Origin of the sequence: Formosimonas limnophila, assembly GCF_014652675.1 — a bacterium.
In the GTDB taxonomy this organism is placed as follows: Bacteria; Pseudomonadota; Gammaproteobacteria; order Burkholderiales; family Burkholderiaceae; genus Hydromonas; species Hydromonas limnophila.
In genome coordinates this window covers 112,059-169,729 of the sequence record NZ_BMZG01000002.1, presented here as the reverse complement: position 1 = coordinate 169,729, position 57,671 = coordinate 112,059, and the positions used below count along the sequence as shown (strand labels likewise).

The window sequence follows — 57,671 nt, the reverse complement described above, 5'->3', positions numbered from 1 at the left end:
TTATTATTTGAATGAATGAAAAACACCTTATTTTACCGAATTTGCCCATTTTAGCCGAACCTAAATACTACATATCTTTACGCTTACGAACAAAGTGTACAACAAAACCATCTTCTTGAATCTGAGCGCACAATTCATGCCGTGTTTGCTGAGCAAATACCGTCAAATCTGCCACCGCAGACTTATCTGTGGTCAAAACTTTGAGCAACTGCCCTCCCTCAATTGCTGCCAATGCTTTTTTGGTGCGCAAAATCGGCATCGGGCAATTCAAACCGCGCGCATCTTCCGTCGCCACAACCTCAGCCTGCAAACGCTCTAATACATCTTGTTCAACCATTAACATTTCAATCCTCACTCTTTGAAACAGTTTGGCGACGTGCCATCAGCGCAAAAGCAATCCCAACGCACACCAAAGCCATACCAACCACCTGATACAACCGTATCTCTTCACCAATCAGCAACAACGCCCACACAATGCTGAACGCAGGAATTAAATTCACAAAATACCCCGCGCGAATCGCTCCAATCTGCTGCACACCATAATTCCAAAAAAACGTCGCACCAATCGACGCAAAAATCGCCATGTAGACAATCGGCCACATCACTTGCGAGATGGGTACATTCAACGCCAACGAACCGCTGCCCGTCAACCAATAAATCCCCATCCACACCAATGTGCCAATCGTGCCAATCACAAAAATCGCCTGCATAAAGCTAAACGCATGAACCTTCGGTGCGAAGCGCAACAACACCGTATACAGACCATACAACACCACCCCCGCAAACACATACACATCGCCAATGTGTAAACCCACATCCGCCAAGCTCGCCCAGTCACCACGAACTGCAATCTGTAGCACACCCACCATCGACACAACGGCGCCAATGAGCTGCCAACGCGTTAAGTGATTTCTCAACAAAACCGCAGACAGTACACCCACCACAGCGGGTGTGGTGGCATTAATCAATGCCGCATTCACAATCGACGTGCTTCGCAAACCCAAATACAAAAATGAGTTATACCCCGTCGCTGCACACAACGCCAACCCCAAAACCCGCCAGCGATATTGCCACAAAACAGGCCAGTCACGTTTGACATGCTGATACGCAAACGGCACAAATAACAACGCCGCCAACCCCCAACGCAAAGCGTTCAAAGTCAGCGGCGGCACATGAGTCACGGTCAATCGCCCCAATACCGTATTTCCCGACCAAAACAACGGCGGTAAAATTAAAGCGAGAAAAGCAAGACGCAATTGTGATTGCATTGTACAACCTGCGAAAGTTTGACGAGTTATGCGTTATGCGTTATGCGTTATGCGTTATGCGTTATGCAAAATATTTTGTTTATACTAGTTTTAATTACAAGTTTCAAACATACAACCAACAACCACATAGTTAGGTTTACCAGCAATATCAATGAAGTTTATATTGACCACATTACCTTTTTTCTTATCAGCCTTAACACCATCAACACTAACCAAATGCGCTGGCATAGTCAGGTTAAGCGTGATGCTAACACCTTCATTTTTATACTGTTCTACGTTTCTCCTTGCTACGGGTAGCCATGTCACCTGCTTTCCTCTTTGAGTTCCATCACGAACGGTACCATCATCTGTCACATCAACCATAGTCCGAAACAAACGTACTGCATTCACACTGATTGTTTTGTTGATATCATCGACTTTTACACCATTCGTTTGATTTCCTCTAAATGAACCAGATACAACAACAACTCCGTCGCGAGCATCCTCACAACGTAAGTCATTTAATTTGTTCGTCAAATTAGGATTAGCCGAAATCATACTTTCGCAAGTAAAAGCTTTATTCACAGGCTGGTCAGGAAAATGTAAACGCACCTTTTCCAAGACCAAAGACATGTCATAAGTTACAGAGAAAAAAACCCTTGCGTCAGAACTTACTGAAGCATTGCCTTCTAATTTGCATGCGGAGAGACTTAAGATGCTTAATACAGACACAATGATATGTTTGAAAACCATTTTCACGCGCCTACGCCACTTTTTCTATCGGTGTCGGTCGCATCGGAAAGCCCAGTAACTCACGTGACTCATAGTAAGCCTGTGCCACAAGACGCGACAGATTACGAATTCGCCCAATATACGCAGCGCGTTCAGTGACCGAAATCGCACCACGCGCATCCAGCAGATTGAACGTATGCGCGGCTTTTAAAACCTGCTCATACGCTGGTAATGCGAGCTTACGTGCGCCATCGATGGCTTCATTCGTGTCTGGGTTCACACCCATGAGCACTTTGGCTTCGCGCTCGAACTCGTTGAAGTGACGGAACAGTACCTCGGCATTTGAGTACTCGAAGTTATAAGTAGACTGCTCGACTTCGTTTTGATGGAAAACATCACCGTACTTCAGCTCATGCGTCACGCCATTTTCTTCCCAACGCGTCCACACGAGGTCATAGACGTTTTCGACTTGCTGCAAATACATGGCCAAACGCTCAATCCCATAAGTGATTTCGCCCAGCACTGGTTTGCAATCAATCCCACCGACTTGTTGAAAATACGTAAATTGAGTCACTTCCATACCGTTCAACCACACTTCCCAGCCCAAACCCCACGCACCCAGCGTCGGGTTTTCCCAGTCATCCTCAACGAAACGAACGTCATTTGTCGTTAAATCCAGACCCAACGCTTTCAACGAGCCCAAATACAAATCCAAAATATTCTCAGGTGCGGGTTTTAACACCACTTGGTATTGGTAGTAATGTTGCAAGCGGTTCGGGTTCTCGCCATAACGCCCGTCTTTCGGGCGACGTGATGGCTGTACATACGCCGCACGCCAGTGCTCAGGGCCAATCGCGCGCAAAAACGTCGCCGTGTGACTCGTGCCCGCACCCACTTCTAAGTCATAAGGCTGTAGCAGCGCGCAACCTTGCGCACTCCAGTAGTTTTGTAAAGTCAGAATCGTTTCTTGAAAAGTCAGCATGATTGGCTCGTTACTTTAATAAAGGGGGTGAAAATCAATGCCGCATTGTACCGTTTTCAGCCACAAAACCCAAGCTCCGCCGTACATATCTAAACCGATAAATACCGTCCTTTTCGGTGATTCAGTGCAATGACGACGTTCACCGCAACAGCCCCAACGATTGAGGCCGCGATTTTGTCCGAATCAATCACAAAAAACGACAGCAACACAATCAGCAAATCAATTGCCATTTGTAGCTTGCCCGCACTGATACCTTATTTGTGCTGCAAATAAAGCGTCAAAGTATTCATCCCGCCCAAGCTCGCCTGATGACGAAACAAAATCAAAAAGCCGCCACCAATCAACAAACCACCCATCACCGCCGCATAATAAGCATTGCTGGTCGTAAACTGCATAAAATAGCTGTACAGCGAAGAAAACACAGCCATCAGACTAACCGCACAAAACGTTTTTGCCGTAAATACCCAGCCCATACGCTTCATGGCCAAATAATAAAACGGCAAATTCAAGAGAAAAAATGCCCAACCAAATGACAGCGAGCTCGCATAATGAATCAAAAACGCAAAGCCGGCCGTCCCACCCGTCAACAGGCCAGCCTTATTAAACATCGCAATGCCCAGCGAAATAAATAAAGTGCCGTTCAGCAACGCCAGCGCATCCTCAAAGTGACTGTGTTTTAAATGATCTGTCTCGTTCATAAATTATTCGCTTTCTTGAAGGAATCGACAGAGTCAACACCACTGGCCTGACAGCCTCTTTAAAGGCTTCTTAGATCATCCGCCCAACCACGTACAAAAACACCCCAATTACCCCACCAATCAACGTGCCATTAATCCGAATATATTGTAAATCGCGGCCAATCGCGTTTTCCAGCGCATCCGTGAGACGCTCCTTGCTCCACGCATTCATCTGTGCCGTGAGCCAGTCGCGGATGTCTTGCTGATATTCAGTAAGTAGATTCGCTGCCACATGAGCGGTTTTATCGGTGAGTTTGGCTTGTTGGTCAGCATCGCTCATCGTATTGAGGATCACATCACGGATTTTGCCTGACAACGGCTCTATGTATGGCGAGTCAGGCTGCGCAGCAGCGTCAAGCCAAACACGGCTTTTGTCCCAAATGGTTTTAACAAGCTCTTCTGCTGTGGGCGTGCGCAACCAGTCGTGAATATGTGTCGCCAGCCATGCGTGCCATTGCTCGTCGTTGAACAATTGGTCTTTCCAGCCATCAATGTGCGTGCCCACCCATGCATGTACAGGATGGACATCATCTGATTGGACTTTAGCGGTGAAATCAGCCAACCATGTGAGGGCTTTTTCGATCAACCAGTCATCCGCCCACTCGATGGCCTGACCTGTGAACTGGGTTTTGACTTTTTCCCACCATGACGCATCGGCTTTTTGAGCAGCACTGACAAGCTCGNGAGCTTTTTGTCGAGCTGTTGTTCTTGGGCAGTCTGAATCAGACGTGCCGTCGAGCGTCCCAGTCGATCGCCTGAGAGGTAATTGGTCATGGACTCTTGTGACCAGATAATCAGTTTATCAGGGGCATTAATCGGCACTCGAGTCATGAGGCTTTGCAACACTTTCGGCAAGCGTTTGGCAATAACTTCTGTGGTGAGTTGACTTTGGGCGTAGGTATTAAGCCGCTCACCGACCTGCAATCTCGCAAGTTGCTCTGCGATGATGGCTGGGTCTAAAAAATGCGTACCAATGAATTTCGCCACACCTCGTGCGAGTTGTGCTTGCTTGGCAGGCAAAATCGCTGTGTGGGGCAGCGGAATGCCCAATGGGTGACGAAACAGCGCCACCACCGCAAACCAGTCAGCCAGCGCACCAATACACGCCGCTTCAGCAAATGCTTTAACAAAACCCAATGCAGGATGATCAAAGCCATTGCGCTGAGCGACGAGTATTCCCATGAACGCCGCCAGATTCAGTAGCAATAAACCCAGTGCCCAGTAGCGCACGTTGTTTGATGGGTGACTCATTTAGGCTCCCGAGTAACGGTGACGCAGAAAAATATTTAATCCAAATACGAAACTCACGATGGCCAACAACGGTAAGTTGCCCCAATACGTAAATGGCGTTCGACCCGTCATGGTCTGCACAGACACATCCTGTATCACTGCTTTTTCAGGTGGCAACAGATCCACCACTTCGCCTGCTGCGTCAATGTTTGCCGACAAACCAGTATTCGTCGCCACGATGACAGGACGAGCCATCTCAAGAGCCCGCGCACGCGACATTTGTAAATGTTGCATCTGTGACGTGCTGACGTCAATCGTACCAAACCAACCCAGATTCGTGACATTGACAATCAGATTAGGTGCTGCCGCATCACCACTATCCCACGCACGAATCAGCTCCTCGCCAAACTCGTTTTCATAACAAATATTCACACCGACATTCACCACACCTTTTGCCGTTTGGAGTGAAAACGGCTTCATCGAATCACCTCGCCCATAACCGCCCAGCGGGATATTCATGGCATCAACAAACCACTGAAAGCCAAACGGCACCACTTCACCAAACGGCAACAGATGTATTTTGTCATACCGCGCTGGATTGAAAACATCACCATTCGCATCCAACCACATCGCGCTGTTGTACAAAGTCGGCTGCCCATCGGCATCGCGCTGAACCGCATCTACACCGACACTGCCCATAATAACGGCACGAGAATTGCCCGCACCCGCGTCTTTTTTTAGCTCATCCGACAGCGCAGCCAGCGGTGCTTGAGGTGCCATCGTCCATGGATAAGGCAAAGCTGTCTCTGGAAACACCGTTAACGGCGCATCACTCGACGCTGCTACCTTTAAAAATAATTCGGTATTACGTACAATCGCCGACTCATTAAACTTAATGGATTGAGAGACGTTCGGCTGAACCAAACGCACAGTCAACGATGTGGCAGATTGCCCCCAACTCACTCCTTGCAATACAAGTCCCACCACAGCCAATGCAGCCACCACAAACACAGGCCACACCACCACCCGCGCCATGACCAGTGTTTCAACAGACCTCGAAACATCACCACGTCTATTAGTGAGCGACACCAAAAGCCAAGCCATCACCGCCGCAAAAATTGACGCCACAAACCCGACACCATAGGCCCCAAAAATCGCAAACCAGCCCTTGGTCAAAGGGTTATCCACATGCGCGTACCCGCCCATTAACCACGGAAACCCTGTGAACACATAACCACGCCCCAACTCTGCCAAAACCCACAAACACGGCAAACCGATCACAAACGACGCACACCAAGTATGCACGCTCTCAAACTCGCGTGCACGCGACTCGAACCGCCGAAACACCAACGCAGCCAATACATAAAAAACCGTCAAATAGCTAGCCAGCAAAAAAATCGCCAATCCCGACAATGGCGCAGGCAACCCACCAATGTCATGCATACTGAAATGCAACCAATACAACCCGACGCCCAGCCAAGCCCAGCCAAAACAAAATGTCACCCAAACCACCCGCCGTGACACTGCCCATAAATAAAACAAACCAGCCAAACTCAAGACCTGCAACAAACCACTGGCTGAACCTGTCGTTCCGAGCGAAAAACTAGCCGCCTGCAACAAACCCAACAAAAACGCCCATAAATAAACCATGTTCACTCGCCTGACTGTATGTGAAATTTAAAAAATCAATGACGCATTATAAAACAACTCGACTCGGGCGCAGCCACAGCCAATAGCCAATCAAGAAATCCTGCAACGCCCCGCCAATGATTAATAATGTTCATCACCGTGACATTGGTCAAGCCAGCCGCCAAAAGCAAGCGCGTGCTATCACCCTGCCACTCCAACCAGCTCACCAGCGCCGTAATTAACCAAACCGCGACCAAAGACAACCGCAGCAAGCGCTGGTTAGCCGACTCAAAATGCTTCACATTGCTCATCACATTTCACCCAAACGTCGCGAATAAATCTCGATAATGTGTTGGCGCCCTGCCCAATAGTTCTTCAAATGCTTTTGAATCACTCGCATTATCATTGGCCAACAGCGACAGCGCATCCGTTCCCCACGGGGTCACAGGCACAGCATCTCCCATCTTTGCCGATAGCTGAGTCAACCAGTCAGGAATCGCGCAAGTGAACGCAGCCGATTTGCCCGTTTGCTCGCGTAAACTACCGATGAATGCGGCAAGCGTCAATAACTCAGGCCCCACACACTCAATCAAGCCAGTGCGAGACAAATGTTCAGTAGAGAGTAGTTTTGCGACCACTTCGGCCAACTCTCCGACCGCAACAGGCTGAGCGCGCGTCTGCATCACCGCACGAGGCAGGAGCAAAACGGGCAGTTTGGACATATTCACAAACAAACTCGAGCTATCGTCACCCGCACCAAACACCACACTCGGGCGAAGCACCATTCCATCAAGCACACCTGAATCATTCAACTGCCACAGGTGTTCATCTGCCGCTCGCTTGGTTCGGGCGTATCGGCTGTCGCTGTTCTCAATCCCCAAAGCCGAAATCTGCACCACACGTCGCACGCCAGCTTTGGCGCAAGCATCAAATAAAGCTTTGGGCGTATCCGAGTGCACCGCTAGCATCGGACGCTTGGATAAATCACGCAACACACCCACCGCATTCACCACGGCATCTATCCCCACCAACCGCGGTAACCAAACCGCTGGATCGGTATCCCGTGCATAGTCCACCAGTACTTCGTCAACACCCGCATTGGATGACACCCCACGAACCACATTGTGTCCCGTAGCTTCCAGCGACGCCACAATGTATGACCCAATAAATCCCCGAGCCCCACAGACCAAAACGTTCATGTCACACCTCCAAGAAAACCACGATTAAAAACAACCCACAACCATCACAATCTCTGTTACAACGAGCAAACATCATCCACACACCGCCGCCCTGCGGCTTTTTGCGCCGCTTGTCGAATCGCTTTTTCAAACAAAAGTTTCGTGATAAAGCCCGGGAAATGGCGGCGATTTCGCGCAATCCATGGGTAAACCGCATCGGCCAAACGCCCTAGAACAGGCAACGTCGTCCATCGTGTCACCCACATAATCCCAACCGCCTCATAAGCCCAACGAAACACTTCCACACCACTGACAATTTCGCCATCTGCACGTTTCGCTTGAATCAAGCTCATCGCCATCTGCCAACTCACGCCTTCTGGCAATCCAGATGCACCAACCTCATTGAGATTCACAAAGCGAAGTTTATTGTCAAAGTTGCGTAATTTCAGGTTGGTCATTTCGGCATCGCATAAACGGCAAGCGCCATCATAATAAATGGTTAAAGGATAAACGTGTGCATTCATGATTTTTTCTTTCTTAAATTTCAGTATAGACAGAAATAAACTGTTTTTAAAAAATGGCTTTCGCCATCGTCAACACAAAACAACCTCAATCTTTACTCGTAAAGCGGGCAACCAGTACCCGTATTTTCAACACAACCAAACCCGCATCACATCATCGGAATAAATGGGATATCTAGCTCATCGTCACCATCTTTTTTCGGTGTACCACGCACAAACTTCTGCACACTCGCGCCCATTCGCAAGACTTTTTCCAGCGTATTTGGTGTCAAACGCAGCATTTCATCCGCCCAAACGCCCAATGACTCCATCAAACGAAGTGTTTCGCGCACGCGATCTTGCGCGTCTGGTGATTCATGCTCGAACTCAGGCTGAGTGACCAGCTCACGAAGCATCCGAACCGTTGGCTCGTACTCGCGCTCTTTGCGCTCGCGCACCACCGTGCGAAATAGCTCCCACACATCCAACGACGTTTCAAAGTAATCTCGGCGATCGCCTAACACATGCGTCACGCGAATCAACTTCCAGTTTTGCAGCTCTTTGAGAGAGTTACTCACATTCGAGCGTGCTACGTTCAGTGTCTCGGAGATTTCTTCTGCATGCAGCGGCTTACCGCAAAAGTATAATAGCGCATGAATCTGTGACACCGTGCGATTAACGCCCCATGCCGTTCCCATTTCACCCCAGTGAACGATGAAGCGGCGAGAAACTTCTGATAATTCCATGATGAGGCCTTTCAATAACTCTTTGTTACTTACAATACCTAAATTATCATATATTCAGAAATTTCTGTCAATAGAGAAATAAACTTTATTCGATGCTTTACTAATTCAGAAAACTAATCGGTACAGCCACTTTGATGCATAAGTCTCACAAAATTGTGCGATAAGCCAACAAAAACCCTCTTCATTTATTCTTATTTCATATTAAATAATAAAAAATCCATATTTTAAGTTATATTGATATCACCTATAATGCGGCCAATCTTTAACCAAGCACCATCGGTGCTGATTCATTGCTAACAACGCAAAACGGTCCACCAAGCTCATCCATCGAACAAAGATGCTGCAACTGAACGTACCGAGACACATTTTGGAATTTAACGTATGAAAATTCGGCGTCTTGACCTCGACGAAACACTTGTCAACGAAGAACACGCGCAATTAGGCCTACCACCCATTGAGTATGAAGTCACCCACGCCTCCGAACATCCTTTGCTGAGAATCATTGGTTACGCAATTATCGCGGTCTTGTTGGCATTGGTACTCTTTCTGATACACAGACTATTCTTTGGTAGCCATGAGCAAAGTGGATTGACTTTAATTAATGAAGCATTGCAAAGCCCCGTTTTTTGGACGGCGCTTTTTGTCGGTTTACTCGCACAAACCATTGACGGCGCATTGGGCATGGCTTATGGCATCACCTCCAGCAGTTTTTTATTAGCGACTGGCGCACCGCCTGCTGTGGCCAGTGGTGCGACACATTTGGCTGAGGTGTTCACCACGGGATTGTCAGGCTTTTCACACATCAAATTAGGCAACGTCAATAAAAAGTTATTTCTAAGCTTGGTCATACCAGGCATTATCGGCGCGCTTTTGGGCACGTATGTGCTAACCAATATCGATGGTAAAATACTTAAACCATTTATCAACGCGTATTTGCTCCTGATGGGATTGTATGTTTTGAGCAAAGCCTTTCGACACATTCACCTCAAACAGGACATTCGCGCACGAAAAGTGGCACCCTTGGCTGTCTTAGGCGGATTTGTGGATACCACAGGCGGCGGCGGTTGGGGGCCAGTGGTCACCACATCGTTGATCGGCGCAGGGCACAACCCCCGCACCACCATCGGCTCGGTTAATTTGGCGGAGTTCTTTTTAACCATTGTTGTGGCGGCAGCTTTTTTCACTTTGTTAGACAGCACTGTTTGGGTCGTTGTCGCAGGCTTGGTGATTGGCGGGATGTTTGCAGCGCCACTCGCAGCATTGGCCACTCGTCACTTTAAACCCAAAACTCTATTGATTTTGGTGGGTTGTTTGATTACAAGCGTTAGCTTCTTTAACCTATCTCAATTTTTCCTATAAAACATTCGGAACACCACATGTACCAATACACAGCCCTCGATCAAACCATCGTGCAAGAGCGCGTCAACCAATACCGCGACCAGCTCAATCGCTATTTTAAAGGCGAGTTGTCGGATGAGGAGTTTCGCCCGCTGCGCTTACAAAACGGCTTATACATCCAACGCCACGCGCCGATGCTGCGAGTGGCGATTCCGTATGGTTTGTTGTCAGCCAATCAACTGCGCATGTTGGCGCACATCGCCCACAAGTATGACCGCGACTACGCGCATTTTACGACGCGCCAAAACATCCAATTCAACTGGCCCAAATTAGAAGACACCGCAGATATTTTGCAAGATTTGGCGACGGTGCAAATGCACGCGATTCAAACGTCGGGCAACTGCATCCGCAACACGACGTCGGACGAGTACGCAGGCGTGGCGGCGGATGAAGTGACCGACCCACGCCCATTTTGCGAAATCATCCGCCAGTGGAGCACGTTTCACCCTGAGTTTGCGGGCTTGCCGCGCAAGTTCAAAATCGCGGTATCGGCCGCCGCTGAAGATAGAGCGGCAACCTCGGTGCATGACATCGGTTTATTTATTGTCAAAAACGACGCTGGTGAGATTGGCATCAATGTCTTGGTCGGTGGCGGTTTGGGGCGCACGCCAATTGTCGGCACGGTAATTCGCGAATTTTTGCCGTGGCAACACATGATGAGCTACTGCGAGGCGATTTTGCGCGTCTACAACCGCCATGGCCGCCGTGACAATATGTACAAAGCGCGCATCAAAATTTTGCTCAAAGCCTTAGGCGCAGAGGAGTTTACCCGCCAAGTCGAAGCCGAGTTCAAACACCTCATCGACGGCCCAGCCACATTGACCGAAGCTGAGTTGCATCGAGTCGCGCAACACTTCACCCAGCGCACCTACCCTACACGCCCCATCGTCGAATTCGACACCAGCGACAAAGCCTTCACCCGCTGGCGTGAGCGCAACACACGCGCGCACAAAATCGCGGGCTACGCCTCGGTCGTCGTGTCGCTCAAACCCAACGGGATCGCACCCGGTGACGCGACCACGGCGCAGATGAATTTCGTCGCGGACTTGGCTAAGCAATACAGCTTCGGCGAGATTCGCGTGGCGCATGAACAAAACTTAATCTTGGCGGACGTTGCGCAGGAGGACTTGCACAGCGTCTGGCTTGCGCTCAAGTCACAGGGCTTGGCAACGCCCAACATCGGCCTGCTCACAGACATCATCGCCTGCCCAGGTGGTGACTTTTGCTCACTCGCCAACGCCAAATCGATTCCGATTGCCAATGCGATTCAGGATCGATTCGACGATTTGGATTACTTGCATGACTTGGGTGAGATTCAGCTCAACATCTCAGGCTGTATGAACTCGTGCGGTCACCATCACGTCGGCCATATCGGGATTTTGGGCGTCGACAAAGACGGCTCGGAGTGGTATCAAATTTCACTCGGCGGCTCAGCAGGCGACAACAACGGCGGCAACTCACCCGCAATTGCCAAAATCATCGGCCCGTCGTTTTCGGCCGCCGAAGTACCCGACGTGATTGAAAAAATCATCAATGTATTTGTTGCGCAGCGCGCCGCGGATGAAAAATTCATCGACGTCGTGCAACGCATTGGCATCACGCCGTTTAAGGAAGCTGTGTATCCGCCGAAGCATTGACCGGAAAACGTCATTCCCGCACAGGCGGGAATCCAGAGGTGCGCAAGGCGAACCGTCGACTTTTGTGCAACGGATGTCATCAACATATGCTGCGCATTTGACTAAGATTCCCGTCTACGCTGGAATGACGGAATAAAGATTTGAGTACTCATCAAAAAACCGAGAACACCATGACCACACCCTTCATCCTCAACAACCAAGCCGCCACCGACAACTGGACGGTTTTGCGTCTCTCCGAAACCGACGACGTGGCAACGATTGCCGTCACTGCGCACAGCATCGTCCCGCTCGACGTTTGGCAAGCCCAACCTGCCCTGCACGGTCGAGATGACATTAGCGTGTGGCTCACCAACACCACTGAGCCTGAGCACCTCAACATTGACTGGAATCAATTCCCCGTCATCGCACTCGATTACCCCAAGTTCACCGACGGGCGCAGCCACTCGATTGCTTATATTTTGCGCAACCGTTGCGGATTTAAGCATCAACTGCGCGCCATTGGCGAAGTTTTGGTCGACCAGTTGTATTACATGAGCCGCGTCGGTTTCAATGCCTTTAGCTTGCGCAACGACCAAAAAATCGAATCGGCTTTGCATTCACTGAACAATATCTTCAGCGTCAGCTACCAAGGCTCAAGCGACAACGCACAGCCGTTTTTCCTCCGTGACAACATGGGCTTAACACAAACTCAAGCGACCACCGCACCAAGCCAGACCAAGCGCACACTTGCCGAGAAAGTCGCACACACGCAAAGCCTACTCGCCGACATCGCCGCCAAACACAGCCCAGCCGTATTTGCCTCGTCACTCGCGTTTGAAGACATGGTCATCACCGACATGATTGCCAAAGCGCAACTGCCAATTGGGATTTTTACCCTGCAAACAGGCATGCTGCACGCCGAGACCGTCAATATGGTCAACGTGATTCAATCACACTACGGCTTAACCGTGACGCAATACACACCTGACACACCCGATGTCGAACAGTACATCAGCACACACGGCAAACACGCCTTTTACGAATCGGTCGATTTACGTAAAGCCTGCTGCCACATCCGTAAAGTCAAACCGCTGCAACGCGCACTCGCAGGACAAAAGTCATGGGTCACAGGCCAACGCCGCGAACAAGCCATGACGCGCACCACCTTACAAGAGCACGAGTTTGACGAAGCGAATGATTTGGATAAATTCAACCCCCTCGCCGACTGGACATTTAACGATGTTAAAACGTACATCGCCCAAAACGCAGTGCCTTATAATCCGCTGCACGACAAAGGCTACCCATCCATCGGTTGCGAACCCTGCACCCGCGCCATCAAACCTGGTGAAGACATCCGCGCAGGCCGCTGGTGGTGGGAGTCGGCGGACTCCAAAGAATGTGGGCTGCACATTGCCGAGCACGGCGAGCACGTAACGCATGAAGATGAGGTGGATTAAACCTATACCTTTTGCGCCGCCATTGCGGGATTGCCCCGCAACCTCCTGAATATGGAGATACCACATGCACAACCAGCTAAGTGCGGTATGACTGTTTTATTTAAGAGAACATTTGGAGCACAGCATGGAACTACTATACATCGATTCAAAGCCTATTTTGAATCCCTATTTGGCGGGCTTTTACTCACTTTTGGCTTAAAACGCCTGTGGGATGCGAAACCTTAAACGACCGAATTTTTAATTTTATATTTATCTAAGTGATTTATGACTGATTTTAACAACCAATTCAACTCCGCCCACCTCGACTGGCTCGAATCCGAATCCATTCACATCCTGCGCGAGCTCGCGGCCGAGTGCGAAAAGCCCGCTTTATTGTTCTCAGGCGGCAAAGACTCGCTCGTCGTCTTGCATTTGGCACTCAAAGCATTTCGCCCGAACAAACTGCCCTTCCCACTCGTGCATATCGACACGGGGCACAACTTCCCCGAAGTCATCGAGTTTCGTGACTACATCGTTGATAAAATCGGCGAAAAGCTCATCGTCGGTAGTGTCGAAGAATCCATCCGCAAAGGCACAGTGCGCCTGCGCAACCCTGACACCGACAGCCGCAACGCCGCGCAAGCCGTGACACTGATCGAAACCATCGCCGAACACGGCTTCGACGCCTGCATCGGTGGCGCACGCCGCGACGAAGAAAAAGCCCGCGCCAAAGAACGCATCTTCTCATTCCGCGACGACTTCGGCCAATGGGATCCGAAAGCACAACGCCCAGAACTTTGGAGCCTGTACAACACCCGCGTCCACAAAGGCGAAAACATGCGCGTCTTCCCCATCTCCAACTGGACCGAAATGGACATCTGGCAATACATCTCACGCGAACAAATCGAGCTGCCGAGCATCTACTTCGCCCACGACCGCCAAGTATTTGAGCGCAATGGTTTAATCGTATCCAACATGCCAATCACACCACCGCAAACCGACGCAGAACGCGAGAGCCTCAAAACCCAACGCGTCCGCTTTCGCACCGTCGGCGACATGACTTGCACCAGCCCTGTTGCCTCAGCTGCTGATGATGTGAACAAAATTTTGGAAGAAACGGCTGAGACCACCATCACCGAGCGTGGCGCAACCCGACTCGATGACCAAACCAGTGAAGCCTCAATGGAAAAGCGCAAAAAGGAAGGTTATTTCTAAGCACTGCGTCATTGTCAAATAGCGAGACATTGCGGACTTGACCCGCAATCTCCCAGCGTAGCAAAGAAACATTGGGGCAATAAGCCAAAGGCGCAAAAATCGCTTATTGCGCCCTACAGCCCAATGCCTGAACAAAAAATGAAAACCACACATTCAAAGCACCTACCGCTTAATCTACTACTGGGAACCATTGTGGTTGCTTTGGCTCTATTGTGGTCAAGCATCGCCCCTTACGACAGAGCCACTTGGTGGATGGAGGTTGCACCTGTTTTGCTGGTTTACCCTGTACTTTGGATGAGTCGACGCAGCTTCGTATGGACTGATTTGCTTTATATTTTGATTATGATGCATGCTTTGGTGTTGATTGTCGGTGGGGCTTATACTTACGCGAGAGTGCCTTTTGGGTTTTGGCTACAGGATTTACTCGGTGATTCACGCAATCCGTATGACAAAATCGGTCATTTTATGCAAGGCTTTGTCCCTGCTTTGGCGGCCAGAGAATGGCTGTGGCGACGTGCTTGGGTCAGGTCATTGCGGGTGGCGAGTGTATTGGCCGTGTGCGTGGCGATGACCTTGAGCACGGTTTACGAATTACTTGAGTGGCTCGCGGCGGTACTGCTTGGACAAGGGGCGGATGAGTTTTTGGGCACACAAGGCTATGCGTGGGATACTCAGTCAGATATGGGCTTTGCGCTGCTCGGCGCGCTGATGGGCATGGTGTTATTATCAGCCCTGCACAACCGACAAATGAATCAGCATAAATTTTAAACCAATACGCCATAAATTTTACACAGGAGTTTTATCATGAACAACAAAACCATCATTGCAATGACTTTGCTGACAGCGATTGCCTTTTCTTTGGGCTACGGAGCCAACTCAATGCAACAAAAACCAACCGATGCCAATGAACATGCAGCACACCAAGGGCACAGCAACATGCCCGCCGTTTCAGAAGGTTCAAAGAGTCAATCAACACAAGACTTTGAAACCGTGAACAACAAAATGCATCGGGACATGGCGATTACATTTTCAGGCAATGCGGACAAAGACTTTCTCGCAGGCATGATTCCTCACCACCAAGGCGCCATCGAAATGGCCGAAGTGGTGCTCAAGCACGGTGCAGACCCAAAGGTGCGTAAACTGGCTCAAGACATCATCGATGCCCAAAAGAAAGAAATCGCGGATATGCAAGAATGGCTAAAAGCCATGAAGTGACCTCAATGGGGAAACGCAAAAATACAAGGCCACATTCGATCACCGTGTCATTGCGGGCTTGACTCGCAATCTCCCTGCAAGGCAAAGAAATGCCGTGTGAAACAAGCCAAAGGCGCATGACACTGTGGGCTTAAACAAAGTGACAAATTAGAAACATGCGGCGCAATGCGCAAAAACCGCTTATTGCGCTCTACGGGCTATAGGAGATAACCACATGACGAAAAATACTGGCAAAGCATATGAAGAGTTTGTAGGGAAAATTTATCAAGCTTTAATTGACTCAGAAGTCCATTCTTCACAGCAAAATATCTGCGTTGAAACAAACAAAAAAATTATTGACCGATTTGGACAGGAGCGCCAATTTGATGTGTATTGGGAGTATGAGTTAGGCGGGATAGTTTATAAATCAGTAATTGAATGCAAAGACTATAACTCTTCAATAACTATAGAGAAAATTGACGCTTTAATTGGCAAACTTCACGACTTACCTGATATCACGCCTATATTTGCAACAACAAAAGGATACCAGTCTGGCGCAAAAAATAAAGCTGAAAAATATAAAATCAATTTATTAATTGTCAGAGAACAAAATGATGACGATTGGCAAGATAGCGATGGGAATCCCTATGTCAAACAAATTAGAATCAATTTAGTCGCTAAATCGCCTGCTCGGATAACAAAATTTTCTCCTGTCATTGATCAGGAATGGATAGATTCAAACCACCCTAATTTAGATATTTCGCAACAATTGAGCATGCCCTCAAATCAGGTATTTATTGAGGACGTAGAAAAGAATGAGAAATACTCCTTACATGAATTGCAAAGTAGATTAAGAAGCGAACACGTTGGTTCTGATGGTAGTTTTGATGTAAAGCGTGAATTTAAAGAAGCGTATCTACATGCAAACAATAAATTAAAACTTCGAGACTATTTATTAACTTATGAAATTTATCCAACCTTAGCATCACAAATAAACATAGATTTTTCAAAAGAATTACTTGGAGTTATTGAGTATTTGCAAGCTGAAACTGAAACTAAAACACTAGTTTTTAAAGATAAAGTGGTTAAAAATTGGTAACTATCCAATCGTAGATTACTCCATTCTAAAAGCGCCTAAAAATCAACAAGGAATTATCATGCCAAACCACAACCAAGGCCTCCTCCGTTTCATAACCGCTGGTTCCGTCGATGACGGTAAATCAACCCTCATCGGGCGTTTGCTGTACGACAGCAAAAGCATTTTTGTTGACCAACTCCACGCAGTGAGCAAATCAAAACACAACCGCACGACGGACAACAGCGTCGACTTATCCCTGCTCACCGATGGCCTCGAAGCAGAGCGCGAGCAAGGCATCACCATCGACGTGGCGTATCGTTACTTCGCCACACCGCGCCGCAAATACATCATCGCTGACACCCCAGGTCACGAGCAATACACACGCAATATGGTCACGGGCGCATCGACCGCGCACGCGGCGATTATTCTCGTCGATGCGGGCAAATTAAACTTTGATACCGACGGTGAAATTGAGTTGTTGACGCAAACCAAACGCCACTCGGCGTTGATCGCACTGATTGGCGTGAAGCACGTCATCGTCGCGGTGAATAAGATGGATTTAATCAACTACGACGAAGCGAAATACAACCGAGTCGTGGCAAGTTATGCCAATCTCGCCAAACGAGTTGGCCTGCAATCCTACACCCCGATTCCACTGTCTGCGCTCAAGGGGGACAATGTCGTTCACGCGTCGGATGATTTGGCATGGTTCAAAGGTGAGCCGCTGTTGACCTTGCTCGACAATCTCGAAGTACCCGACGAGTCGGTGCACGCATTCCGCTTCCCCGTGCAACAAGTCGTGCGCCACGATGGCAACAAGATTGATGATTTTCGTGGTTACGCAGGTCGCATTGAGTCGGGTCTCGTACGCGTCGGTGATAAAGTGACGATTCAGCCACAAAATCGCGAAACAACCATCACGGGCATTCACACTTACGACGGTACGCGTGAGGAGGCTTACGCGGGTTTGTCGGTGACTTTGACCATCGCGGACAACATCGACATTTCGCGCGGTGATTGGATTAACGCGGCAAGTAGTGCGGCAGAAGTGACCAAAAACCGCGCGGCGGATATTTGCTGGTTCAATGAAGAACCTTTGTCACCCTCGCGCAAATACTTCATCAAACACGGCACGCGCACCATCGCCGCGAAAATCCCGACGATTGAGTACAAACTCGACATTCATGCGTTAGAGGAGCACAGCGCAGCGTCTGACCTCAAAATGAATGAGATTGCCCGTGTTGGTTTACAACTGCAGCACGCTCTACCAACCGATGCTTACAGCGACGTGAAAATCGGCGGGCAGTTTATAGTGATTGATGAGGTGAGTAATCAGACATTGGCGGCGGGGATGTTTGCATAATGAATATTAAAGATTTTATAAACCTCATTGCGATTATTCTGGCTTTTATTGCTTCTGTGTTGTTTTGTTTAGGTTCTTTAAAAATGACTCCAGAACAAATAAAGAAACAATCGATAGCTTATTTTGGATATAACAACGATATTTTAGAGGCTTTAGTTGTTACAAAAGTCAATTATTTTATCGGTGCACTAATGCTCTGCATTAGTTTTATCATGCAGTTTTTTACTAACATTCCGAATTTATTTGACAATAACAAGCTATTTGAAACTCAATCTTATGCAATAACTGTTATTTGTATTTTGACAATTTCTTTATGCTGTCTGATTTATTTATATCAACGATATAAAATCAAAGAGACCTTAAAACAATCTAAGGAAATTATCGCGTAGCTCTTGGTCTACTCTACATACCATAACCGTGATAAAGCCAAATGATCGCCACTCGACACTTTTACATTACAAGCCTATGAAAACATCCATCCAAACCATCGAGTCATTCCAAGTCGCAGGCTTACCCATTCGCACAGACAACGCTACCGAACAAACCCCTAACGGCAAAATTCGTGCACTGTGGTCGGACTTTTTTGCACAGGATTTGTTTGAAATTCCCGAGCGCATTCAGGGTAGTCCTGTGTATGGCGTTTATACGAACTACGAGTCAGACCACACGGGTTCGTTTGATGTGATTGCTGGGGTGAAAGTCACCGAAGCACCGACAACGCATTTGCAAACCGTGACGATTGAAGCAGGTGATTATTTGGTATTTGAGACCAAAGGCGAGATGCCGCAGCGGATGATTGACGGCTGGATGGCGGTTTGGCAATACTTTGCGCAGACTGATGCGCTCTATCAACGCCGCTACACCACTGATTTTGAGCAGATGGTTGATGAGAATGACATCAAAATCTTCATCGCTGTTCAACCCGCTCAAACAAAATAATGAACCACACCATCACATTCGTCGGCGCGGGACCGGGTGCGGCAGACCTCATCACGGTGCGCGGTTTAAAAGCATTGCAAAACGCTGATGTGGTGCTGTTTGATGCTTTGATTGACCCCAATCTACTCAATGATTGTCGCGCTGATGTGCTGCGGGTGGATGTGGGCAAACGCTGCTCGAAAGGCAATGCCAAGCCGCAAAGCGAAATTAATGCGTTGCTAATTGAGTACGGTTTAAAGTACCCCAATGTGGTGCGCCTCAAAGGCGGCGACCCGTCGATGTTTGGACGTTTGGATGAAGAAATCAGCGCCGCAAAAGAGGCGGGCTTGACCGTCGAAGTCGTGCCCGGTGTCACTGCTGCGCTGGCCGCCGCAGCAGTGGCGCAAACGCCATTGACTCGGCGTGGAGTAACGCGCAGCGTACGTTTTCTGACAGCCACTGTTGGTACCGCACAGCCTGAAAATAATTGGGATGCGGCGTTAAATCCGTCAGAGACCTTGGCTTTTTATATGGCAGGCAAGCAGTTGGGCGAGATTGGCCAACGTTTGTTGGCAAAGGGCTGGTCACCGACAACACCCGCGATGATTGTTCGTGGTGCGAGTTGGACCAGCGAAGAGTGTCTGCGGCTCACGCTGCAGGAGCTGCCACAGTGGCATTTAGCTGAAAGTGTTGCGCCGTGCTTGCTGATGGTGGGATTAGCTCTGGTTTGAGTTGAGAGGATTTGCTTGTTCCATCGCGTAATGAGCCATGGCTTGCAGCACTGCGGCTGACTCACCCAATGGGGGCGAAACATGAATCTTCACCTGTGGATGCTGGCTGGCGAAGGCATGAACCAAGTCCTGCAAATCACGCGACACATGGTTACCCAGCCCGAAAAAAAGCGGCACGATGGTGAACTGCTGTACACCGTCATTGGTGAGTTGTTGCATAACATCTGGCAGAGTTGGCGTCATGAGTTCAAGAAAGGCCAACTCTACACGAGCGGTGCTTTGTTCACGAACGGTTTGCGCGATGCGCTCGAATGGCTCTTTCCACGCCGAATTTCGCGAACCATGGGCAAATAAAATGAGGGCTGTATTCATGAGCGCCATTGTAGCAACTTTAGCTGTACTGATGCGACCAGTGTGCAACATCTGATGGCATAAGCATATGCGTTTTCTTTCTAACGCGATGCAGCATAAATGCGGTAAAATAGTCGTTTGTTTTTAGCCGAGTTTGTCGCGTCACAGCAGACCAAAATAACTGTTTTAATAGAGGAATTACACCATGACCCACGTCGTTCTCGAATCATGCATCAATTGCCGCTACACCGACTGCGTCGATGTGTGCCCCGTTGACTGCTTCAAAAAAGGCCCTAATTTCTTAGTCATTGACCCAGACGAGTGCATTGACTGCGCGGTTTGTATCCCTGAGTGCCCTGCTGAAGCGATTGTCGCTGAAGAAGATGTGCCAGCTGACCAGCAGCACATGATTGCGCTCAATGCTGAGTTGACAAAAATCTGGCCAACCATCACACGCATGGAAGAAGCTCTCCCTGATGCCGATGATTGGGTCAAAAAAACCGACAAACTGCAACACTTAATTAAAGATCCATCTTAATCAAAGCAGTACCCGTTATTTTTTATCATTTGGAATTTATCAACCATGTCAAACATCAATTACGAAAAAGTCACCAGCGTTCACCACTGGAACGACACGTTGTTCAGCTTCACCTGCACGCGTGATCCCAGTACCCGTTTTATTAATGGTCAATTCGTGATGATTGGTTTGGAAGTTGATGGCCGCCCCTTGATGCGCGCATATTCCATCGTCAGTGCCAATTACGAAGAAGAACTCGAGTTTTATTCGATTAAAGTACAAAACGGTCCGTTGACCTCTCGTCTACAGCACTTAAAGGTCGGCGACGAAATTTTGGTGAGTAAAAAAGCGACGGGCACATTGGTGCAAGACAATCTTTTACCAGGCAAAAACCTCTACTTGTTCGCCACAGGCACTGGGCTTGCGCCGTTTATGTCGATTATCAAAGACCACGAAGTGTACGAGCGTTACGAGAAAGTCATTTTGATTCACGGCGTGCGCGAAGTCTCTGAGCTTGGCTACAAAGACTACATCGAAAACGAATTGCCGAACAACGAATACTTTGGCGAAGATGTGCGCGCTAAATTAATCTATTACCCGACAGTGACCCGCGAAGCCTTCCGCAACCAAGGCCGCCTCACAGATTTAATCAAAAGTGGCAAATTAGCGCAAGACATTGGCCTGCCGCAAATGAATCCTGAGAATGACCGCGTGCTCATCTGCGGCTCACCCTCCATGCTCAAAGAATCATCCGAAATGCTCAACGACCTGGGCTTTACGGAGTCACCACGCATGGGGGAACCTGCACACTATGCGATTGAACGCGCATTTGTCGAAAAGTAACATCATAACCAGCCAAAAATCGCCGAAGCATCGGCGATTTTTATCAAGGGTTCAAGCATTGATTTTTTAGGGGTTTATTATGTCGATTGCTGCACAAATTTTAATCGGGCTCATTGCGGTTTTGCATGTGTACATTTTGGTTTTAGAAATGTTTTTGTGGAACACGTCCAAAGGTCAAAAGGCATTCAAACTCACACCTGAGTTTGCAGAGCAAAGCAAAGCCTTGGCTGCCAACCAAGGTTTATACAACGGCTTTCTCGCTGCGGGCTTAATCTGGGCATTACTGCATTCTAATACAGTGTTTGGGACGCAATTGGCTTGGTTTTTCTTGGCCTGTGTGGCCATTGCAGGCGTTTATGGTTCGCTGACAGCCGCACGAAAAATCCTGTACATCCAAACCGTCCCCGCCCTGCTGGCGATGGCGGCACTGTTTTTCGGATAACTCTTGAAAAAAACAGTACTTAGTTGGCTTTTTTACATACAATAACCCACTGCCCATCAGAAGCCGAAAAGGTCAATGGCTCAATCCAGACAAATCAACTCTGATTACACGGGAATACCACTTATGCTTTATCAAGTTCGTGAATGGCAACAGTCGTTCTTGCAACCACTGTCCAATGTGGCACACCACATCGCTGAGTTTGCAGCGCACCCACTCAACCCTTGGTCATACAATCCACTGAGCCAACACATCTATGCGGGCTTCGAGCTGTTTTATCGACTGGGTAAGGAATACCAAAAACCCGAGTTCGGCATCGAAACTGTGTTGGTTGATGGCAAAAGAGTGAGTATCACTGAGCAAATTGCACTGACCGAGCCGTTTTGTCAGCTACGCAAGTTCGTTCGCGACGTCCCCGCCAAAGTCAAAACTGCAATCCCCACCGTGCTTGTCTGTGCACCGCTCTCAGGGCATCACTCTACGTTGCTGCGCGACACAGTACGCACGCTGCTGCAAGACCACAATGTTTTCATCACTGACTGGATAGATGCACGTATGGTGCCGCTCTCACAGGGCAGGTTTGGTTTGAATGACTACATTCACTACATCCAAAATTTCATTAAGTACCTGCAAAGCACCGAAGGAGACGTTCATTTGCTGTCTGTCTGCCAACCGACAGTGCCTGTGCTGGCCGCAGTATCACTGATGGCGACAAATAAAGAACGTCTTCCGCTGTCTATGACCATGATGGGTGGCCCGATTGACACACGCCAAAGCCCAACAGAGGTCAACAACCTCGCCACAGAGCGCCCTCTGTCATGGTTTAAAAACAACGTCATTCAACGTGTACCAGCCAAATATCCCGGCTACATGCGCCACGTTTATCCCGGCTTTTTGCAACACACTGGCTTCATCGCCATGAACCCCTCGCGTCATGCGAACTCTCATTGGGACTTTTATCTCAGCCTCATCAAAGGCGACGATGATGACGCTGAATCGCATCGAAAATTCTATGACGAATACAATGCGGTGCTTGATTTACCCGCTGAGTTTTACTTAGAAACCATCCACACGGTGTTCCAAACACACGCCCTACCCGAAGGCACATGGGTGGTCAAAGGTCAACGGGTTGCACCAGAAGACATCACCAATGTCGGTTTACTCACCGTTGAAGGTGAACTTGACGATATCTCGGGGCCAGGTCAAACAAAAGCCGCACTGGATTTATGTAAAGGCATTCCGAAGTCCCGCAAACAGCACTACACTGCTGAAGGTGCAGGACATTACGGTATCTTTTCTGGTCGCCGCTGGCGCGAAAAAGTTTATCCAAAAATTCGCGACTTCATCGCAGCGAATGAGTTGCTCACAGAAAAACCAACAACTGCGTCAAGAAGCAAGGCGAAATCAGACTGATGTCAGCAAAACCACAATCCACAACACCCCGCCTCCGAGGGGGGGGTAACTTATGAACGCATCTCAATCACTCGAAGAACTCGCAGAGCAAATCAACGCAGCCTTGCCACAAACTCAGTGCACACAATGCGGCTATACCGGCTGCGCCCCTTATGCGCAAGCGATTGCATTTGAAAACGCACCCATCAATCAATGCCCACCTGGTGGTGCAGCGGGCATCGCCAAACTCGCGAAGATCACAGGTCAAGCCATCCAAGCACTCAACCCTGAGAACGGTATCGAGCAACCACGGCAGATCGCCCGCATCATCGAAGCTGAGTGCATTGGTTGCACCAAATGCATTCAAGCCTGTCCAGTCGATGCCATCATTGGCACAAGCAAGCTCATGCACGTCGTTTTGCCAGACTTGTGCACAGGCTGCGGCCTGTGTGTACCTCCCTGCCCTGTTGATTGTATTGACATGCCTCTGGCCAGCGATGTCAATCAAAGTCCAGACTGGTCAGAAAAACAAGCAACAAAAGCCAAAATCCGCTATGACGCACGCAATCTACGCTTAAATCACATCAAAACACAAACACGTCAAAAGCATATCCGACAATTAGAAGAGAAACTATCCACAGCTGACTTTCCCGAAAATGAAAAAGATCAAAAGTTAGCACTCATTCAAGCAGCACTAACTCGTGCACGTGCACGACGCTCGTGAGGCGATATTCACACACAGAATCACAACGTGATTGTCATGTGAAACAATTGGTTAATACCGCAAAGAAACTTGGCTTTCTGCTTTGAAATCCAGTATGAGCGGAAAAGGTAATTGTTACGACAATGCCGCTTGTGAGAGCTTCTTACACACGCTCAAGCTCGAACATGTCTATGCTTCCTTTCGAATCAATGGAACACGCTATACGTTAAATCTTCTGGTGTATTGAAGCCTATGGGATAACAAAGTGCTGTAAAATTCGAATCAGCAAGCCTTAAATTCGCTGCTTAAACTGTCCGCTGAAACGAGGGCAGATCAAAACGATACATGACCATAGAAAGGAATCCCCATGCGAACTAAACTTATTAAATCCTTGTTTAGCACTGCTGTTGCTTACACATTACTAACAGGTTGCGCATCTATTGACGTTTCGGCTGTTGCACGACCTGGCACCGATTTTTCTAAATACCACACTTATAGCTATTTTAGCCCCCTGGGTACCGATAAAAAACAAGGTACAGAATCCATTCTCACCAGCAACTTAAAAGAGTACGTGAACAGAGAAATGCAAGCACGCGGGTTTACCTTGACAAATACAAAACCCCAACTGTTGGTCAACCTGAACACCAACATTACTCAAGAAACCTACGAAACAACTTCTTTCTTTCCGGCACCAACTTACGGAGTTAGTGGTTACTATGGTTATCGTTATGGTTTGTACGATGGATTTGGTGGTGCTTATACAACCATACGAAACTATGACAACGGTACTTTAAATATCGATTTGGTCGATACCAGTGCCAATCAACTGATTTGGGAAGGCGTTGCTCAAGCAGACGTAACGGGACAAAACTTGTCAAGTTTATTGCCCCTGATTGATCAAGCTGTGGCCAAGACTTTTACTAAATTGCCCACCCCTATCACATCACCTGCGGCACCTGCAAAGTCTGCACAATAGACATCTGCACATGGCATTGTCAAATTAACTTTCGAAGTTTGAAGAGGCCTTGTCAAGTTAACTCATCTTAACCTAAAGTCTAAGTTAAAATGAGCGGATGAATCCAAAGAATCCTTACGCCCGCCATCGTTTTCCGAGTGAGATCATTAGCCACTGTGTGTGGTTATATTATCGGTTTTCGTTGAATTATTGATATATAGATCTGATGATGGCGGAGCGCGGTTAGGTATTGGTGTTTGGATCTTTGTATGCCAAGCGGATCATGTAAATCGCACAGTAAAATTGAGCCAGATGACGGAGTAAAGTTGAGCCACTGAGCATTAAAAGAAACAGACCGAAGTCCTCGTTGAGAATTGTATCGTAAATCCCGATTTCATAAACTCAATCAACCGTCCAAATTAGCCTCCTTATCATTTTTGCGTCGTTTACGCACCTCAAGTCGGTAGCTGTCGCCATTCATTTCAAGGATATGAGCATGATGCGTGAGCCTGTCGAGCAAAGCGCCAGTTAAACGCTCAGATCCAAACACGGAAGTCCATTCATCAAACGGCAAGTTACTGGTGACCAATGTTGCCCCTTGTTCATGGCGTCGGCTGAAGACTTCAAACAACAACTCAGCGCCGACAACGGTAAATGGTACATAGCCCAGTTCGTCAACGATCAACAATTGCACTCGCGCCAGTTGTTTTTGCAAAGCCCATAAACGCCGCTCATCCCTTGCCTCCATCAGCTCATGCACCAACGCGGCAGCGGTACTGAAGAAGACCGAATGATTCTTTTGGCAAGCGACCAATCCCAACGCCAAAGCAGTGTGGGTTTTTCCCGTCCCCGCATTGCCCAAAGCAATCACCGACTCACGCTGTTCAATCCACTCGCAACCTGCCAATTCAAGCACCAATGATTTGTTCAAGCTCGGAATGGCTTCGAAGTCAAACGTGTCCAGCCCTTTGACTTGTGGAAACGTGGCTTGGTGAATTCGCCTCTCGATGTTGCGCCGATCACGGTCAATGTGTTCCAATTCGTACAGGCGTAGCAAATAACGCTGAAAGTCAACATCGCCTTGAGCGCATTCGAGTGCAATCTTCTCGTGCTCACGCACAAAGGTTGACAAACGCAGTTGTTTCAAATGATGGTTAAGTAGTACGCTCAGCAGTGAGTAACTCACGTGCGTTACCCGTGATAGTCACAATGGTTTGATTCTCACTCATGCGGCCCCTTCTGCGACATGCCATGTGAGCATTGCGGAAGGTGCCGCTTGCCGAAATGTCTTATCAAACCATGGCTGACCACACAAAACGGCAACTTCGCGACTAATCACCGTCGCTTGCGCCATCGCATCGGCAGGCACAAGTTGTACCGTCAAATCACCAGCGCCGACATCCTCAAGCAAAGCAGCTCTAAGATTTTTCAATCACAGCTTGCTCAATGGCAGCCTAATAAATCTCCTTCAGGTCTGCCTCACGGAGAAAGATTAAGAGTTGGAATCACGACGCGACTCAGGCCTGCCACTTTGAGTTTGACATCAATGACTTTACCTTTCTTCGCGCGTCCACCTACAAATGGTTGTAAATTGCCACCCGATAAGCGCAAATCTTGTGCTTTGCCACCTCGCGCCGTGTGCTGAACCAACAGCGCAATACCATCATTGGGCAAAACGTCAAGCAGTGTCGCATTGTCATCCAAGCCAATCAGAATCACGCCTTTGCCACCACTGGACAACTCTTTCAACTCAACCAACGAGAAGTTTAGCAAGCGTCCATCAGATGATAAGCACGCGAGGTATAAGTCTTGCTCGCTCATCGGCGTGACTTTGAGCAACTCATCACCAGCAGCAAGATTCACAAAAGACTTACCTGCCTTAACCCTCGATTGTAAATCCAACGTTTTGCACGAAAAGCCCATACCTTGCTCCGTTGCAATCACCAGTCTGACATCATCCGCACCAGCAAAATAAGCGACAATCCGTGCACCATCTTGCACATCAATCAAGGTTGGCAGCGGCACGCCATCACCACGGCCACCTGGTAAAGCGGACACTGGCACGCTATAAGCGCGACCTTTTGAATCAATCGCATAAAGGTGATTGATTGAACGACAAGGATAAATCGCGTGTAAATCATCGCCTTGCTTAAACGTCAACGCCGTCACATCCACGCCGTGTCCTGTGCGCACGCGTACCCAGCCTTTTTGCGAGACAATCACCGTCACAGGCTCATCAACCACAGCCACTTCAAGACTTGCTTTCTGGGCTTCTTGCAGCAAAGTGCGGCGCGAATCGCCAAATTTTTTGGCGTCTGCTTCAATTTCTTTGATGATCAAGCGTTTGAGCACAGACTCATCTGCAAGCAATTCATTCAAGCCCATCAACTCTTCACGCAAGCTCATGAGTTCCTGTTCAATCTTAATCGCTTCGAGTCGCGCGAGTTGGCGCAGGCGAATTTCTAAAATATCTTCGGCTTGGCGATCAGATAATCCCAAAGCACTAATCAATGCGGGTTTAGGTTCATCTGACTCACGGATGATGCGAATCACTTCGTCGATGTTGAGCAAAACCTGCTCGCGCCCTTCGAGAATATGAATGCGGTCAGCGACTTTTTGCGCACGGAAAGCGGTGCGACGACGTACCACGTCTTGACGATAGCTTACCCATTCGGTCAAGATTTGACGCAAACCTTTTTGGCAAGGCCGCCCATCACGCCCCACCATCACCAAGTTGAGCGATACCGAGCCTTCAAGGCTGGTGTTCGATAGCAACATATTGGTGAAGTCATCCACCGAGATGTTTTTTGATTTCGGCTCAAATACCAAACGCACCGGCGCGTCTTTACCCGACTCATCACGCACGCCATCCAGCATGGAAAGTAATAAAGCTTTGGTGTTTTGTTGCTCAGGCAGCAAGGCTTTTTTACCCGTTTTAATTTTGGGATTGGATAACTCTTCGATTTCTTCGAGCACTTTTTGGCTGGACGCATTCGGTGGCAACTCATTGACCACCAATTGCCATTGACCACGCGCCAACTCCTCGATTGTCCAACGAGCACGAACCTTAATCGAACCACGCCCTGTCGCATACATGGTGCGAATATCATCCAAGCTATTGGTGATCTGACCGCCACCAGGGAAATCAGGCGCAGGCAAAATCGCACACAGATCCTCGTCAGAAATGTTCGGCTTTTTCAAAATCGCCACCGCCGCTGACGCGACCTCAGTGAGGTTGTGTGATGGAATCTCTGTCGCCATACCAACCGCAATCCCCGATGCGCCGTTAAGCAGCACAAACGGCAAACGCGCAGGCAGAAGAGCAGGCTCGTCCATAGAGCCATCGTAATTCGGGATAAAGTCCACCGTCCCCATATCCAGCTCATCGAGCAGCAGTGCCGCAATCGGAGACAAACGCACCTCGGTATAACGCATCGCCGCCGCGCCGTCACCGTCACGCGAACCGAAGTTGCCCTGCCCGTCAATCAGCGGATAACGCAAACTGAAGTTTTGTGCTTGGCGCACGAGTGCTTCGTATGCGGATGAATCACCATGCGGGTGAAACTTACCCAGTACATCACCCACCACACGAGCGGACTTTACTGGTTTGGTGTTGTGCGTCAAGCCCATTTCGTGCATCGAATACAAAATCCGCCTTTGCACAGGCTTCTGGCCATCGGCCACATCGGGCAACGCACGCCCTTTCACCACAGACACAGCATAATCTAGATAGGCACGTTCGGCGTATTGTGAGAGCAACACTTGACCATCGTCACGATCATCGTCCAAACTCATTAAATCATCGGTGGTTTGCATAAAAACCTTCGCTCATCAAATTTTCTAAAACCGCATTATAAATCAACTCAATCCCCAAACACTTCAGGAAGCTGAATCAAGCTGACTGGCGCCCCAAACCGCGCCGTCTTTGCTTTTTTTGCCCAAGAGCTCCATCATGTCCGCATGGGCTTGTAACTCTTGTGCGGATACCTCAATGAAAGGCAAAACCAGTTGCCGCACGTCAATCGCCTTACCTTTTTTACCCGTCGCTGCAGACACATTTAATTCCATGCCCAAGGTTTCTTGACCACGGGTCATTGCGAGATACACCTCAGCGAGAATCTCTGCATCGAGCAATGCCCCGTGCAAGACGCGATGGCTATTTGAAACGCCGAGCCGCTCACACAGAGCATCGAGGTTATTGCGTTTGCCAGGAAACATCTCTTTGGCCATGGCCAACGTGTCTTCGATTTGACAAATGGTGTTCATCGGCGCAGTGCCAATCGCCTCTAATTCCGCGTTGATAAACTTGGTGTCAAACGCCGCGTTGTGGATCAAAACCGTCGCACCATCAATAAACTCGAGCAAATCAGCCGCAATATCTTTGAATAAGGGTTTATCACTAAGAAATTCCGTGGTCAAACCGTGAACGCGCAACGCACCCTCATCCGACTCGCGTTGAGGATTCACATAATGGTGAAAATGGCGGCCAGTGAGCTGACGGTTAATCATCTCAACACAACCAATTTCAACCAATTTGTGACCTTGCGCAGGGTCAAGACCTGTGGTTTCGGTATCTAATATGATGTGTCTCATGAAGGCTCCTTGTCTTTAATCATCTGCACGCCACGATTGGCCAATTCGTCCGCGCGCTCATTCTCTACGTGTTCTGCGTGACCTTTCACCCAATGCCAGCTTAAATCTTGAGTCGGTAACAAAGCATCCAGCTCACGCCATAAGTCATCATTTTTGACGGGCTTTTTATCAGCGGTTTTCCAGCCACGGGCTTTCCAGTTGACCAGCCACTCTGTCACCCCTTTTTGGACATAAACAGAATCGGTATATACCTCGACAGTACAGCGATTTTTAAGGGCTTTAATCCCCTCAATCACCGCTTGCAGCTCCATGCGGTTGTTGGTGGTCAGCTCTGCACCACCGCAAAGTTCCTTCTCAACAGAACCATAGCGCAGCAAAGCGCCCCATCCGCCGACACCAGGATTGCCCTTACATGCGCCATCAGTGTAGATTTGAACTGTTTTATTCGATTGTTTACTCATGCATTTCTCGGTTATTTTCCGTGTGGCCACGTAAGGCTGGCTGGGCACGCCATGGGAGCGACACGGGTTTTTCGTTAATTAAGCCAACCAATGTCGGCGAGTAGACTTTTTTGACGGCCATAATGGCGTAGACGGCACCTGCCATGCCCCACCAACGATCGCCTGCTTTTTCGAGCCATGCCCAGCGGTTCAGCCATATCTGTGTTTTCACATAAGGGGCATAGCAACCGTATTTGCCTTGCACGATGTCACAATTGAGCAATTTGAGCCAATCCTTGAGACGACGCACATGCAATGCCTCGCGCTCGTAAGCCCACCATTTTTTACCGAACTTTAATCGTAGTGCCGCTTGCGCGCCCCATAAACTGAAAGGATTAAAACCCGTGATAATCATCTTCCCTTCTGGTCTGAGTACCCGATAAACCTCTCGCAAAACCGAATGCGGGTCAGGGTGATTCTCAAGTGTGTGGGGTAATACGACTAAATCCATACTGTCAGATGCGAATGGTAACACCGTATAATCGCCCACCTCCAGCTTCATGATTTCAGTGCGGTCTTGTCCCAAATGCACTTTCTCGCCCAGCTCAACGGTCCAGCGATCAGAGCAACGATTCTGACTCAGAGCAGCAATTCGGTCGGTCTGCCCAAGCTGCGCCGCATAAAAGCCAAACGCATCCGCCACCCAAACATCCAACACAGACTGTGTCCATGCGGTAACATAACATCCAGAAACACTTTGCCATGTTTGATTGGAAAGTTTTATATCAGTCACATTGGCCATTTCAAAAATTTAAACAAGTCATATTCAGAGTAAAGCACCAAAGCCATGTACCAACTCGTCCCTTTGCCGATATTAACGGACAATTATGTGTGGGTTCTCCACGATAACCAACACGCTTGGGTCATCGACCCAGGCGAAGCCGCGCCGGTGCGCGATTATATCGTGCAACGCGGTTTGGTATTGGTCGACATCCTGATTACACACCACCACCATGATCACATCAATGGCATTCCTGAGCTTTTGCCGCTGGTCACTGGCCATGTCATAGGCGCCTCAAAGCGAGATATTCCCAATATGCGAATCAATCAATGGGTGACACCAAATAGCTCATTTTACCTAAAACACAGTGAAATCACCGTTCAAGTCCTCGATACCTCAGGACATACGTTTGATCATGTTTCGTATCTGCTTCGTGGTGCTTTCGCGGAACCGTTATTGTTTGCTGGCGACGCGATTTTTTCAGCGGGCTGCGGACGACTATTTGATGGCACGATGGCGGCGTTGTTCCAGTCATTTAAAACCATCGCCGCACTACAAAAAAACACTCTTATCGCATGCACTCATGAATACACATTGGTCAATCTGGCTTTTTGTCGTGCGATTGACCCAAGCCATCAAGACACTCAAAACCACGAGAATCAGGTAAAATACGTGCGCGAGCAAGGCTCGCCAAGCTTACCCACCTCGCTTGCATTAGAAATGCTCATCAATCCTTACTTGCGCAGCCTCGCCATGGATGAGCAATGGCTCACGGCATTGAGCAAGCAAGGCATGATGGCACATACACCGTTTGAAGCATTTGCCGCCACAAGGCAGCTCAAAGACCGCTTCAACGCCCCAATTCAACCATAAAGTACACATCACTTTATGACACCATGATAAAACCCATCATGAGCCACCACAGGACTGACATGTTAAAAAAACTATTCACCCCCAAAATCATAGCAAACACACTGAATCGACTGTTTAGCCATCCAGCGAATAAACTGGTTGTGGTTAGTATCGCCGCGATTTTGACCACCGCTTGCACAACAACTAGCAACACGCGCAACAACGGTTCATACAATGCCAACAAACAAGCCAGTAGCAAAGACATCTGGCAACGAGTGCGCAACGGTTACAAAATACCCGACCTATACAACGAAGAAGTCACAAAGAAAGAAAACTATTACGCACAACGAGCCGACTATGTGGGGCGAATGGCCTCACGCTCGGGCGACTTCATGTATCTGATCATGAACGAAGTCGAACGCCGAAATATGCCCAGCGAACTCGCTTTGTTACCATTTGTCGAATCAGCTTTTGTCACCAATGCCACCTCACCTGTGAAAGCATCAGGATTATGGCAATTCATGCCCGCCACAGGCCGTGATTTTTCTTTACAACAAAACCACTACGCTGATCAGCGCAACGACGTTGTTGCCTCTACCGATGCCGCTTTGACGTATTTACAGCGTTTATACGACATGTTTGGTGACTGGCATCTCGCCTTAGCCGCGTACAACTGGGGACAAGGCAACGTCAGTAAAGCCGTTAAGCGAAACATCGCCTCAGGCGGTTCAGGCAGCTACACCGAAATCAAAATGCCGCTGGAGACGCGCCAATACGTCCCTAAATTACAAGCGATTAAAAACATCGTCAATAACCCAGCCTTATACGGCATCAGCCTGCCACCCGTCGAAAACAATCTGCGCCACGAAACCGTCACTGTCACTCGCGACATTGATGTCAGTACCGCCGCAGAACTCTCTGGGATGAGTCTTGACGAATTCAAACGCATCAATCCCGCCCATAAAAAACCCGTCATCGTCGCTGCCTTAGGTAACAAAATTTTGGTTCCAGCCAACCAAGCAGACGATATCCGCCGTGCTTTTTCTGATCACTCCAGAAAAATAGCCAGCCTCACCACCTACTTGGCTTACAACGCAGAAGCACTCTCAGACATCGCCTCACGCTACAAAACCAGCACAGAAAACCTGCGCGCACTCAATAACATCCCGCAAGACCACGATTACGTTAAAGCAGGCTCAGCATTGCTCGTCCCACGACTCTCAGCACTCGATGACATTCCCTACCAAGCACTCACAGCAGGCTTATCCACCACATCCAGCGGCTTTGGTCTCTCAACTGACTACATTGAGCAAACCAGTATTGCAGCCAACACCAGCAACGACACGGCACTTCCAAAAAACAATGATTTTGTCACCCCAAGCAAATCTGGCACCAGCTTTGTCACCATCCGTGACAATCAACAAAATGACACACTGGGCAGCCTGATCCAAAATAGCCCTCGCCTGACCACCCCAACCATCGCCACAAACAGCGTGGTTAAACCCATCGAAAATACCACCCCAGCGACAATCACAGCCAGTGCCTCAAATAACAATACAGCTCAAACCACGACAACTGGGACATCTTTATCAAATACCCCACAGAGTCTCATCGCAGACAACACCAGTACGATCGCACCTCAAACGAACACCGTCACAAACAGCAGCACCATAACCTCAGTCAGTACTGCAACGTCTGGTGGGCAAAATACACTCGCGCCCGACGCCCCGCTCACAGCAGCAAACGTGAACAATCCTGAAACAGCAGCACAACCCGTGGCAAGCGTCACCACCATGCCAGACACCATCGTCAACATCACATCCGTTGCAGAAAACACAAACATTCTCGACACATCCCTGACTGCCACTAAATCCAACAGTGCTGACACATCAAGCATACAGCCCATACTCGTGGCCACTGACAACACCAAGCCAGCCACCACCCCAAACATCAGCACACAGCTGGTCGAAAACACCATTAAGGTCAATACCACTCCTGCGCCAGCCAAGTTTGACAACGCCCCTATCGCAGACTCAGGCAACAAAACCACAACAGGCACAGTGGTCAGAGCAAAATACACACCCAAACCAACCAAAACCACTGCACCAAAAACCAGTTCAGTCAAAAAAGTAGTAGTCAGCAACAAAGAAACGGACAAAGCGCCAGCACAAACCACCAAACCCAAAACCAAGCCATCAGCCGTCCAAAAACCCAATGTCACAAAACCAGCTGCACAAAAAAACACAGTCAGCACCACCAAACCAAACAAAAAAGCAGAGACTAAAGTGGTGACAGCCAACAAGACGACCAAAACCACCACGAAAGACGCTGCAGTAAAAGCACCTGCATCAAACAAAAATAACGTCGTCAAACCAGAACCCCAAAAGCCCGTCACCGCATCTAAAAAACCTGTTAAAAAATAGAACGAGCGTTACACAAAAATACGTCAAAAACCGCGATTTTCTGAGCCTCACACGCACACTTTGACGTACAATTTCGCACAGTCACAAAAACGTCCCAACCAATTGGTTCGGGGCGTCTCAATAAATAAACATCAGGAGAACTCCATGGCATTTTTACAAGGCAAACGCATCCTCATCACAGGCTTACTTTCAAATCGCTCTATTGCCTACGGCATCGCTCAAGCTTGCCATCGTGAAGGGGCAGAACTCGCCTTCACCTACGTTGGTGACCGATTCAAAGACCGCATCACCGAGTTTGCCGCAGAGTTTGGCTCAAACCTTGTATTCGACTGTGATGTGGGCAGCGATGAGCAAATCGCTGCTGTATTTGCCGGCTTGGGTAAAACATGGGACAGCTTGGATGGACTCGTTCACGCCATCGGCTTTGCCCCACGCGAAGCCATCGCTGGTGACTTCCTCGACGGCTTATCACGCGAAGGCTTCAAAATCGCGCACGACATCTCTGCTTACAGCTTCCCCGCATTGGCCAAAGCCGCACAACCAATGCTCTCAAACAAAGCCGCTCTGCTCACCCTCACCTATCTCGGCTCAATGCAAGTGGTGCCAAACTACAACACCATGGGCTTGGCCAAAGCCTCATTAGAAGCTTCTGTGCGCTACCTTGCCAACAGCATGGGCAAAAAAGGTGTACGCGTCAACGGCATCTCCGCTGGCCCAATCAAAACCCTCGCTGCCTCAGGCATCAAAGGTTTCGGCAAAATCCTCAACTTCGTTGAAGAAAATGCCCCTCTGCGCCGCAACGTCACCATCGAAGATGTCGGTAACACTTCAGCATTCCTCCTCTCAAATCTATCGAGCGGCATCACTGGCGAAATCATCTACGTCGATGGTGGTTTTAGTCATGTGGTCGGCGGCATGGGGTTTGATGAGGTGGCCGAATAACACATCCTAAACATCCCAAAAAAACCGCTGAACGACACATTCAGCGATTTTTTTGGCTCTTTTCTATCCCCTGAATCAATGCGCACGTAAAAAACGATAAATAATAGGATGAGAATGGACTTAAGCCCTACTCTGCTCTTTTACGCTTGCATAAGCTCCGCATTTTAAAAGTCAACCTTAAAGCACCTCTTAAAATTCTCAGTTGTCACACGCCCAACCTCCTCCACGCTCAAGCCTTTAATCTCCGCAATGCGTTCAGCAACATGCATGACCCATGCGGGCTGATTGGTTTTACCACGGTGCGGCACAGGCGCGAGGTATGGCGAGTCTGTTTCAATTAAAATACGGTCTAAAGGAACGTATTGAGCACAGTCATGGACAGTTTTAGCGTTTTTGAAACTAACAATGCCTGAAAATGAAATATAAAAATTCTGGTCAAGTGCAGCTTGTGCGACTTCTTTAGTTTCGGTAAAGCAGTGCATCACACCGCCAACATCACGAGCATTTTCCTCACTCATAAGACGAATGGTGTCGTCTTGAGCGTTCCGAGTATGAATAATCAACGGTTTGTTTGTGATGTTCGCTGCTCGGATGTGATTGCGAAACCGCGCACGCTGCCACTCTAAATCACCTTCGAGTCGGTAGTAATCAAGTCCAGTCTCACCAGTGGCGATGACCTTTGGGTGTGCGAGCATGCTGACAAGCTCGTCCACTGTGGGTTCGTGCACGTCAGGATAATCTGGGTGTGTGCCAACAGAACTGTAGATATTGGGATGCGCTTCGATGATCTGTTTGATGCGTGACCAGTCCGAGACGTCAACGCTGATGGCAAGCGCATGGGTAACTTGGTTGGCTTTCATGTTGTCAAGCAACGCGGGCAAGTCTGACATGAGTTCGGGAAAGTCGATGTGGCAATGTGAGTCGATGTACATGATTTTTAAGCTGTTTTGTTTCGATGTTTGAAATGCACGAGACGCGATGAATCGCGTCTCTACGGATAATTAGGTTGTCATTGAGATTTATCGTTTACTGCGCTTGCGACTTGATTTCGCGGGACGCTCCTCGGATTGCTTTAAACGTGCATCACGTTTATTTTGCTTGGTGCTGTTGGTTCGATTATTCGCGGCCTGTGTCGTTCGCAATGTCGCGCTTTCTGTCTTGCTTGGATGACGACGTGATTTGCCTTGCTGTCCTTCTGGGAGAACCAATGCAAAATCCACTCGGCGGGTATCACTGTCAACGCCCGCGATTTTGACACTCACCTCGTCATTCAGACGATACACGACGCCAGAAGCACGACCACGCAAGCTGTAAGAAACCTCATCAAACTCGAAGTAGTCCTGTCCCAGTTCAGAGATATGCACCAAACCATCCACATAAGCGTCCTTGAGTGTCACAAACGCACCGAAGTTGGTCACTGATGAAATGGTTCCCACCATCGTTTCACCAATAAATTGCTTCATGTATTCGCACTTGAGCCAAGCAGTCACATCACGGCTGGCTTCATCCGCACGACGTTCGCACATAGATGCATGTGTGCCGAGCTTGACCCAAATCGGGTGGGTGCTGTCTTTTTTCTGTTTTTGTTTTTCCAACTCATTGAGTTTGTCATCCGCCCATAGCTTGGCTTTTCGGGTGTCCTCAAGCAATGGAATTTGCTCCGTCATGGGTGTATAGCGTTGCCCACTGAGGATGGATTTAATCGTGCGATGCACGAGTAAATCTGGGTAACGACGAATCGGTGATGTGAAATGCGCATAGGCAGAGTAAGCTAAACCAAAGTGGCCGAGGTTATCAGGTGCATAAACCGCTTGCTGCATCGAGCGCAGCAATAATGTTTGTAAACCTGCAGCATCAGGACGGCCAATGACTTGACGCATGACTGCGGCGTAGTCTTTGGGCGTTGGTTTATCGCCACCACCGATGTGCAGACCCGCAATTTTGAGGCTTTTGCGCAAGGCTTCGAGTTTTTCAGGAGTGGGGCCTTCGTGGTTTCGATACAGGCACAGTCGATCAGAGGTTTCAATAAACTCAGCAGCGCAAACGTTTGCCGCGAGCATACATTCTTCGATTAAACGATGTGCATCGTTGCGCGTGCGTGGGACAATCTCTTTGATTTTGCCGTTTTCATCGGGCACCATGTAGGTTTCAACGGTTTCAAACTCCATCGCTCCACGTTTTTCTCGGGCTTGTAACAAAACTTTAAATAAGTCGTACAAACTCTTAATCTGTGGTGACAGATGGGCGAAATTCTCCGCAATATGTCCCGTGCCTTTATCTAAAAACTCCCACACTTGGTTGTATGTGAGTCGTGCAGCCGAGTGCATGACCGCTTCAAAGAACTGATAGGCGGTCACCTGACCATCCAAGTCAATCACCATATCGGCCACCATACACAGACGCTCGACGTGTGGGTTGAGCGAACACAAGCCATTTGATAATTTCTCAGGCAACATCGGTACGACCCGGCGCGGGAAATAAACGCTGGTGGCGCGTAACAGCGCATCTTCATTCAACGGCGTTTTGTCCTTTACATAGTGACTCACATCCGCAATCGCGACGAGCAGACGATAACCAGTCACCTTGCGACCCGTTTTAATCGGTTCACAATACACCGCATCATCAAAGTCGCGCGCATCCTCACCATCAATCGTGACCAATGGCACGTCACGCAAATCAATGCGCCCCACCCATTCATCAGGGCTAACGGTATCAGAAAGTTTCGCCACTTGTTGCTCAGTGCGCTCAGAGAACACATGCGGCACGTCGAATTTTCGCACCGCGATTTCGATTTCCATACCCGAATCATCGGCATTGCCCAACACCTCGACAACGCGACCAATCGGCATCGCATGCTCATCACCATACGCTTTGAGGGCGACCACCACGATTTGGTTCACCAGCGCCCCTGCTAAATCATCAGCCGCCACCAAAATATCGGTGCGCAAACGCACATCGTCAGGTGAAACCAGCCACACGCCGTTTTCATTGAGTAAACGTCCGACCACTTGACTGAACTTGCGCTCAGTGACCTCAACCACCTCGCCTTCGCGTTTGCCGTTGCGTGCAGTGCCTGTGATGCGCACAGTCACCATATCGCCATGCCATGCGCCACGCATCTGACGCTCAGCAATGAATACATCTTCACCGTCATTGATTAAAAAACCATAACCATCTTTGTGGGTCTGAATCCGACCCGTGATCAGCGGCTCAGTTGACAACGGCGCATAGGAGCCTTTCGGATTCATCTTGATATCGCCCGCCGCTGTCATTTGGTCGAGCAAAATTTGCAAGCTACCCACTTGCGCAGGCAGCACATCCAATTCTTGTGCGATTTGAATCGCGGTCAAAGGCTTTTTGTAATTAACCGCGTGTGTTTGAATCGTGTTGAACAATACACTGCGCGTCGGCAGGTTGGCTGGCAGCGGTTTTTTAGCCACCTCAACAGGTTTGCTGGTGGGCGCTAAAACCGCTGTACTGGGTGTGAACAAAGCTGAGACTTGGCTCGATTTTGCATTCGCACGCTTTTTGGTGGTGCTGGGAGCGGAGGTTTGTGATTTTGTTTTTGCTGTTTTCGCTGAAGTTGTTGGTTTTGTGTGCGAAATAGCACTTGGAGATTCTTTTTTATTGTTTTTCATTGTATTTTTACTGTTTCGATTTGACAAAATAATATAACCCTATAAAATAGCGGCTCGCATCGTTTTTTGACACGCGCCCTCGAAATACCGAGTATTTTAAATAGACATTGCTAAAGATACATGAATTCGGTGAAAGATGCCTGACTATCAGCCCTTTTCATCGAATCCTATGAGGCGCGTACAACACCTAAGCCCAGGTGGCGGAATTGGTAGACGCACATGGTTCAGGTCCATGCGGTGGCAACACTGTGAAGGTTCGAGTCCTTTTCTGGGCACCATTCTAAAACCGCTCATCATTTGATGAGCGGTTTTTATTCGGCTTACTTGGCTTTAAGCAACACCACCCAATCCTTTCGGTTCATATCACAATCCCGCCCGTTAACTGGCTCGCATTGAACTAGGTTCGCTGGCTCAGCAGTCAAAGCCTTCGCCACCCACGAACCAGACACAGGTGTGATCGGCAAAGTGTGTCTGGCCGCCAGTGCTCCTTGTTTGTTCAAAGTCAACTCTCTCATTACCACAGACTGCACGACATTACCACCGATGGTATAAGCCTTACTTTTTTTCACGGTCACGACAATATCACAGTGGGTTTTCAACGACACACCATCGTATTGATGTGTCTGTAACCACTCAAAAAAAGCCATCGGCCCATAAACATCTCGTCCCTCGCGGGTATAGCAAATCAAATCCCCTACCGCCATTGGTGTCGTCAAAGGATTTTTTGCCACATAAGCATATGCATTAGGCTCATGAGCGGCCAAGCTGAGCGCCGCCGTGAATGCAGGCTTGATATAACGAATATGGCCATCATTGAACGTAAACTCATCGGCAGAAAAACCAGCCGTTTTCATGACATAGCTGACAAATACACCAGACCATGGGTTGTCAATCAAACGCGTTCTGATAAATGCATTTTTCGTCGCCTGCGAGGAATCGGGCGAAACATCGTCAGGATGATAAAGATATTCCGCACCAACACTCGCCGTCCAGTAATGCAGCACACGCTGCCACGCAGACTCACCATTCGCTAACTTATCTGTCTCACCCTCCATCGGGCCGATTTGGATCAAATGCCCTGCTGCATTGATGAATGGACGACCCCACAACACGTGTTCGTCGCACGCGATTTTGGCAGCAGTGAGCGAAGGTTTTATTTGAGCCGAATCAAAAGCACATAAACTTTGCGCCTGCGCGATTGGAAAATAAACACTACTCGGTGCGCAAAAGATAACCACCTGCACACACTTAAAAACAAAACTTTTTTTCATGACTGGGTTCAACTTTTAATACGTTCTTGACAGTATTTCTTTGCTTTGTCGCCCAACCAGTCTCCGTATGAAACTTTAAACATTTTTGGTTGTACTTCAATCATCGGTTTGAGTTTTTCCTTCAAACTTTTTATTTGCTCATTGCTTAAACTGGTGGGTTGATTAGGAAAAATGAGTGGTCCAAGCTCTATATTTGAGTTAAGATAATCTAGGCTCATTAAAATCCGCAAAGACTCATCTCTCGCAGTATCCTTCAATACCCAAAATCGGTGCTCGGAAAAGTCATCAATTCTTTCATTCACCTCTGATGACAGCTGTTTTCTTAGCACTTGACTATCTAGCTCAGCAATTTCAATTATTAAAGCATTGAATTTTGGTGGATCATTGGCGGAATAGTCTGCCAACTTCTTGATTTTTATATACTCAATTAAAGCATCAGGCTTTTGTTCACCCAAAGCTTTCTGAAACTCATCAGACAATTGCTCCGCCTCAACCAACTCTTTAAACTTTATTAAAGGGTAACTTCTCCAACCCCCATCAACGCCGACGGAAATCTCCGCCATCTCATTCGCAGCATTTAGAACAGCCAATACAGACAAGGCCTTCCGATCGACATTACTGTTACCAAATAACAATATTTGGCTTTTTTCATTTTCAGATAATTGCTCAAACGCCCAATGTGATGGGACAAACATGAGATTAAATGCCTCCAGCTTATCTTTAGGCATTAGCTTCAACGGAAAACCCAAACCAGCGGTTTCAGCTAACGCCTCCCGATACTCAGGGATCAGCATTTGATGATGATCATTGTCTGAAAGACAATTCATATAAATGCTGTATAAGTGAAACTTTTCCGACATTAATTGCAAATGCTTCACATCTTCAAGCCAGATTTTCTTATAAGCAGGTGTGAGATTTTCAAAGATAAATAGTTGTTTATATTCTTCTGACAAACCATCAGGTGGCTCAATAGCGCGAGCTGGAAAAATAGATAGTCCGATACAACAAAAAAAGAGACCAGCGATGATTTTCTTCATGAGCACTCGATCATTTAAAAGTCAGATTCATTACAAATATCCGCCTGTCTTTCAGAGTTACAAAAAACACGTGAAGCACTCACAGCTCAATCCCACCTCTCTGTGCCACCGTGTGCATGTCTTTATCACCCCGCCCTGATAAATTAACAAGAACCATTTGATCGGACGACATGGTTGCGGCCAGTTTTAACCCATACGCGACAGCATGTGATGATTCAAGTGCGGGGATGATGCCTTCGACGCGGCAGAGTTTGTGGAATGCGGCCAACGCTTCTTCATCGTCAATCGCCACGTACTCTGCGCGGTAAATGTCCTTGAGATAGGCATGTTCAGGGCCAACGCCTGGATAGTCCAGACCTGCCGACACAGAGTGTGTTTCAATGACTTGACCATTATCGTCTTGCAAAATGTAAGTGCGGTTACCGTGAAGGACACCAACAGAACCTTTGCACAGTGATGCAGCATGACGAGCTGTGTTCAAGCCATCACCTGCGGCTTCGACACCGATGAGGCGCACACTGTCATGCGGGATGTAAGGATAAAAAATCCCCATGGCATTAGAGCCACCACCGATGCATGCCACCACAGCGTCAGGTTGACGGCCTGCAAGCTCAGGCATTTGGGCGAGGCATTCATCACCGATGATGCGCTGGAAGTCGCGCACCATCGCAGGGTATGGGTGTGGACCCGCCACAGTACCGATGATGTAGAACGTATTTTCAACATTACTGACCCAGTCACGCATGGCTTCATTAAGGGCATCTTTGAGGGTTTTTGAACCAGACTCAACGGGGATCACGCGCGCACCGAGGAGCTTCATGCGATAAACGTTCGCGGCTTGCCGCGCCACGTCTTCTGCCCCCATGTAAACATCACACTGCAGTCCAAAACGTGCACAAATCGTCGCCGTGGCAACACCATGCTGTCCTGCGCCCGTCTCTGCAATCACGCGCGGTTTGCCCATGTGGCGCGCCAACAGTGCTTGACCGATGACGTTGTTGATTTTGTGTGCCCCTGTGTGGTTGAGGTCTTCTCGTTTGAGGTAAATCTGCGCACCACCATTTTCAGAGCTTAATCGCTTGGCATGATAAATCGGTGAAGGACGCCCAACAAAATGTTTGAGCTCATAAGCGTATTCGTCTTGAAATGCCTTGGTCGGCACGACAGTTTCATAGGCGTGCTGAAGCTCATCCAACGCTGGAATGAGTGTTTCGGAAGCAAATCGACCACCATAAATACCAAAGTGGCCACGAGCGTCTGGGAGGTTGTACATATTGGTTTCCTTTTTTCTATGATCTTTTAAATTGTCCGACAATCGGTTTTTGATCTCATGCTTCTTTAAGAAGCAAAAATTTCTTGCAATACTTCAAGAGTATTTTTCAAAACTGGGGCTTGAATCTCTCCCTTTTTCAGCATCAATCGCTCTTTATCCAAGGTACGAATTTGATCCAGTAAAATCAAGCCCGTTTTGCCCTCAAACGACACAGTGACCCGAAACGGTGCGACTTGTGTGCGTGTGGTCATTGGCGCGACCATGACGGTACGCAAGTAATTGTGCATTTCATCGGGCGAAACAACGACACATAAACGAGTATGACTGGGGCTGTCGGTAATATCTTCATCAAATTGAGCTAACCAGATATCACCACGCTGGAGTGATGGAGACTCATTCACCATGTTACGTCCTCACTGGCACGGTTGGCAAACGATGGCCACTGCAAATGATCTTCACCACCAGAAGCAAGCACCATGCTCGCCTGTGCCCAACCAACGCGCGCTTGTTTGGCTGGTTTACGAATCACAATGGCATTGTCCTCGACTGTCATCTCAACCTCATTCGACTCGAAGCCAAGCTCGGTGAGAAAAGGCTTAGGAATGATGACGCCTGTCGAGTTGCCCATTTTACGCAAGGTGGTTTTCATGACACAATCCGTTGTTTAATGTTTTAACAATGTTATAACAACAGATGTCAAGTGTCAATAGTTTATTGAGAATGCTCATGCGCATCAGCATCGCGAATCGCTTGAGCAAAAGCACGCATCAGTGTTTCATCCTTAATGCCTTTCGTACCCGCCTCAATTCCCGATGACACATCCAAGGCATACGGCTGCATTTTTTGAATGGCATCGGCGACATTATTGACGTTCAAACCACCGCTGAGGATGATTTTGTGATGTAACTCACTGGGGATGACATCCCAATCAAACACATGACCAGACCCACCGTAGCCGACAGCATCTGTATCCAACAAAACCCCCGCCAGCTGATCCGCATAGTGCGCAACCTCACCCCAGTCAGTTTGCTTATTCACACGAACTGCTTTGATGACAGGGCGATGCATGATTTTTTTGACATTGAGCGCAAAATTCCAAGTCTCATCACCATGTAACTGAATCATCGAAACAGGTGCTTGACCCAATATCCGAGTCATTTGCGGCACAGTGGCATTCACGAACAACCCAACCGTACTAACAAAAGCAGGGACTCGCTCAATCAAGCTTGCTGTCTTCAGAGGAGTGACATAACGTGGACTTTTTTCGTAAAAAACAAAGCCAAGCGCATCGACCCCCAGTCGAACAGCCACGTCAATATCCGCCTCTCGGGTAAAGCCACAGAATTTAATTCGGGTTCTCATCTCAGGCCTCCTGACGGATTCAAGCAATTTAGGGCTTCACACCCAATAGGGCTTCAAGCGAATCATTCGCTTTTGGCAAACCAAACGCCTCATCATAATGAATCGCCGCGAGGTACAAACCAGAAGCAGAGAAAGTCGGCGCAGCCAGCGTTCGATCCGTATGTGTCAACAACTGCGTCAACCATTCAACGGGTTGTTTTCCTGAGCCAATGTAAACGAGCGAACCGACGATATTGCGCACCATGTGGTGCAAAAAAGCATTCGCCGACAAAGACACAACCACCAAATCACCATAGCGCACGACGCGCACGTCATACATGGTTTTAATCGGTGATTTGGCTTGACACTGCGCAGCGCGAAACGCTGAGAAATCATGTTGCCCCACCAAACTTTGCGCTGCTAGATGCATCTTTTCTGCATCTAGCAGCTTGTGGTACCACCCCGCTCGATTCGCCCATAGAGGTGAGCGCACAGGATGGTTATAAATCACATAGTGATAAGTGCGTCTAAAAGCATCGAAACGCGCATGAAACTCCTCTCCCACATCTCGCGCCCAACGCACCGCCACAGAATCTGGTAAAAATGTATTACCACCGCGCACCCAAGACTCAACCGAGCGTTGCAACGGCACATCAAAATGCACGACCTGCTCCAAGGCGTGGACGCCCGCATCAGTGCGTCCCGCACATTGAACTTTAATCGGCACAGTCGCAAATTGGGTCAGCGCATTTTCCAATGCGTCCTGTACCGTCTTGCCATTGGGCTGGGATTGCCAACCCTGATACAGCGTCCCATCGTACTCAACCCCGAGTGCAATGCGCGGCACTTTAGTACACCCCTTGCGGGTATGACCAAAGATAGCGCAAATTCAAAACCGCCGCACATTGTTCAGCGTTCCCGCGCAACAAAACATCATTGAGCATCAACTGCGCCACATCATCGTAGCTTGCGTCATGGGCATCCTGCGCATAGAGTAAAATTTCATCAACCGAATGCACATTCAGCCATGCTTGCAAACGAGCCTTATCCAGCAAATCTTCGTAATCAACGCTGGTGAATGTTGGCTCAGGCAAATTATGTGAATACTCCCTCAAAAATGTTGGCATATCGACCTCTAACTCAGGCGCTGTATTTTGATTCACAACTTCTGGAGCAACTTTGACAGCAGCCATTGCCTCGGCTTTAACATTCGCAAATGTCACCGCACGCGCAGTAGCATTCGTGATTTGTGCTAATTGATAGCGCGGTGTTTTAAAATGATGATTAAAAAAAGAGTCATTCGGCTGAAAAACCGAAACAGCCACGAACTTCTTATCTAAAACCGATGACTCAGGCAATTTGTTAGCAATTGACTTGGGAACAACATGTGCCGCAGTGCTCACAACCGTCTTGGGCAGATCAGGTATATCGTCAGCCAGAGTCAAATCCAAACTCGATGCAGACAAGCCAGCAACTGCACGTTGAAAACGTCGATCCTGAACCATTGGTTCTCGCATGAGCAGAGGCTCATCGAGCAAGCTCTCTTCATCGTATAAAAGACCATCGTCTTCATCATCAAATGCCGTCGTCAAATGACTGGCAGAAGCCACCGCCCCATTGTCAGCTTTAACGGATAACGCAGATTGAGCACCGAAATTTTCCAATGGATCCAACCCCGCGGTTGTTCGAGTGTAATCAGTCAAAGCCTTCACCGAGTGAGATGGATTATGTTCTGATGATTGCGGCAGTAAAACCACTTTCGGCGCACCATTGGCATGACGTTCTAACTGTTTAGGGCTATTCTGAATAGGAGTACGGTTACCACGTTTCACAACTCCAACCAACAACATGAGCGCAAATACCGCAGCTAAAACCCATGCCCACGGCGGCATGTAAAAATCATCAAATACGGTTTGAGTTTGAGCGATATCAGGCTTAACAGCCACTTCAACTGTAGAAACATTATCAGGTGTTTGCGCAATAACGCCTGGCTCAACTGGCATTAGCACCTCAACAGAGGTATTATTATCAAGGGTCTTTGGCACTACGCTCACGGACTCAGTCTCTTTTTTTGCCATACCAATATCCGTTTTTTTCGGAATCATCAGCACAGCACCCACTTTGAGATTATTTTGGGCATCTTCAAATGCTTGTGGATTGGCATCAATCAGTGCTTTAAATGCTACGTCTAAAGGCAAATTATTTGCCTTTGCATAACGCTGAGCAATCGGTGTTAAAGCATCCCCTCTTTCGATCTGCAACTGACCCGCCTCGTTTACCTGCGCCAAACGGGCAATTTCGGCAGCGTGCGCAGCATAGCTTTTGGGTTTGGCTTGCACCAAAGGCATCGTACACAGCAGTGCCGTCAACAGCACAGCTGCATAAAGTCTGAATGGTGAATAAGAGATTTTCACAGCGAATTCCATAGTGTCATACAAAAATACAAGAGACGCGATAAATCGCGTCTCCACAAACAAAGGTTAATTAACCAATGATGATGCGCAACATTCGACGCAGCGGCTCAGCAGCACCCCACAGCAATTGATCTCCGACAGTAAATGCAGAAAGGTACTCACCGCCCATCGCCATTTTGCGCAAACGGCCAACAGGTACAGTCATCGTACCAGTCACCGCCGTTGGGGTTAAATCACGAACAGATGCTTCTTTGTTGTTTGGAACGACTTTGACCCAATCATTGGCTTGTGCCAGCATGTCGTGAATTTCATCGAGCGGAATGTCTTTTTTCAATTTAATCGTCAATGCCTGAGAGTGACAGCGCATTGCACCAATGCGCACGCACAAACCTTCGACATTAATAAAACCAGCCGCACCAGCGGTTTTGCCCAAAATTTTATTGGTTTCTGCTGCACCCTTCCATTCTTCTTTGGTTTGACCATTGCCCAAATCTTTGTCAATCCATGGAATCAAACCTCCCGCGAGCGGCACACCAAAGTGCTCGGCTGGATAGTCTGGTTCACGCATTTTCGCAGCGATTTTTCGGTCAATTTCGAGGATGCTTGAGCGTGGATCAGCGAGCAAATCAGCGACTTCGGCATTCAAAATCCCCATTTGAGAAATCAGCTCGCGCATGTTCGCCGCTCCACCACCCGATGCCGCTTGATACGTCATCGATGTCATCCACTCAATCGCATCCGCCTTAAACAAACCATCCAACGCCATCATCATCAAGCTCACGGTGCAGTTACCACCGATGTAGTTTTTCACACCGCGCTGCAACCCGTCTTGAATCACATTCCTGTTCACGGGATCGAGTACGATGATCGCGTCATCTGCCATGCGTAGCGTCGAGGCCGCATCAATCCAATAACCCGCCCAACCAGCCGCACGCAATGATTCAAACACTTGTGTTGTGTAATCACCACCTTGGCAGGAAACAATGATATCACAGGTTTTGAGCGCATCAATGCTATTGCCATCGTGCAACACGCCATCAGACTTCGCAAACGTCGGCGCAGCGCCGCCTGCATTAGACGTGCTGAAAAACACAGGTTCAAAATGCTCAAAATCATTCTCCTGCAACATCCGATCCATCAAAACCGAACCCACCATACCGCGCCAACCGACTAAACCGACTCTTTGCATCATTTACTCCAAAATTTTTATCAATGTGATTTATTAAAACAATTAGACCATTACAAAGCGGCTAATACCGCATCACCCATCTCAACCGTACCAACCTTTTTACCACCAACAGTCATAATATCACCAGTTCGATAACCCTGAGCCAACACCGTTTTCACCGCATTATCCACGCGGTCAGCATAAGTTACTTTATTCAGGCTATGACGCAACATCATCGCCACCGACAAAATCATCGCCAATGGGTTGGCCAAGTTTTTACCAGCGATGTCAGGTGCAGAGCCATGAATCGGTTCGTACAGACCTTTGCCGTTTGCATCGAGCGATGCTGATGGCAACATGCCAATCGAACCTGTCAGCATGGATGCTGCATCAGACAGGATGTCACCAAACATATTACCAGTCACCACCACATCGAATTGCTTTGGATTGCGCACGAGTTGCATCGCGGCGTTGTCGACGAGCATGTGACTGAGTTCAACATCAGGGTATTCAGCAGACACTTCGATAACCACATCGCGCCAAAGCTGTGTGGCCTCAAGCACATTCATTTTATCAACTGAGCAGAGTTTTTTATGGCGTTTTTGGGCCGTTTTGAACGCACTGTGGGCGATACGACGGATTTCTGATTCGCTATAAATCATGGTATTAAAACCCACACGCTCGCTACCGTTTTCAGTCTGGCGCACTTCAATCCCGCGCGGTTCGCCAAAATAAATATCGCCGACCAACTCACGTACGATAATGATGTCCAACCCAGCAACAACTTCAGGTTTGAGCGTTGATGCCTCAACCAGCTCAGGATAAACCACCGCTGGGCGTAGATTTGAGAACACTTGCATCTCTTTGCGGATCGCGAGCAAACCGCGCTCGGGACGTTGCTCACGGGGCAATGTATCATACTGCGGGCCGCCAACAGCAGCGAGCAGCACCGCGTCTGAGGCTTGGCACTTGGTCAATGTTTCAGGGGGAAACGGCACACCTGTCGCGTCCACCGCACAGCCACCAATAAGCGCATTGTCCCATGCAATATCGAGACCTTCTGATTTGAGTTTTTCGAGCACACGCACGGCTTGTGCCATGATTTCAGGGCCGATGCCGTCGCCTGCAAGGAGGAGAATGTTTTGTGTCATAAATAGCCAATCAAATTATCAATAAAAATAAGTCACTCAAGAATTAAACCATCGCCACACGCCAGTCAAATATTCGATGACGTGGGCTATTTGCTTTAGACGGCAGTTTTGCTCAACCACGGAAATTTGAGCAAATGCTGCGCTTCAAATGCTTTGATTTCTTCTGCATGACGCAGCGTCAAACCGATGTCATCAAAACCATTGGTCAAACAATATTTACGATGTGTGCTGATGTCAAACGGAAAAGCTTCGTCAACAACACGCACGAGCTGCTCTGGCAAATCAATGGTGACTTCAAATCCGACATTGGCCGCCACGATGTGAAAGATTTTATCGACCTGCGCAGCGGTTAGCACAATCGGCAACAGGCCATTTTTATAGCAATTATTAAAGAAAATGTCAGCGAACGATGGTGCAATGATGGCTTTGAAGCCGTATTGTTGCAAAGCCCATGGCGCATGCTCGCGTGACGAGCCACAGCCAAAGTTATCCCGAGCAATGAGTACGCTCGCGCCTTGATAACGCGGCTGGTTGAGAATGAAGTCTCGATTCATTGGGCGATTGCTATTGTCTTTGCCAGGTTGCCCCACATCCAAGTAGCGCCATTCGTCAAATAAGTTTTCACCAAAGCCTGTGCGGGCGATGGACTTTAAGAACTGCTTGGGAATGATGGCATCAGTATCGACGTTTTCACGATCAAGCGGTGCAACGAGGCCTTTGTGTACGGTGAATTTTTCCATGATTTTTCAAATATTTAGAAACAGCAAACGCATTGCGCCAAATGGCAGCAATGCGTCTCAAAACAAGCGCGTAGAATGTAGCGAAACGATTATTGCGGTGCAGGCACTTTTTCTTGAACCCACTCACCAGCCTTTTGAGTGTCTTTACCAATCCCATTGACAGTACCTTTAATCGTATTGCAGCCAGACAAAACAAACACAGCAGCCACCGTTAATAATAAAATTTTACGCATTTCCAACTCCTTATAAAGACTTCTTTTAAAAAAGAATCAACCCAAAACAGACAAAGGTCAAAACCAATGAAACTGTTTATGCTAAAGCACGCACATCAACAAAATGTCCTTCTATGGCAGCCGCTGCAGCCATGGCGGGACTGACCAAATGCGTACGACCACCAGCACCTTGACGGCCTTCAAAATTACGATTTGAGGTGGAAGCACAACGCTCACCTGACTCCAAACGATCGGCATTCATGGCCAAACACATAGAACAACCTGGTTCGCGCCACTCGAAACCCGCTTGTTTAAAAATCACATCCAAACCTTCGGACTCAGCTTGAGCTTTGACCAATCCTGAACCTGGTACAACCAAGGCCAGCTTGACATTAGACGCCACTTTTTTACCCAAATGCTTGACCACCCACGCCGCTGCACGCATGTCTTCGATGCGGCTATTGGTACATGAGCCAATAAAAATTTTGTCCACATTAATTGCCGTCATCGCCGTGCGAGGCTGCAGCCCCATGTATTGTAAGGCACGTTCAATCGCATCGCGTTTAACAGGGTCTTTTTCTTGCTCAGGATCAGGTACTTGACCATCAATCGCCACCACCATTTCAGGCGATGTGCCCCACGTGACTTGCGGTTTGATGGTTTCGGCCTGTAGTTTCACCACTGTATCAAATGTCGCGCCCTCGTCTGAGTGTAGCGTGCGCCAAAACTTCTCAGCTTGTTCAAACTCGGCACCCTGTGGGCCGAATGGACGATTTTTCATGTAATTAATCGTCACATCATCCACTGCAACCAGACCAGCACGCGCACCTGCCTCGATGGCCATATTACAAATGGTCATGCGACCTTCCATGGAAAGCGCACGAATCGCCGAGCCAGCAAACTCGATGGTGTAGCCCGTACCGCCAGCAGTGCCAATTTGACCAATGACGGCTAAAACGATATCCTTAGCCGTGCATCCCGCTGGCAACGTACCGTCCACCTGAACCAGCATGTTTTTGGCTTTTTTCATCATCAACGTTTGTGTGGCCAAAGCGTGCTCCACCTCCGACGTCCCGATGCCAAATGCCAACGCACCCATCGCGCCATGAGTGGATGTATGCGAATCACCGCACACAATCGTCATACCAGGTAAAGTCGCGCCCTGCTCTGGGCCGATGACGTGCACAATCCCTTGACGAATGTCTTGAATTTTAAACTCAGTAATCCCAAACTCATCGCAATTTTTGTCCAACGTTTCAACCTGCAAGCGAGACACAGGGTCAACAATCCCTGCATTGCCCGCGCTGCGATCTGTGGTTGGGACATTGTGGTCACACACAGCCAGATTCGCATTCAGACGCCACACCGGACGATGGTGGATTTTTAAACCTTCAAAAGCCTGTGGACTCGTGACTTCGTGCAGTAATTGACGGTCAATATAAATCAACGATGTACCATCATCATCGGTACGGATGACGTGCATGTCCCAGAGTTTGTCGTATAAAGTTTCCATGGTGTTCCAATATTAACTACAAATTATTTCTTTCGCGCCGCATCATACAAAGATTGTACTTGTGTGGCAGCTTGCTGTAATGTGGCTTGACGGTTGGTTGGTGATGGATGCGTACTGAGAAACTGCGGCGGCCCATTGCCATCTGTGTTCATCATTTTTTTCCACAAACTGGCTGCCGCATCAGGGTTGTAACCTGCGCGAGCCGCCAACTCAATGCCGACCAAATCAGCCTCTGTTTCGTGCTCTCGGCTAAACGGCAAATTCAAGCCCAGCTCCGCAGCCTGCCCAGCCACATTGCCCACACCTTGATAACCAGCAAGCTGACCTGCGATATCCAATATCGCCACGCCAACGCCCACATTTTGCTCGCGACTGTACTGCTCGCGCGAATGCTCTCTCAGCGCATGTGAAATTTCATGACCAATGACCTGCGCCAACTCATCGTCGGTCAATTTCAGTTTATTCACCAAACCCGAATAAACAAAAATTTTACCACCAGGGTAACAACCCGCATTGAGTTCATCCGCATCAAACACATTGACCTCCCAAGCCCAATTGGCAGCCGACGGACGCAATTTAGGAACTTGGGTTATTAAGCGGTTAGAAATTCGCTTCACACGTGCAGCCAGGGCAGCATCGTTATTTAATGCTTTCGCCGAGCGTGCGGTATTAAGCATTTTTTTGTACTCATTGGCCGCAATCGCGTTCATCTCTTGCTCTGACACAGAGAATTTTTGCTGGCGCGTCACACCGGTCTGCGACGTAACCGTGGTCTGCTGCACCGTGCCACATGCGGTCAAGAACACCACATTGATAAGCAAAGTACTGCGCTTAAGCATCTTATTCATCCTACACTCCTGAATCCATATCCAAAATTGGCGTATCAACATGCACATCAGCATTTTGTGCACGGTGCAACAACACATGATCCATCAAAACCAAAGCCAACATGGCTTCCAAAATCGGCGTGGCACGAATACCCACACACGGGTCATGTCGGCCAAACGTTTCAACAGTCGCAGCCTGCCCATGAATATCCATGGACTCACGCGGCACACGAATCGATGAAGTTGGTTTAATCGCCACATGAACCACGACAGGTTGGCCGCTTGAGATGCCACCCAACACACCACCCGCGTGATTAGACTGAAAGCCTGATGGTGGCATCGCATCACCATGGTAGGAGCCTTTTTGCGCAACGACATCAAAACCATCGCCCATCTCCACGCCCTTAACCGCATTCACCCCCATCATCGCGTAAGCAATATCGGCATCTAACTTATCAAAAAGCGGTGCACCCAAACCCACAGGCACATTAGTCGCAGCAACCATCAGGCGTGCGCCAACAGAGTCACCATCGCGGCGCAAATTATCCATGTACGCCTCAAGCTCAGGCACAACATCATTATTCGCTGCAAAAAACGGATTTTGTGACACATCATCCCAGCTCTGAAAAGGGATTGGCACATCGCCCAATGCTGTCATACACCCCATGATTTGTGTGCCAAATTTCTCACGCAACCACTTCTTTGCCACCGCGCCCGCTGCGACCATCGGCGCGGTCATGCGCGCGGACGAGCGCCCACCGCCACGGTAATCGCGAATGCCGTACTTGTGCCAATATGTATAATCAGCGTGACCAGGGCGAAACTGCACAGCAATATTGCCATAATCAGAACTGCGTTGGTCTTGATTGCGGATAAGCAGTGCAATCGGTGTACCTGTGGTTTTGCCCTCAAACACACCTGACAAAATCTCCACCTGATCAGTTTCTTGACGTTGTGTCACATGGCGCGACGTACCAGGACGACGACGGTCAAGCTCAGGCTGAATCTCATCAACAGACAAACTCAAGCCAGGAGGACAGCCATCAATCACACAGCCAATCGCAGGGCCATGAGACTCACCGAAATTAGTTACCGAAAACAACTGACCGAAAGTACTGCCTGCCATAAGAAACTTTCAAAAATAAGAAAAAGGTGCATTGCACCATTGGTCTACATTGTAGCTGATTTTCTTGGATTTTGGCAGTGGACAAACGAAAACCCGTGCTTAAACAGCACGGGATAGGTCAATTAAAAATCACTTTACTAAATTCTCCTGCACAAACCATCACCGCCAGCAATTAGCAACATCCTGCGGCGTCGCTGCACCAGTGGCACCACGCACTCCTGCCTGATTCAGCGTCAAAACATTGCATTGAGGATCCGCATTCACAGGCGTCGCCTGCAGCGTGTACGTATTTAAACCAGCATTTGTCAACGCCAAAACAAAAGGCTCACTCGGCTGCTGTGCAGGCAACACCGCATCAACATAAGTGCCGTTTTGTAAATGCGCCCGCTCCATCGATTGCTGTGCGAACAACAAAGCCGCCCGTGCCGCATGTCGATTTGATGATGTGATGTGGTCATCGTAACGAGCCAATGATATGGCCGCGAGCACGCCAATCACCGCAATCACAAACAACATTTCGAGCAAAGTGAATCCCGACTGGAGGTTTTTTCGCTGCTTTGTCATTTTGTCAACCTTAAAATCCATAAACACGATGAGCCACAGAGACAGGCTGACCGAGGCGATAACTTGGACGCCATTGTATTGTGCTATTTTTAATAGATACCGAATTGCTTAAACTCGCACACTGCTGGGGTAAAGCCGCTACGCATGCTGGGTATCGCCATTCCGTTTGCTCTAACACCACACTTTGCCCACCCGCCAACTTGCTCGTGATGCGTAATTTCGGCGTCCAGCTCGCTTGCGTGTCTGTCGCATCGGTCACAGCCTCAATCAAGCAAGAGCCTTGCAGAAAAACGTCCGCATCCGCCCAACGTGTGTCATTGGCCTGCACAAACGCACCCGTACTCTGCCACCATGTCACATTGATTGCGCTGTCGCTGGCCAAAACACGGCGAGCATGATTGACACAAGCTCGGTGGGTATTGTGCGAATTCTGTTCGGTTTGTGCTGCCTGAATGGTTGCAGTTGACTGAAGTATTTTGGTCTGCTGTCCATCAAGCATGATGACCACCAAACCTGCAAATATAACCAACAAAATCAAAACAGTCGCTAAAGCAAAGCCAAATTGTTTTGAGGGCACGCGGGTCAGTGAACTCATGGTGCGTCTCCCGCCAAAAAACCATGCGAGCCAACAGCCACATCTACTTGTGTTTTGTAATAAACCCAAGCCGAAACAACAGGCAAAGCAGCACCTGCACAATCAGTCGTGGCCGCTGAATCATCGCCCACATTTTGTGCCACACGCGTTAACAAACACAATCTGACAAGCTTTGTATTGGTAGGGATGAATTGAGGATTGGCCACCAAATCCACTGGTTCAGCATTATATAAAATCGCATCAACCGTGACACCAACAACGCCAGAAGGCAAATACTTTGCCACATTATCTATCAGTCTAACTTGACCGCTATCGCCACCGCTTCCGTCACAACTCAGGCTGAACACACCATCTGTGCGGGTCAGCACATAGCGATTTTCAATCAATGTCCACCCAACATGACCAGCAAGCGCTTGATTATCTGTGGTATCACCATTACAGTCAGGCGTGCCAACAGGAGCAACGTAACGCACGCCAAATAAATTTTGCCCCCCTCCAACGGCTGGAGGCAAAACCGCGTTTGGTAAATCATCACTAAATGATGCATGGGGGTAAAAATTCGCTCGAGCGATATCCCGTGACACATTTGACAACACAAGTCGGGTCTCTGATGCTACCTCTTGCCGCTCACCGATAATCGTTTGATCAAACACCACACCCGACATAAATCGCTGAACGCCGATAATTATAGCCAGCACCAAAACCATAGAAATCAACAATTCAAGCAGAGTGAAACCTGCCTGAGAGTTAATACGATGACAATCTCGACGCCTCATCATGGTAACACCCATAATTCCAAGCAAGAACTTCCTGCGACAGCAGATACACCCGACAAAGGGCATCGCCAAACTGACGCGTTGGCATCATGATTGACCCATTGAATCTTCAACAATCGACCTACCTGCCCCGCGACAACAAAATCCGCACTACCAACCGCCACCACAGTCATTCGTAAATCCAATGCTTCGTTTGTCAATGCTGCGTTTGTCATAGCTTGATTCAGATTCGTATCGACATTGATGCGCGCAGCCGCATTGTTCAACACCATCTGCGCACGCATTAAGTGAACATTGTCAGTCACTTGACTCAGATTACGGGCATGTAAAGCCATCACGCCCGCCACCGCTACGGCAGCGATAAACATGGACAACAACACCTCAAACAAGCTAAAACCGGCTTGATGAGAAGTTGACTGTGACGGTGAAGCATTGCTTAAATTCATCATGGTGGCAACGTCACCGTCATCTTACCTTGATTAGAGAACGCAACTCGAGCGGGCACCGTATTGGCAGCCCCTGAGCTTACCGTAATGGTCTGATTCGCCACCCCAGCAATATGACCACTGCTATTAAAAGCTGGATAAGCTCTGCGATTCGTGGAAAAAATCAAATTCGGCGAGACTTGCCCACGAAAAACAACAGCGCCAGTTGTACGATTGCGCCACACCCATGCGGCCCACGGCTGGTTTACTGGTAGATTATTAAGACAAACTGGATTGGCCGCAACAAAATCAAGCGAGCCAACAGGACAAACCTCGATTACCACACCAAAAGCTTGAGCCATTAATCGTGCCGACTCCGCTTGTTGAGCAAACAGACGCGCAGTGCTACTAATATCATACTGCACACTCACCCGCTGATAAGCAGGTATGCCCACAGTGGTGAGGACACCCACAATCGCCAACACCACCAGCGTCTCAAGCATCGTAAAACCCATCTGTCTCGCGACGTTCAGACGCGCCAAAGCACACCACGTTGACTTTGGTGTATTCACTGTATGGATGACTTTTGAGCTCATAGATTAAGTCTGATGTGAGAGCAATGCGTTTACCATTTCATCTTTATGACAGTTAGAGACAATTACTTTACCCTCATTATACAAAAGTAAAGCCAGCAAATTCTGGAAAAAACACAGCCACATATCACTACGTATTTATACACAACAAACCGCCAAATTAATAAAGAAGCCGAATTTATACTTATTATCGAAAACTGGCACTAAACGTTAAATTTTACTGGCTTCCAAGCCAATACCTCTAATATTCTTCCACCGTATTTGATACAATGAGAGACCAATGGCATAAAAATGCCAAATCAATACATGCATTATGCTGATATTGTCACAATCAACATCATCGTCGGAACACACAATTTGTTTTGACACAAGAAATTTAAACTCTGAGAAAAGGACCTCACCATGAGCAACAACGCTGATTTACAAACCCGCAAAAATGCCGCGACGCCTCGCGGTGTCGGCGTGATGACTGACTTTTACGCTGCGCGCGCGCAAAATGCTGAGATTTGGGACGTTGAAGGTCGTCGCTTCATCGACTTTGGCGGTGGTATCGCGGTGGTGAACACAGGTCATCGTCATCCAAAGCAAGTGGCAGCAATTAACAAGCAGTTGCATGAAGGCTTCCTTCACACTGCCTATCAAATCGTGCCTTACAAGTCGTATGTCGAACTCGCTGAAAAAATCAACACACGCACACCAGGTAACTTTCCAAAGAAAACGGCGTTCTTCACCACAGGCGCAGAAGCCGTTGAAAACGCGATCAAAATCGCTCGTGCAGCCACTGGCCGTTCTGGCGTCATCGCATTCACTGGCGGTTTCCACGGTCGTACAATGATGGGCATGGCATTGACGGGTAAAGTCGCACCATACAAAATCGGCTTCGGTCCGTTCCCATCAGAAATTTACCACGTACCATTCCCAGTTGAGCTGCATGGCGTGAGCGAAAAAGACTCACTCAAAGCGATTCAAAACTTATTTAAAGCCGACATCGAGCCAACTCGTGTCGCAGCCATCATCCTCGAACCTGTGCAAGGCGAAGGCGGTTTTTACCAAGCGTCACCATCGTTCATGCGCTCGCTGCGCGCGTTGTGCGACGAACATGGCATTTTGCTCATCGCGGATGAAGTGCAAACAGGTTTCGGCCGTACAGGCAAATTGTTCGCCATGGAGCACTACGATGTGACGGCAGACTTGATGACATTCGCAAAATCTTTGGCAGGCGGTATGCCTTTATCAGGCGTTTGTGGCCGTGCTGAAATCATGGATGCACCAGCACCTGGCGGTTTGGGTGGTACGTATGCGGGCAATGCTTTGGCCATCGCTTCTGCACACGCGGTGTTGGACATCATTGACTCAGAAAATTTGCTTGATCGCGCCAACGCATTAGGCGACAAGATCAAAGCCCGCTTGACTGCCCTGCGCGCTCAAGTTCCTCAAATCTCTGACGTGCGTGGCCCAGGTGCCATGAACGCAGTTGAATTCATTGACCCTGCGACAGGTGAGGCGTCGCCTGAGTTTACTCAAAAAGTGCGTTTGGCGGCTTTGAAACGCGGCTTGCTGTTGCTCTCATGCGGTACTTATGCCAACGTGATTCGCTTCTTGTTCCCATTGACCATCGAAGACTCTGTATTCGATGAAGGCTTGACGATTTTGGAAGAAGTTCTATTGGAAGCAGCCAAAGGCTAATTTCCACAGCGCTCACCAAACGGCTCTTCGTGTTGAAAAAACGCCAAGAGCCGTTTTCACTTATAATCATCAGTTGAAATGACACACATTATTTAGGAAACTAACCATGCTGAACCTCAAAGACCCCAGCCTTTTCAAACAACAATGCTACCTCAATGGC

The 57,671-nt window shown here is 48.5% G+C and carries 64 protein-coding genes, 1 tRNA gene and 1 pseudogene (1 of these 66 only partly in view); 24 read left to right on the top strand and 42 right to left on the bottom strand.

Annotation, left to right across the window (positions count from 1 at the left end; genetic code table 11):
* Nucleotides 1–67: 67 nt before the first annotated feature.
* The 13 genes from IE082_RS02480 to IE082_RS02425 form a co-directional block, all read right to left on the bottom strand.
* Nucleotides 68–337, bottom strand: a complete 270-nt coding sequence (locus IE082_RS02480; RefSeq protein WP_189491033.1) for a sulfurtransferase TusA family protein — start codon at nt 335–337, stop codon at nt 68–70.
* A 7-nt stretch (nt 338–344) separates the two neighbouring features.
* Complete coding sequence (locus IE082_RS02475) at nt 345–1,268, bottom strand: DMT family transporter (RefSeq protein WP_189491030.1); 924 nt, start codon at nt 1,266–1,268, stop codon at nt 345–347.
* 90 nt (nt 1,269–1,358) lie between these two features.
* Nucleotides 1,359–2,000 carry a hypothetical protein gene (locus IE082_RS02470; protein ID WP_189491027.1) on the bottom strand — a complete coding sequence of 214 codons (642 nt, stop codon included), beginning with the start codon at nt 1,998–2,000 and terminating at the stop codon, nt 1,359–1,361.
* A gap of 10 nt (nt 2,001–2,010) precedes the next feature.
* Nucleotides 2,011–2,961, bottom strand: a complete 951-nt coding sequence (glyQ, locus tag IE082_RS02465) for a glycine--tRNA ligase subunit alpha (RefSeq protein WP_189491024.1) — start codon at nt 2,959–2,961, stop codon at nt 2,011–2,013.
* Nucleotides 2,962–3,050: 89 nt separating this feature from the next.
* Nucleotides 3,051–3,191 (bottom strand): hypothetical protein, encoded by a 141-nt coding sequence (locus IE082_RS11385; protein WP_308428991.1) that lies wholly within the window; start codon nt 3,189–3,191, stop codon nt 3,051–3,053.
* A gap of 24 nt (nt 3,192–3,215) precedes the next feature.
* Nucleotides 3,216–3,659 carry a YitT family protein gene (locus tag IE082_RS02460; RefSeq protein ID WP_308428990.1) on the bottom strand — a complete coding sequence of 148 codons (444 nt, stop codon included), beginning with the start codon at nt 3,657–3,659 and terminating at the stop codon, nt 3,216–3,218.
* Between the two features lie 70 nt (nt 3,660–3,729).
* Nucleotides 3,730–4,284, bottom strand: a complete 555-nt coding sequence (locus tag IE082_RS02455) for a DUF445 family protein (RefSeq protein WP_189491022.1) — start codon at nt 4,282–4,284, stop codon at nt 3,730–3,732.
* Nucleotides 4,281–4,880, bottom strand: coding sequence for a DUF445 family protein (locus tag IE082_RS02450; protein ID WP_444542691.1), 600 nt, complete (start codon nt 4,878–4,880; stop codon nt 4,281–4,283). Before IE082_RS02450 ends, IE082_RS02455 begins: the two co-directional genes overlap by 4 nt.
* A gap of 69 nt (nt 4,881–4,949) precedes the next feature.
* Nucleotides 4,950–6,578, bottom strand: a complete 1,629-nt coding sequence (lnt, locus tag IE082_RS02445; protein WP_189491017.1) for an apolipoprotein N-acyltransferase — start codon at nt 6,576–6,578, stop codon at nt 4,950–4,952.
* Between the two features lie 35 nt (nt 6,579–6,613).
* Nucleotides 6,614–6,868, bottom strand: a complete 255-nt coding sequence (locus IE082_RS02440; protein WP_189491016.1) for a hypothetical protein — start codon at nt 6,866–6,868, stop codon at nt 6,614–6,616.
* Between the two features lie 6 nt (nt 6,869–6,874).
* Nucleotides 6,875–7,756, bottom strand: a complete 882-nt coding sequence (locus IE082_RS02435) for an NAD-dependent epimerase/dehydratase family protein (RefSeq protein ID WP_189491013.1) — start codon at nt 7,754–7,756, stop codon at nt 6,875–6,877.
* Between the two features lie 56 nt (nt 7,757–7,812).
* Nucleotides 7,813–8,259, bottom strand: coding sequence for a thiol-disulfide oxidoreductase DCC family protein (locus tag IE082_RS02430; protein WP_189491010.1), 447 nt, complete (start codon nt 8,257–8,259; stop codon nt 7,813–7,815).
* A 146-nt stretch (nt 8,260–8,405) separates the two neighbouring features.
* Entirely contained in the window at nt 8,406–8,981 is a 576-nt protein-coding gene (locus IE082_RS02425) for a GbsR/MarR family transcriptional regulator (protein WP_189491007.1), read from the bottom strand.
* Between the two features lie 381 nt (nt 8,982–9,362).
* On the opposite strand from IE082_RS02425, the gene IE082_RS02420 reads away from it, so the two are divergent.
* The 12 genes and pseudogenes from IE082_RS02420 (at nt 9,363) to cobA (ending at nt 19,930) form a co-directional block, all read left to right on the top strand.
* The gene (locus tag IE082_RS02420; protein WP_189491004.1) at nt 9,363–10,340 is read left to right on the top strand and encodes a sulfite exporter TauE/SafE family protein; all 978 of its coding nucleotides are present in this window, start codon (nt 9,363–9,365) and stop codon (nt 10,338–10,340) included.
* A 17-nt stretch (nt 10,341–10,357) separates the two neighbouring features.
* Nucleotides 10,358–12,016: a nitrite/sulfite reductase gene (locus tag IE082_RS02415; protein WP_189491001.1), complete on the top strand. Its 1,659-nt coding sequence runs from the start codon at nt 10,358–10,360 to the stop codon at nt 12,014–12,016.
* A 170-nt stretch (nt 12,017–12,186) separates the two neighbouring features.
* Nucleotides 12,187–12,663 (top strand): annotated as a pseudogene (locus IE082_RS11180) (DUF934 domain-containing protein); the annotation flags it as partial.
* A 24-nt stretch (nt 12,664–12,687) separates the two neighbouring features.
* Nucleotides 12,688–13,452 (top strand): phosphoadenylyl-sulfate reductase, encoded by a 765-nt coding sequence (locus tag IE082_RS11175; RefSeq protein ID WP_229809683.1) that lies wholly within the window; start codon nt 12,688–12,690, stop codon nt 13,450–13,452.
* Nucleotides 13,453–13,716: 264 nt separating this feature from the next.
* Nucleotides 13,717–14,646, top strand: coding sequence for a sulfate adenylyltransferase subunit CysD (gene cysD, locus IE082_RS02405; protein WP_189490994.1), 930 nt, complete (start codon nt 13,717–13,719; stop codon nt 14,644–14,646).
* A gap of 138 nt (nt 14,647–14,784) precedes the next feature.
* Complete coding sequence (locus IE082_RS02400; RefSeq protein WP_189490991.1) at nt 14,785–15,414, top strand: DUF2238 domain-containing protein; 630 nt, start codon at nt 14,785–14,787, stop codon at nt 15,412–15,414.
* 36 nt (nt 15,415–15,450) lie between these two features.
* A complete protein-coding gene (copM, locus tag IE082_RS02395) occupies nt 15,451–15,861 on the top strand; it encodes a CopM family metallochaperone (protein ID WP_229809674.1) in 411 nt (136 codons plus the stop codon).
* A 214-nt stretch (nt 15,862–16,075) separates the two neighbouring features.
* Nucleotides 16,076–16,939, top strand: a complete 864-nt coding sequence (locus IE082_RS02390; protein WP_189490988.1) for a restriction endonuclease — start codon at nt 16,076–16,078, stop codon at nt 16,937–16,939.
* Nucleotides 16,940–16,997: 58 nt separating this feature from the next.
* Nucleotides 16,998–18,281, top strand: coding sequence for a sulfate adenylyltransferase subunit 1 (locus IE082_RS02385; protein WP_189490986.1), 1,284 nt, complete (start codon nt 16,998–17,000; stop codon nt 18,279–18,281).
* A complete protein-coding gene (locus tag IE082_RS02380) occupies nt 18,281–18,670 on the top strand; it encodes a hypothetical protein (RefSeq protein ID WP_189490983.1) in 390 nt (129 codons plus the stop codon). The genes IE082_RS02385 and IE082_RS02380 overlap by 1 nt, the downstream gene beginning before the upstream one ends.
* Before the next feature lie 76 nt (nt 18,671–18,746).
* The gene (locus IE082_RS02375; protein ID WP_189490980.1) at nt 18,747–19,220 is read left to right on the top strand and encodes a GyrI-like domain-containing protein; all 474 of its coding nucleotides are present in this window, start codon (nt 18,747–18,749) and stop codon (nt 19,218–19,220) included.
* A complete protein-coding gene (gene cobA / locus IE082_RS02370) occupies nt 19,220–19,930 on the top strand; it encodes a uroporphyrinogen-III C-methyltransferase (RefSeq protein ID WP_189490977.1) in 711 nt (236 codons plus the stop codon). The genes IE082_RS02375 and cobA overlap by 1 nt, the downstream gene beginning before the upstream one ends.
* Here the strand turns inward: cobA and IE082_RS02365 are convergent.
* Nucleotides 19,916–20,302 (bottom strand): sirohydrochlorin chelatase, encoded by a 387-nt coding sequence (locus IE082_RS02365; RefSeq protein WP_189490973.1) that lies wholly within the window; start codon nt 20,300–20,302, stop codon nt 19,916–19,918. The two genes, cobA and IE082_RS02365, sit on opposite strands and share 15 nt — an antisense overlap.
* A gap of 184 nt (nt 20,303–20,486) precedes the next feature.
* Between IE082_RS02365 and fdxA the strand changes: the two genes are divergently transcribed.
* From fdxA to IE082_RS02335, 6 genes are all read left to right on the top strand, one after another.
* The gene (gene fdxA / locus IE082_RS02360; RefSeq protein WP_189490970.1) at nt 20,487–20,819 is read left to right on the top strand and encodes a ferredoxin FdxA; all 333 of its coding nucleotides are present in this window, start codon (nt 20,487–20,489) and stop codon (nt 20,817–20,819) included.
* Nucleotides 20,820–20,864: 45 nt separating this feature from the next.
* Nucleotides 20,865–21,641: a ferredoxin--NADP reductase gene (locus IE082_RS02355; RefSeq protein WP_189490967.1), complete on the top strand. Its 777-nt coding sequence runs from the start codon at nt 20,865–20,867 to the stop codon at nt 21,639–21,641.
* Between the two features lie 79 nt (nt 21,642–21,720).
* On the top strand, nt 21,721–22,083 hold the full coding sequence (locus IE082_RS02350; protein ID WP_189490964.1) for a DUF1304 domain-containing protein: 363 nt from the start codon (nt 21,721–21,723) through the stop codon (nt 22,081–22,083).
* 123 nt (nt 22,084–22,206) lie between these two features.
* Nucleotides 22,207–23,493, top strand: a complete 1,287-nt coding sequence (locus tag IE082_RS02345; protein ID WP_189491238.1) for a polyhydroxyalkanoate depolymerase — start codon at nt 22,207–22,209, stop codon at nt 23,491–23,493.
* Between the two features lie 52 nt (nt 23,494–23,545).
* Nucleotides 23,546–24,196 carry an RnfABCDGE type electron transport complex subunit B gene (locus tag IE082_RS02340; protein WP_189490961.1) on the top strand — a complete coding sequence of 217 codons (651 nt, stop codon included), beginning with the start codon at nt 23,546–23,548 and terminating at the stop codon, nt 24,194–24,196.
* A 346-nt stretch (nt 24,197–24,542) separates the two neighbouring features.
* Entirely contained in the window at nt 24,543–25,151 is a 609-nt protein-coding gene (locus tag IE082_RS02335; protein WP_189490958.1) for a DUF4136 domain-containing protein, read from the top strand.
* A gap of 385 nt (nt 25,152–25,536) precedes the next feature.
* On the opposite strand, the gene istB is transcribed toward IE082_RS02335, so the two are convergent.
* The 6 genes from istB to IE082_RS02295 all read right to left on the bottom strand — a co-directional run bounded on the left by istB (nt 25,537) and on the right by IE082_RS02295 (nt 30,956).
* Entirely contained in the window at nt 25,537–26,316 is a 780-nt protein-coding gene (gene istB / locus IE082_RS02325) for an IS21-like element helper ATPase IstB (protein ID WP_229809673.1), read from the bottom strand.
* Between the two features lie 39 nt (nt 26,317–26,355).
* Nucleotides 26,356–26,562 carry a beta/alpha barrel domain-containing protein gene (locus IE082_RS11380; RefSeq protein ID WP_189490953.1) on the bottom strand — a complete coding sequence of 69 codons (207 nt, stop codon included), beginning with the start codon at nt 26,560–26,562 and terminating at the stop codon, nt 26,356–26,358.
* Between the two features lie 47 nt (nt 26,563–26,609).
* Nucleotides 26,610–28,946: a DNA topoisomerase IV subunit A gene (gene parC, locus IE082_RS02310; protein ID WP_189490950.1), complete on the bottom strand. Its 2,337-nt coding sequence runs from the start codon at nt 28,944–28,946 to the stop codon at nt 26,610–26,612.
* 63 nt (nt 28,947–29,009) lie between these two features.
* The gene (gene dnaQ, locus IE082_RS02305; protein ID WP_189490948.1) at nt 29,010–29,723 is read right to left on the bottom strand and encodes a DNA polymerase III subunit epsilon; all 714 of its coding nucleotides are present in this window, start codon (nt 29,721–29,723) and stop codon (nt 29,010–29,012) included.
* Nucleotides 29,720–30,184, bottom strand: a complete 465-nt coding sequence (rnhA, locus tag IE082_RS02300; RefSeq protein ID WP_189490945.1) for a ribonuclease HI — start codon at nt 30,182–30,184, stop codon at nt 29,720–29,722. Before rnhA ends, dnaQ begins: the two co-directional genes overlap by 4 nt.
* On the bottom strand, nt 30,177–30,956 hold the full coding sequence (locus IE082_RS02295) for a class I SAM-dependent methyltransferase (protein ID WP_189490942.1): 780 nt from the start codon (nt 30,954–30,956) through the stop codon (nt 30,177–30,179). The genes rnhA and IE082_RS02295 overlap by 8 nt, the downstream gene beginning before the upstream one ends.
* A 54-nt stretch (nt 30,957–31,010) precedes the next feature.
* On the opposite strand from IE082_RS02295, the gene gloB reads away from it, so the two are divergent.
* The 3 genes from gloB (at nt 31,011) to fabI (ending at nt 35,161) form a co-directional block, all read left to right on the top strand.
* Nucleotides 31,011–31,817 (top strand): hydroxyacylglutathione hydrolase, encoded by an 807-nt coding sequence (gene gloB / locus IE082_RS02290; protein ID WP_189490941.1) that lies wholly within the window; start codon nt 31,011–31,013, stop codon nt 31,815–31,817.
* Nucleotides 31,818–31,876: 59 nt separating this feature from the next.
* Nucleotides 31,877–34,219: a transglycosylase SLT domain-containing protein gene (locus IE082_RS02285; protein ID WP_189490937.1), complete on the top strand. Its 2,343-nt coding sequence runs from the start codon at nt 31,877–31,879 to the stop codon at nt 34,217–34,219.
* 144 nt (nt 34,220–34,363) lie between these two features.
* Nucleotides 34,364–35,161, top strand: a complete 798-nt coding sequence (fabI, locus tag IE082_RS02280) for an enoyl-ACP reductase FabI (RefSeq protein WP_189490934.1) — start codon at nt 34,364–34,366, stop codon at nt 35,159–35,161.
* 164 nt (nt 35,162–35,325) lie between these two features.
* Here fabI and IE082_RS02275 read toward each other — a convergent pair whose 3' ends face one another.
* Nucleotides 35,326–36,093 (bottom strand): TatD family hydrolase, encoded by a 768-nt coding sequence (locus IE082_RS02275; RefSeq protein WP_189490931.1) that lies wholly within the window; start codon nt 36,091–36,093, stop codon nt 35,326–35,328.
* An 87-nt stretch (nt 36,094–36,180) separates the two neighbouring features.
* Nucleotides 36,181–38,799: a ribonuclease R gene (gene rnr / locus IE082_RS02270; protein WP_189490928.1), complete on the bottom strand. Its 2,619-nt coding sequence runs from the start codon at nt 38,797–38,799 to the stop codon at nt 36,181–36,183.
* A 191-nt stretch (nt 38,800–38,990) separates the two neighbouring features.
* Here rnr and IE082_RS02265 point away from each other — a divergent pair.
* Nucleotides 38,991–39,077: transfer RNA gene (locus IE082_RS02265), tRNA-Leu, on the top strand.
* Nucleotides 39,078–39,119: 42 nt separating this feature from the next.
* Here IE082_RS02265 and IE082_RS02260 read toward each other — a convergent pair.
* The 20 genes from IE082_RS02260 to IE082_RS02165 form a co-directional block, all read right to left on the bottom strand.
* Nucleotides 39,120–40,070, bottom strand: coding sequence for a DUF2272 domain-containing protein (locus IE082_RS02260; RefSeq protein WP_189490925.1), 951 nt, complete (start codon nt 40,068–40,070; stop codon nt 39,120–39,122).
* An 8-nt stretch (nt 40,071–40,078) separates the two neighbouring features.
* Nucleotides 40,079–41,107, bottom strand: a complete 1,029-nt coding sequence (locus IE082_RS02255) for a hypothetical protein (protein ID WP_189490922.1) — start codon at nt 41,105–41,107, stop codon at nt 40,079–40,081.
* Nucleotides 41,108–41,186: 79 nt separating this feature from the next.
* Nucleotides 41,187–42,380 carry a tryptophan synthase subunit beta gene (gene trpB, locus IE082_RS02250; RefSeq protein WP_189490920.1) on the bottom strand — a complete coding sequence of 398 codons (1,194 nt, stop codon included), beginning with the start codon at nt 42,378–42,380 and terminating at the stop codon, nt 41,187–41,189.
* Nucleotides 42,381–42,445: 65 nt separating this feature from the next.
* Nucleotides 42,446–42,784, bottom strand: coding sequence for a type II toxin-antitoxin system PemK/MazF family toxin (locus tag IE082_RS02245; protein WP_189490918.1), 339 nt, complete (start codon nt 42,782–42,784; stop codon nt 42,446–42,448).
* Nucleotides 42,778–43,029 (bottom strand): AbrB/MazE/SpoVT family DNA-binding domain-containing protein, encoded by a 252-nt coding sequence (locus IE082_RS02240; protein WP_189490915.1) that lies wholly within the window; start codon nt 43,027–43,029, stop codon nt 42,778–42,780. The genes IE082_RS02245 and IE082_RS02240 overlap by 7 nt, the downstream gene beginning before the upstream one ends.
* A 62-nt stretch (nt 43,030–43,091) precedes the next feature.
* Nucleotides 43,092–43,742, bottom strand: a complete 651-nt coding sequence (locus IE082_RS02235) for a phosphoribosylanthranilate isomerase (protein ID WP_189490913.1) — start codon at nt 43,740–43,742, stop codon at nt 43,092–43,094.
* A 28-nt stretch (nt 43,743–43,770) separates the two neighbouring features.
* Nucleotides 43,771–44,568 carry a tRNA pseudouridine(38-40) synthase TruA gene (gene truA, locus IE082_RS02230; protein ID WP_189490911.1) on the bottom strand — a complete coding sequence of 266 codons (798 nt, stop codon included), beginning with the start codon at nt 44,566–44,568 and terminating at the stop codon, nt 43,771–43,773.
* Between the two features lies 1 nt (nt 44,569).
* The gene (locus tag IE082_RS02225) at nt 44,570–46,135 is read right to left on the bottom strand and encodes a LysM peptidoglycan-binding domain-containing protein (protein WP_189490909.1); all 1,566 of its coding nucleotides are present in this window, start codon (nt 46,133–46,135) and stop codon (nt 44,570–44,572) included.
* 70 nt (nt 46,136–46,205) lie between these two features.
* Nucleotides 46,206–47,324, bottom strand: a complete 1,119-nt coding sequence (asd, locus tag IE082_RS02220) for an aspartate-semialdehyde dehydrogenase (protein ID WP_189491232.1) — start codon at nt 47,322–47,324, stop codon at nt 46,206–46,208.
* A gap of 50 nt (nt 47,325–47,374) precedes the next feature.
* A complete protein-coding gene (leuB, locus tag IE082_RS02215) occupies nt 47,375–48,454 on the bottom strand; it encodes a 3-isopropylmalate dehydrogenase (RefSeq protein WP_189490907.1) in 1,080 nt (359 codons plus the stop codon).
* A 95-nt stretch (nt 48,455–48,549) separates the two neighbouring features.
* Nucleotides 48,550–49,194, bottom strand: coding sequence for a 3-isopropylmalate dehydratase small subunit (gene leuD, locus IE082_RS02210; protein WP_189490905.1), 645 nt, complete (start codon nt 49,192–49,194; stop codon nt 48,550–48,552).
* A gap of 89 nt (nt 49,195–49,283) precedes the next feature.
* The gene (locus IE082_RS02205; protein WP_189490902.1) at nt 49,284–49,427 is read right to left on the bottom strand and encodes a lipoprotein; all 144 of its coding nucleotides are present in this window, start codon (nt 49,425–49,427) and stop codon (nt 49,284–49,286) included.
* A gap of 76 nt (nt 49,428–49,503) precedes the next feature.
* Nucleotides 49,504–50,919, bottom strand: a complete 1,416-nt coding sequence (leuC, locus tag IE082_RS02200) for a 3-isopropylmalate dehydratase large subunit (protein WP_189490900.1) — start codon at nt 50,917–50,919, stop codon at nt 49,504–49,506.
* A gap of 23 nt (nt 50,920–50,942) precedes the next feature.
* On the bottom strand, nt 50,943–51,767 hold the full coding sequence (locus IE082_RS02195; RefSeq protein WP_189490898.1) for a M48 family metallopeptidase: 825 nt from the start codon (nt 51,765–51,767) through the stop codon (nt 50,943–50,945).
* A gap of 1 nt (nt 51,768) precedes the next feature.
* Entirely contained in the window at nt 51,769–52,872 is a 1,104-nt protein-coding gene (gene aroC, locus IE082_RS02190; RefSeq protein WP_189490896.1) for a chorismate synthase, read from the bottom strand.
* A 159-nt stretch (nt 52,873–53,031) separates the two neighbouring features.
* A complete protein-coding gene (locus IE082_RS02185; RefSeq protein WP_189490894.1) occupies nt 53,032–53,436 on the bottom strand; it encodes a type IV pilin protein in 405 nt (134 codons plus the stop codon).
* Between the two features lie 10 nt (nt 53,437–53,446).
* A complete protein-coding gene (locus IE082_RS02180; protein WP_189490892.1) occupies nt 53,447–54,031 on the bottom strand; it encodes a hypothetical protein in 585 nt (194 codons plus the stop codon).
* On the bottom strand, nt 54,028–54,810 hold the full coding sequence (locus tag IE082_RS02175) for a PulJ/GspJ family protein (protein ID WP_189490890.1): 783 nt from the start codon (nt 54,808–54,810) through the stop codon (nt 54,028–54,030). The genes IE082_RS02180 and IE082_RS02175 overlap by 4 nt, the downstream gene beginning before the upstream one ends.
* Complete coding sequence (locus IE082_RS02170) at nt 54,807–55,256, bottom strand: type IV pilus modification PilV family protein (RefSeq protein WP_189490888.1); 450 nt, start codon at nt 55,254–55,256, stop codon at nt 54,807–54,809. Before IE082_RS02170 ends, IE082_RS02175 begins: the two co-directional genes overlap by 4 nt.
* Nucleotides 55,253–55,828: a pilus assembly FimT family protein gene (locus tag IE082_RS02165; protein WP_189490886.1), complete on the bottom strand. Its 576-nt coding sequence runs from the start codon at nt 55,826–55,828 to the stop codon at nt 55,253–55,255. Before IE082_RS02165 ends, IE082_RS02170 begins: the two co-directional genes overlap by 4 nt.
* Before the next feature lie 399 nt (nt 55,829–56,227).
* Here IE082_RS02165 and gabT point away from each other — a divergent pair, with 399 nt between their 5' ends.
* Both gabT and gabD read left to right on the top strand, forming a co-directional pair.
* Nucleotides 56,228–57,511, top strand: a complete 1,284-nt coding sequence (gabT, locus tag IE082_RS02160) for a 4-aminobutyrate--2-oxoglutarate transaminase (RefSeq protein ID WP_189490883.1) — start codon at nt 56,228–56,230, stop codon at nt 57,509–57,511.
* A gap of 106 nt (nt 57,512–57,617) precedes the next feature.
* Nucleotides 57,618–57,671: the start of an NADP-dependent succinate-semialdehyde dehydrogenase gene (gabD, locus tag IE082_RS02155; protein ID WP_189490881.1), read on the top strand. The gene runs 1,401 nt beyond the window's last position; only the first 54 of its 1,455 coding nucleotides appear in the window; it begins with the start codon at nt 57,618–57,620; its stop codon lies off the right edge, out of view.

Bases quoted from the DNA above. Each gene is read 5' to 3' on its own strand.
- cysD (WP_189490994.1), top strand. From the start codon at position 13,717: ATGACTGATTTTAACAACCAATTCAACTCCGCCCACCTCGACTGGCTC.
- fabI (WP_189490934.1), top strand. From the start codon at position 34,364: ATGGCATTTTTACAAGGCAAACGCATCCTCATCACAGGCTTACTTTCA.
- IE082_RS02205 (WP_189490902.1), bottom strand. From the start codon at position 49,427: ATGCGTAAAATTTTATTATTAACGGTGGCTGCTGTGTTTGTTTTGTCT.
- IE082_RS02195 (WP_189490898.1), bottom strand. From the start codon at position 51,767: ATGAATAAGATGCTTAAGCGCAGTACTTTGCTTATCAATGTGGTGTTC.
- IE082_RS02170 (WP_189490888.1), bottom strand. From the start codon at position 55,256: ATGATGAATTTAAGCAATGCTTCACCGTCACAGTCAACTTCTCATCAA.
- IE082_RS02350 (WP_189490964.1), top strand. From the start codon at position 21,721: ATGTCGATTGCTGCACAAATTTTAATCGGGCTCATTGCGGTTTTGCAT.
- IE082_RS02470 (WP_189491027.1), bottom strand. From the start codon at position 2,000: ATGGTTTTCAAACATATCATTGTGTCTGTATTAAGCATCTTAAGTCTC.
- trpB (WP_189490920.1), bottom strand. From the start codon at position 42,380: ATGTACAACCTCCCAGACGCTCGTGGCCACTTTGGTATTTATGGTGGT.
- IE082_RS02180 (WP_189490892.1), bottom strand. From the start codon at position 54,031: ATGAGTTCACTGACCCGCGTGCCCTCAAAACAATTTGGCTTTGCTTTA.
- IE082_RS11175 (WP_229809683.1), top strand. From the start codon at position 12,688: ATGGGCTTAACACAAACTCAAGCGACCACCGCACCAAGCCAGACCAAG.
- IE082_RS02400 (WP_189490991.1), top strand. From the start codon at position 14,785: ATGAAAACCACACATTCAAAGCACCTACCGCTTAATCTACTACTGGGA.
- IE082_RS02255 (WP_189490922.1), bottom strand. From the start codon at position 41,107: ATGAAGAAAATCATCGCTGGTCTCTTTTTTTGTTGTATCGGACTATCT.
- IE082_RS02430 (WP_189491010.1), bottom strand. From the start codon at position 8,259: ATGAATGCACACGTTTATCCTTTAACCATTTATTATGATGGCGCTTGC.
- fdxA (WP_189490970.1), top strand. From the start codon at position 20,487: ATGACCCACGTCGTTCTCGAATCATGCATCAATTGCCGCTACACCGAC.
- leuD (WP_189490905.1), bottom strand. From the start codon at position 49,194: ATGGAAAAATTCACCGTACACAAAGGCCTCGTTGCACCGCTTGATCGT.
- cobA (WP_189490977.1), top strand. From the start codon at position 19,220: ATGAACCACACCATCACATTCGTCGGCGCGGGACCGGGTGCGGCAGAC.
- dnaQ (WP_189490948.1), bottom strand. From the start codon at position 29,723: ATGAGACACATCATATTAGATACCGAAACCACAGGTCTTGACCCTGCG.
- leuC (WP_189490900.1), bottom strand. From the start codon at position 50,919: ATGGAAACTTTATACGACAAACTCTGGGACATGCACGTCATCCGTACC.
- IE082_RS02390 (WP_189490988.1), top strand. From the start codon at position 16,076: ATGACGAAAAATACTGGCAAAGCATATGAAGAGTTTGTAGGGAAAATT.
- IE082_RS02340 (WP_189490961.1), top strand. From the start codon at position 23,546: ATGAACGCATCTCAATCACTCGAAGAACTCGCAGAGCAAATCAACGCA.
- leuB (WP_189490907.1), bottom strand. From the start codon at position 48,454: ATGACACAAAACATTCTCCTCCTTGCAGGCGACGGCATCGGCCCTGAA.
- IE082_RS02175 (WP_189490890.1), bottom strand. From the start codon at position 54,810: ATGATGAGGCGTCGAGATTGTCATCGTATTAACTCTCAGGCAGGTTTC.
- IE082_RS11385 (WP_308428991.1), bottom strand. From the start codon at position 3,191: ATGGCAATTGATTTGCTGATTGTGTTGCTGTCGTTTTTTGTGATTGAT.
- IE082_RS02440 (WP_189491016.1), bottom strand. From the start codon at position 6,868: ATGAGCAATGTGAAGCATTTTGAGTCGGCTAACCAGCGCTTGCTGCGG.
- IE082_RS02245 (WP_189490918.1), bottom strand. From the start codon at position 42,784: ATGGTGAATGAGTCTCCATCACTCCAGCGTGGTGATATCTGGTTAGCT.
- lnt (WP_189491017.1), bottom strand. From the start codon at position 6,578: ATGGTTTATTTATGGGCGTTTTTGTTGGGTTTGTTGCAGGCGGCTAGT.
- IE082_RS02240 (WP_189490915.1), bottom strand. From the start codon at position 43,029: ATGAAAACCACCTTGCGTAAAATGGGCAACTCGACAGGCGTCATCATT.
- gloB (WP_189490941.1), top strand. From the start codon at position 31,011: ATGTACCAACTCGTCCCTTTGCCGATATTAACGGACAATTATGTGTGG.
- IE082_RS02185 (WP_189490894.1), bottom strand. From the start codon at position 53,436: ATGACAAAGCAGCGAAAAAACCTCCAGTCGGGATTCACTTTGCTCGAA.
- IE082_RS02260 (WP_189490925.1), bottom strand. From the start codon at position 40,070: ATGAAAAAAAGTTTTGTTTTTAAGTGTGTGCAGGTGGTTATCTTTTGC.
- IE082_RS02165 (WP_189490886.1), bottom strand. From the start codon at position 55,828: ATGAGCTCAAAAGTCATCCATACAGTGAATACACCAAAGTCAACGTGG.
- IE082_RS02425 (WP_189491007.1), bottom strand. From the start codon at position 8,981: ATGGAATTATCAGAAGTTTCTCGCCGCTTCATCGTTCACTGGGGTGAA.
- IE082_RS02235 (WP_189490913.1), bottom strand. From the start codon at position 43,742: ATGAGAACCCGAATTAAATTCTGTGGCTTTACCCGAGAGGCGGATATT.
- IE082_RS02275 (WP_189490931.1), bottom strand. From the start codon at position 36,093: ATGTACATCGACTCACATTGCCACATCGACTTTCCCGAACTCATGTCA.
- IE082_RS02335 (WP_189490958.1), top strand. From the start codon at position 24,543: ATGCGAACTAAACTTATTAAATCCTTGTTTAGCACTGCTGTTGCTTAC.
- IE082_RS02355 (WP_189490967.1), top strand. From the start codon at position 20,865: ATGTCAAACATCAATTACGAAAAAGTCACCAGCGTTCACCACTGGAAC.
- IE082_RS02385 (WP_189490986.1), top strand. From the start codon at position 16,998: ATGCCAAACCACAACCAAGGCCTCCTCCGTTTCATAACCGCTGGTTCC.
- IE082_RS02420 (WP_189491004.1), top strand. From the start codon at position 9,363: ATGAAAATTCGGCGTCTTGACCTCGACGAAACACTTGTCAACGAAGAA.
- IE082_RS02375 (WP_189490980.1), top strand. From the start codon at position 18,747: ATGAAAACATCCATCCAAACCATCGAGTCATTCCAAGTCGCAGGCTTA.
- copM (WP_229809674.1), top strand. From the start codon at position 15,451: ATGAACAACAAAACCATCATTGCAATGACTTTGCTGACAGCGATTGCC.
- IE082_RS02435 (WP_189491013.1), bottom strand. From the start codon at position 7,756: ATGAACGTTTTGGTCTGTGGGGCTCGGGGATTTATTGGGTCATACATT.
- IE082_RS02365 (WP_189490973.1), bottom strand. From the start codon at position 20,302: ATGAATACAGCCCTCATTTTATTTGCCCATGGTTCGCGAAATTCGGCG.
- IE082_RS02285 (WP_189490937.1), top strand. From the start codon at position 31,877: ATGTTAAAAAAACTATTCACCCCCAAAATCATAGCAAACACACTGAAT.
- IE082_RS02480 (WP_189491033.1), bottom strand. From the start codon at position 337: ATGGTTGAACAAGATGTATTAGAGCGTTTGCAGGCTGAGGTTGTGGCG.
- IE082_RS02460 (WP_308428990.1), bottom strand. From the start codon at position 3,659: ATGAACGAGACAGATCATTTAAAACACAGTCACTTTGAGGATGCGCTG.
- asd (WP_189491232.1), bottom strand. From the start codon at position 47,324: ATGCAAAGAGTCGGTTTAGTCGGTTGGCGCGGTATGGTGGGTTCGGTT.
- IE082_RS02415 (WP_189491001.1), top strand. From the start codon at position 10,358: ATGTACCAATACACAGCCCTCGATCAAACCATCGTGCAAGAGCGCGTC.
- aroC (WP_189490896.1), bottom strand. From the start codon at position 52,872: ATGGCAGGCAGTACTTTCGGTCAGTTGTTTTCGGTAACTAATTTCGGT.
- IE082_RS02380 (WP_189490983.1), top strand. From the start codon at position 18,281: ATGAATATTAAAGATTTTATAAACCTCATTGCGATTATTCTGGCTTTT.
- rnhA (WP_189490945.1), bottom strand. From the start codon at position 30,184: ATGAGTAAACAATCGAATAAAACAGTTCAAATCTACACTGATGGCGCA.
- IE082_RS02345 (WP_189491238.1), top strand. From the start codon at position 22,207: ATGCTTTATCAAGTTCGTGAATGGCAACAGTCGTTCTTGCAACCACTG.
- gabT (WP_189490883.1), top strand. From the start codon at position 56,228: ATGAGCAACAACGCTGATTTACAAACCCGCAAAAATGCCGCGACGCCT.
- glyQ (WP_189491024.1), bottom strand. From the start codon at position 2,961: ATGCTGACTTTTCAAGAAACGATTCTGACTTTACAAAACTACTGGAGT.
- parC (WP_189490950.1), bottom strand. From the start codon at position 28,946: ATGCAAACCACCGATGATTTAATGAGTTTGGACGATGATCGTGACGAT.
- rnr (WP_189490928.1), bottom strand. From the start codon at position 38,799: ATGAAAAACAATAAAAAAGAATCTCCAAGTGCTATTTCGCACACAAAA.
- IE082_RS02475 (WP_189491030.1), bottom strand. From the start codon at position 1,268: ATGCAATCACAATTGCGTCTTGCTTTTCTCGCTTTAATTTTACCGCCG.